This is a genomic window from Maricaulis sp. (assembly GCF_048270265.1).
Classification (GTDB): domain Bacteria; phylum Pseudomonadota; class Alphaproteobacteria; order Caulobacterales; family Maricaulaceae; genus Maricaulis.
Genome location: NZ_JBLWTD010000006.1, coordinates 102,422 through 144,379, shown reverse-complemented (window position 1 = coordinate 144,379; position 41,958 = coordinate 102,422). Strand labels below are relative to the sequence as shown.

The 41,958-nt window shown below is 64.0% G+C and carries 39 protein-coding genes; 14 read left to right on the top strand and 25 right to left on the bottom strand.

Going from position 1 to position 41,958, the window contains the following annotated elements; translation table 11 throughout:
* Positions 1-307 precede the first annotated feature (307 nt).
* A complete protein-coding gene (locus ACN0YF_RS05295; protein WP_417493595.1) occupies positions 308-643 on the bottom strand; it encodes a GIY-YIG nuclease family protein in 336 nt (111 codons plus the stop codon).
* A gap of 209 nt (positions 644-852) precedes the next feature.
* Positions 853-1,335 carry a YcgN family cysteine cluster protein gene (locus ACN0YF_RS05290; protein WP_417493594.1) on the bottom strand — a complete coding sequence of 161 codons (483 nt, stop codon included), beginning with the start codon at positions 1,333-1,335 and terminating at the stop codon, positions 853-855.
* A 68-nt stretch (positions 1,336-1,403) separates the two neighbouring features.
* Here ACN0YF_RS05290 and ACN0YF_RS05285 point away from each other — a divergent pair, with 68 nt between their 5' ends.
* Positions 1,404-3,392, top strand: coding sequence for a transglycosylase domain-containing protein (locus ACN0YF_RS05285; protein ID WP_417493593.1), 1,989 nt, complete (start codon positions 1,404-1,406; stop codon positions 3,390-3,392).
* Here ACN0YF_RS05285 and ACN0YF_RS05280 read toward each other — a convergent pair.
* A complete protein-coding gene (locus ACN0YF_RS05280) occupies positions 3,311-4,189 on the bottom strand; it encodes an ion transporter (protein ID WP_417493592.1) in 879 nt (292 codons plus the stop codon). The two genes, ACN0YF_RS05285 and ACN0YF_RS05280, sit on opposite strands and share 82 nt — an antisense overlap.
* Positions 4,190-4,645: 456 nt before the next feature.
* Here ACN0YF_RS05280 and ACN0YF_RS05275 point away from each other — a divergent pair, with 456 nt between their 5' ends.
* The 4 genes from ACN0YF_RS05275 (at position 4,646) to ACN0YF_RS05260 (ending at position 9,277) form a co-directional block, all read left to right on the top strand.
* Positions 4,646-6,598, top strand: a complete 1,953-nt coding sequence (locus tag ACN0YF_RS05275) for a putative bifunctional diguanylate cyclase/phosphodiesterase (protein ID WP_417493591.1) — start codon at positions 4,646-4,648, stop codon at positions 6,596-6,598.
* A gap of 66 nt (positions 6,599-6,664) precedes the next feature.
* A complete protein-coding gene (locus ACN0YF_RS05270) occupies positions 6,665-7,048 on the top strand; it encodes a PAN domain-containing protein (RefSeq protein WP_417493590.1) in 384 nt (127 codons plus the stop codon).
* A 111-nt stretch (positions 7,049-7,159) separates the two neighbouring features.
* The gene (locus ACN0YF_RS05265) at positions 7,160-8,242 is read left to right on the top strand and encodes a DUF2336 domain-containing protein (protein ID WP_417483001.1); all 1,083 of its coding nucleotides are present in this window, start codon (positions 7,160-7,162) and stop codon (positions 8,240-8,242) included.
* Positions 8,243-8,329: 87 nt separating this feature from the next.
* The gene (locus ACN0YF_RS05260; RefSeq protein WP_417493589.1) at positions 8,330-9,277 is read left to right on the top strand and encodes a hypothetical protein; all 948 of its coding nucleotides are present in this window, start codon (positions 8,330-8,332) and stop codon (positions 9,275-9,277) included.
* A 13-nt stretch (positions 9,278-9,290) separates the two neighbouring features.
* On the opposite strand, the gene ACN0YF_RS05255 is transcribed toward ACN0YF_RS05260, so the two are convergent.
* From ACN0YF_RS05255 to ACN0YF_RS05240, 4 genes are read right to left on the bottom strand one after another with little or no spacing between them, the layout of a single operon-like run.
* Positions 9,291-10,451, bottom strand: a complete 1,161-nt coding sequence (locus ACN0YF_RS05255; RefSeq protein ID WP_417483003.1) for a mechanosensitive ion channel family protein — start codon at positions 10,449-10,451, stop codon at positions 9,291-9,293.
* Positions 10,448-12,055 (bottom strand): peptide chain release factor 3, encoded by a 1,608-nt coding sequence (locus ACN0YF_RS05250; protein WP_417493588.1) that lies wholly within the window; start codon positions 12,053-12,055, stop codon positions 10,448-10,450. The genes ACN0YF_RS05255 and ACN0YF_RS05250 overlap by 4 nt, the downstream gene beginning before the upstream one ends.
* A gap of 40 nt (positions 12,056-12,095) precedes the next feature.
* The gene (locus ACN0YF_RS05245) at positions 12,096-12,509 is read right to left on the bottom strand and encodes a hypothetical protein (RefSeq protein ID WP_417483005.1); all 414 of its coding nucleotides are present in this window, start codon (positions 12,507-12,509) and stop codon (positions 12,096-12,098) included.
* 55 nt (positions 12,510-12,564) lie between these two features.
* Positions 12,565-12,906 (bottom strand): DUF1491 family protein, encoded by a 342-nt coding sequence (locus ACN0YF_RS05240; RefSeq protein WP_417483006.1) that lies wholly within the window; start codon positions 12,904-12,906, stop codon positions 12,565-12,567.
* A gap of 151 nt (positions 12,907-13,057) precedes the next feature.
* Between ACN0YF_RS05240 and ACN0YF_RS05235 the strand changes: the two genes are divergently transcribed.
* Together ACN0YF_RS05235 and ACN0YF_RS05230 are read left to right on the top strand one after the other, a co-directional pair.
* Positions 13,058-14,638: a hypothetical protein gene (locus ACN0YF_RS05235; RefSeq protein ID WP_417483007.1), complete on the top strand. Its 1,581-nt coding sequence runs from the start codon at positions 13,058-13,060 to the stop codon at positions 14,636-14,638.
* 46 nt (positions 14,639-14,684) lie between these two features.
* Positions 14,685-15,587: a hypothetical protein gene (locus ACN0YF_RS05230; protein WP_417493587.1), complete on the top strand. Its 903-nt coding sequence runs from the start codon at positions 14,685-14,687 to the stop codon at positions 15,585-15,587.
* Between the two features lie 4 nt (positions 15,588-15,591).
* Here the strand turns inward: ACN0YF_RS05230 and ACN0YF_RS05225 are convergent, their stop codons facing one another.
* Positions 15,592-17,328, bottom strand: a complete 1,737-nt coding sequence (locus ACN0YF_RS05225; RefSeq protein ID WP_417493586.1) for an ATP-binding protein — start codon at positions 17,326-17,328, stop codon at positions 15,592-15,594.
* Between the two features lie 194 nt (positions 17,329-17,522).
* Here ACN0YF_RS05225 and ACN0YF_RS05220 point away from each other — a divergent pair, with 194 nt between their 5' ends.
* The 3 genes from ACN0YF_RS05220 to ACN0YF_RS05210 all read left to right on the top strand — a co-directional run bounded on the left by ACN0YF_RS05220 (position 17,523) and on the right by ACN0YF_RS05210 (position 19,496).
* On the top strand, positions 17,523-18,536 hold the full coding sequence (locus tag ACN0YF_RS05220) for a hypothetical protein (RefSeq protein WP_417483010.1): 1,014 nt from the start codon (positions 17,523-17,525) through the stop codon (positions 18,534-18,536).
* 208 nt (positions 18,537-18,744) lie between these two features.
* Complete coding sequence (locus ACN0YF_RS05215; protein WP_417483011.1) at positions 18,745-19,011, top strand: hypothetical protein; 267 nt, start codon at positions 18,745-18,747, stop codon at positions 19,009-19,011.
* A gap of 65 nt (positions 19,012-19,076) precedes the next feature.
* The gene (locus tag ACN0YF_RS05210; protein ID WP_417493585.1) at positions 19,077-19,496 is read left to right on the top strand and encodes a SufE family protein; all 420 of its coding nucleotides are present in this window, start codon (positions 19,077-19,079) and stop codon (positions 19,494-19,496) included.
* On the opposite strand, the gene ACN0YF_RS05205 is transcribed toward ACN0YF_RS05210, so the two are convergent.
* The 13 genes from ACN0YF_RS05205 to ACN0YF_RS05145 form a co-directional block, all read right to left on the bottom strand.
* The gene (locus ACN0YF_RS05205) at positions 19,493-20,206 is read right to left on the bottom strand and encodes a DUF6456 domain-containing protein (RefSeq protein WP_417493584.1); all 714 of its coding nucleotides are present in this window, start codon (positions 20,204-20,206) and stop codon (positions 19,493-19,495) included. The genes ACN0YF_RS05210 and ACN0YF_RS05205 overlap by 4 nt on opposite strands.
* 8 nt (positions 20,207-20,214) lie before the next feature.
* A complete protein-coding gene (locus tag ACN0YF_RS05200) occupies positions 20,215-20,556 on the bottom strand; it encodes a helix-turn-helix domain-containing protein (RefSeq protein WP_417483014.1) in 342 nt (113 codons plus the stop codon).
* 169 nt (positions 20,557-20,725) lie between these two features.
* Positions 20,726-22,438: a Na(+)/H(+) antiporter subunit D gene (locus ACN0YF_RS05195; RefSeq protein ID WP_417483015.1), complete on the bottom strand. Its 1,713-nt coding sequence runs from the start codon at positions 22,436-22,438 to the stop codon at positions 20,726-20,728.
* Positions 22,431-22,736 carry a hypothetical protein gene (locus ACN0YF_RS05190; protein ID WP_417483016.1) on the bottom strand — a complete coding sequence of 102 codons (306 nt, stop codon included), beginning with the start codon at positions 22,734-22,736 and terminating at the stop codon, positions 22,431-22,433. Before ACN0YF_RS05190 ends, ACN0YF_RS05195 begins: the two co-directional genes overlap by 8 nt.
* Entirely contained in the window at positions 22,733-24,214 is a 1,482-nt protein-coding gene (locus tag ACN0YF_RS05185) for a proton-conducting transporter membrane subunit (RefSeq protein WP_417493583.1), read from the bottom strand. The genes ACN0YF_RS05190 and ACN0YF_RS05185 overlap by 4 nt, the downstream gene beginning before the upstream one ends.
* On the bottom strand, positions 24,215-25,738 hold the full coding sequence (locus ACN0YF_RS05180; protein WP_417493582.1) for a monovalent cation/H+ antiporter subunit D family protein: 1,524 nt from the start codon (positions 25,736-25,738) through the stop codon (positions 24,215-24,217). It lies immediately after the preceding gene.
* Positions 25,738-26,190: a cation:proton antiporter subunit C gene (locus tag ACN0YF_RS05175; protein WP_417483019.1), complete on the bottom strand. Its 453-nt coding sequence runs from the start codon at positions 26,188-26,190 to the stop codon at positions 25,738-25,740. Before ACN0YF_RS05175 ends, ACN0YF_RS05180 begins: the two co-directional genes overlap by 1 nt.
* Before the next feature lies 1 nt (position 26,191).
* The gene (locus ACN0YF_RS05170) at positions 26,192-26,650 is read right to left on the bottom strand and encodes a Na(+)/H(+) antiporter subunit B (RefSeq protein ID WP_417483020.1); all 459 of its coding nucleotides are present in this window, start codon (positions 26,648-26,650) and stop codon (positions 26,192-26,194) included.
* On the bottom strand, positions 26,647-27,228 hold the full coding sequence (locus ACN0YF_RS05165; RefSeq protein ID WP_417483021.1) for a DUF4040 domain-containing protein: 582 nt from the start codon (positions 27,226-27,228) through the stop codon (positions 26,647-26,649). Before ACN0YF_RS05165 ends, ACN0YF_RS05170 begins: the two co-directional genes overlap by 4 nt.
* The gene (mnhG, locus tag ACN0YF_RS05160) at positions 27,225-27,596 is read right to left on the bottom strand and encodes a monovalent cation/H(+) antiporter subunit G (RefSeq protein ID WP_417493581.1); all 372 of its coding nucleotides are present in this window, start codon (positions 27,594-27,596) and stop codon (positions 27,225-27,227) included. Before mnhG ends, ACN0YF_RS05165 begins: the two co-directional genes overlap by 4 nt.
* Complete coding sequence (locus ACN0YF_RS05155) at positions 27,596-27,910, bottom strand: monovalent cation/H+ antiporter complex subunit F (protein WP_417483023.1); 315 nt, start codon at positions 27,908-27,910, stop codon at positions 27,596-27,598. The genes mnhG and ACN0YF_RS05155 overlap by 1 nt, the downstream gene beginning before the upstream one ends.
* A complete protein-coding gene (locus ACN0YF_RS05150) occupies positions 27,910-28,413 on the bottom strand; it encodes a Na+/H+ antiporter subunit E (RefSeq protein ID WP_417483024.1) in 504 nt (167 codons plus the stop codon). The genes ACN0YF_RS05155 and ACN0YF_RS05150 overlap by 1 nt, the downstream gene beginning before the upstream one ends.
* 162 nt (positions 28,414-28,575) lie before the next feature.
* On the bottom strand, positions 28,576-29,649 hold the full coding sequence (locus ACN0YF_RS05145; RefSeq protein ID WP_417483025.1) for a DUF2336 domain-containing protein: 1,074 nt from the start codon (positions 29,647-29,649) through the stop codon (positions 28,576-28,578).
* Positions 29,650-30,096: 447 nt separating this feature from the next.
* Here ACN0YF_RS05145 and rnk point away from each other — a divergent pair, with 447 nt between their 5' ends.
* Positions 30,097-30,540, top strand: a complete 444-nt coding sequence (gene rnk, locus ACN0YF_RS05140) for a nucleoside diphosphate kinase regulator (RefSeq protein WP_417483026.1) — start codon at positions 30,097-30,099, stop codon at positions 30,538-30,540.
* A 720-nt stretch (positions 30,541-31,260) separates the two neighbouring features.
* Here rnk and ACN0YF_RS05135 read toward each other — a convergent pair.
* From ACN0YF_RS05135 to fliQ, 4 genes are read right to left on the bottom strand one after another with little or no spacing between them, the layout of a single operon-like run.
* Entirely contained in the window at positions 31,261-33,810 is a 2,550-nt protein-coding gene (locus tag ACN0YF_RS05135; RefSeq protein ID WP_417493580.1) for an ATP-binding protein, read from the bottom strand.
* Between the two features lie 39 nt (positions 33,811-33,849).
* Positions 33,850-34,938, bottom strand: a complete 1,089-nt coding sequence (gene flhB / locus ACN0YF_RS05130) for a flagellar biosynthesis protein FlhB (RefSeq protein ID WP_417482144.1) — start codon at positions 34,936-34,938, stop codon at positions 33,850-33,852.
* Between the two features lie 11 nt (positions 34,939-34,949).
* The gene (gene fliR, locus ACN0YF_RS05125; RefSeq protein ID WP_417482145.1) at positions 34,950-35,702 is read right to left on the bottom strand and encodes a flagellar biosynthetic protein FliR; all 753 of its coding nucleotides are present in this window, start codon (positions 35,700-35,702) and stop codon (positions 34,950-34,952) included.
* Complete coding sequence (gene fliQ / locus ACN0YF_RS05120; protein WP_417482146.1) at positions 35,699-35,962, bottom strand: flagellar biosynthesis protein FliQ; 264 nt, start codon at positions 35,960-35,962, stop codon at positions 35,699-35,701. The genes fliR and fliQ overlap by 4 nt, the downstream gene beginning before the upstream one ends.
* A 112-nt stretch (positions 35,963-36,074) precedes the next feature.
* Here fliQ and ACN0YF_RS05115 point away from each other — a divergent pair, with 112 nt between their 5' ends.
* The 3 genes from ACN0YF_RS05115 to ACN0YF_RS05105 all read left to right on the top strand — a co-directional run bounded on the left by ACN0YF_RS05115 (position 36,075) and on the right by ACN0YF_RS05105 (position 41,910).
* Positions 36,075-37,973: a DUF885 domain-containing protein gene (locus ACN0YF_RS05115; protein ID WP_417493579.1), complete on the top strand. Its 1,899-nt coding sequence runs from the start codon at positions 36,075-36,077 to the stop codon at positions 37,971-37,973.
* A gap of 164 nt (positions 37,974-38,137) precedes the next feature.
* Positions 38,138-40,012, top strand: a complete 1,875-nt coding sequence (locus ACN0YF_RS05110) for a DUF885 domain-containing protein (RefSeq protein WP_417493578.1) — start codon at positions 38,138-38,140, stop codon at positions 40,010-40,012.
* Between the two features lie 11 nt (positions 40,013-40,023).
* Positions 40,024-41,910: a DUF885 domain-containing protein gene (locus tag ACN0YF_RS05105; protein WP_417493577.1), complete on the top strand. Its 1,887-nt coding sequence runs from the start codon at positions 40,024-40,026 to the stop codon at positions 41,908-41,910.
* Positions 41,911-41,958: the final 48 nt, after the last annotated feature.

Below are 41,958 nucleotides of genomic sequence, written 5' to 3'. Positions count from 1 at the left end.
CACCCCTCATCCAGCCTTCGGCCACCTTCTCCCCATGGGAGAAGGACGGGCGTTGCGCGCCTTTCTCTATTCAAACCATATATTTTGTCATCCCGGACGGATGCCCGGACGCGTAGCGATCCGGGCGTAGATCCGGGACCTACCCGCTACTCCAGCTGGATCCATGGGTAGGTCCCGGATCTGCGCCCCGCCTGCGCGGGGCATCCGTCCGGGATGACACGCGTTTTGGAATTTTGAGAAAGGTCGATGGGACAAGCATGAGAGCACCCTCCTCTGTGCCAGGGGCATGCCTCAGGCAGGCGGGAAATCACGCCATCCAGCTGCGCAACCCCTCGGGGACCACCGCAGTCGGATCAACGCCACCATGCCGCCAGTAGAGATCCTCCCAGCCCGGATTATCCTGTTCGATCAGGTTCAACTTCCACTGCCGCCGCCACCGCTTGATCCGTTTCTCGCGGGCAATAGCCTCGTTGATATCCTCGTGCGCCTCAAACCAGACCAGCTGATCGACACCATAGCGAGCCGTAAAACCCGGTACCTGCCACGTCTTGTGTTCATACACCCGGCGCAGCAACGCATTGGTCACGCCACAATACAGCGTGCCCTTCGGCCGCGAGGCCAATAGATAGACGAAATATTGCATTCTGCAATTTTAACGAGAAAAACAAAACGTGTCATCCCGGACGGATGCCCGGACGCGGCAGCGGTCCGGGCGTAGATCCGGGACCTACCCGCTGATCCAGCTGGTCTTGCGGGTAGGTCCCGGACCTGCGCCCCGCCTGCGCGGGGCATCCGTCCGGGATGACAAGCGTTTTGGAATTTTGAAGAAGAAGCAGTGACGAAAAGAAGAACCTACTCCTCCTCATCCCCCTCACCCGGCCATTCCACAATCCGGTCTTCCCAGTCCTCCGGATCAACCTCATCCTCGGAAATCACCTGGTTGCGGATCGACATCCCCGCTTCATGCACACTCATCGGGTCGCCCGACACCAGCGGGTGCCAGTCGAACAGATCCTTGCCTTCGCCGATCAGGCGGTAGGCGCAGGTCTGGGGCATCCATTCCAGTTCGGTGACGTTTTTCGGGGTGAGGATGACGCAGTCGGGCACGCGTTTCTTGCGGTTGGGATAGTCGCCGCATTGGCAGGTATCGGCGTTGAACAGGCGGCAGGTGACGTCGGTGTGCAGGCGCAGGCCTGAATCCTCGTCTTCCAGCTGGATCAGGCAGCACTTGCCACAGCCATCGCACAGGGATTCCCATTCGGGCTTGGTCAGTTGCGACAATGTTTTCGTTTTCCAGAAGGGCTGTGTCATGTCTATCGCCTGAATTTGGCCCATTTGTTGGGGCCTGAAGTTTACCGCGGGCCTGCGCGTTTGAGCAGGGCCGGATTTCGGGTGGCTATAGCATGTTCAACGAGCCGTATCGCGCCGATCACATGATGGAACGCGAGCAACGCCAGCGGCGCACGCTGATCATCGGCGCCAGCGTGACCGGCGTCAGCCTGCTGGGCATGCTGATTGCGGCGCTGCTGGTATGGGACTGGGCGTTTCACGATCTGCCACCGGCACCGGCCTCGGCAGCGGAATTATGGTCGGTGCGACTGGAGCCTTCCGTCACCGTGCTCGACACCCATGGCAATGTGCTCGCCGTGCGCGGACCGCTCTATGCGCGCGCCGTCTCGCTGGAGGACTTGCCGCCCTACCTGCCGCAGGCCTTTCTGGCGATCGAGGACCAGCGCTTTTACGAGCATGGCGGAGTGGATTATCGCGGCGTGGCGCGGGCCTTGTGGACCAATCTGCGCGCCGGGCGCTCGGTGCAGGGCGGCTCGACCATCACCATGCAGCTGGTGAAGAATCTGATCCTCACCCCCGACCGTCTCTTGCGGCGCAAGCTGCAGGAGGTCCGCCTCGCCTGGGCGCTGGAGGACAATCTCACCAAGACGGAAATCCTCGAGCTCTATCTCAACCGGATCTATCTCGGTGCCCGCGCCTTTGGCGTTGAAGCCGCCGCGCATCGCTATTTCTCGAAGGCGGCAACCGATCTCACCCTGGCCGAGGCCGCCATGCTGGCCGCCCTGCCCAAGGCGCCCTCGCGACTCGATCCGACCGTCAATCTGGAAGCCGCCCAGGCACGCGCGGCGCAGGTGCTCGCGGCGATGCTGGAGGCCGGCTTCATCAACGAGGACGACTATGCCGAGGCGATGGCCAATCCGGGCGTGCCGGTGCCGGCCAGTCTCGACCCGCAGGCCGGGGTGACCTGGGGCTATGTGTTCGATTATGCGGTGCTGGAGGCGGCCCGGCTGCTGCCGGACGACGTGCCCGATCTGGTGATCCGCACGACGATTGATCCGGCGCTGACCCTGGCGGCGCGGGAAAGCATTGCCGGCGTGCTCGATCGCGATGGCGAAGCGGTCAATGCCAGCGAAGCGGCGATTGTCCTCCTGGCGCCGGACGGGGCGATCCGTGCCTTCGCCGGCGGGCGTGATTATCTCACCAGCCAGTTCAATCGCGCCCTGCAGGCCCAGCGCCAGCCCGGCTCGGCCTTCAAGCCGATCGTGTTCACCGCGGCGCTGGAAGCCGGCTACGACCCCTCATCGGCGGTCTGGGACGAGCCGGTCGATCTCGACGGCTGGGAACCGGAGAATTTCTCCGGCGGCTATCGCGGCCTCGTCACGCTGCAGGAAGCCCTGCGGCGCTCGATCAATACCGTCGCGGCCCAGGTCGCCAGCGATGTCGGGCTGGGGCGGATTGTCGAGACCGGTCACCGGATGGGTATCCGCTCACCACTGCCGGAACTGCCGGCGATTGCGCTCGGTGCCGCCGAGGTCAATCTGCTGGAGCTGACAGCGGCCTATTCGGTCTTCCCGCGCGATGGCCAGCGCTTTGATCCCTGGTTCATCGAGAGCATCACCAATTCGCGCGGCGATGTGCTTTACGCCCATCCCGAGACGCCGCCAGTCCGCGCCCTCGCGCCGGAGATTGCCCGGCCAATGTCCACCATGTTGCAGGATGTGGTAATATCGGGAACCGGACGTCGCGCCATCCTCGCCGGCGGCCGCGGCGTTGGCGGCAAGACCGGCACCAGCCAGTCCTTCCGCGATGCCTGGTTCATCGGCTTCACCGAGGACTACACGGCGGGCGTCTGGGTCGGCAATGATGATGACAGCCCGATGCGCAATGTCACCGGCGGCGGCCTGCCGGCGACGATCTGGCAACACTACATGACCCGCGTCCACCAGGGCGTCCCCGTCCACGCGCTCAGCGCCCCGGCGCCGCGCACGCGTTCGGAACGCGAGGAAAGGCTGGCCGCCTTCTACTCGGAACTGTCGGGGGCCTTCGACGCGCTGCTCGAGGCCACGCCCTCACCGGCCGCGGGCGATCCCAGGGAGCGCTGAACCAGCTCGGTGAGCGTCGCGATCTGCTGACGCAGGCCGGCGATCTCGCCCTGCAGCTCGACGACATCCTCGCCGACCTCGGCATCGCGTTCCTCTTCGGCGTCGAAATGCTTGGATTGCAGGCTGTCGACGATGATGGCGATGAAGAGATTGAGAATGGCGAAACTGGTCAGCACGATAAAGACGAGGAAGAACAGCCAGGCCCAGGGATGGAATTCCATCACCGGCAGGGCGAGGTCCGTGGCCCAGCCCTCCAGCGTCATCACCTGGAACAGGGAAAAGGCCGTATCGCCCAGCGTGCCGAAACGCTCCGGATTGGTCTCGGCGTAGAATTTGGTCGCCATCACGGCGGAGACGTAGAAAGTCAGCCCCAGCACCGCCATCACCGCGCCCATGCCCGGGATCGCCCGCAGCAGGGCTTCGACGACCTTGCGCATTTCCGGCATCACCGAGAACAGGCGGAAGGCGCGCAGGATGCGCAGCGAACGCAGGACCGAGAAGCTTCCCGCCATCGGCAGGACCGAGGCGAGGATCACGATCAGGTCGAACCAGTTCCAGCCGGAACGGAAGAATTGCAGCCGGTAGGCGACGAGCTTCAATGCCAGTTCGACGATGAAAATCCCGACCACGATGCGGTCGATCAGCGGCAGGAAGTCAAGAAACCACGCCGCCCGGAACGGCAGCGTATCGAGGCCGAGCGTGATCGCGTTGAAAATGATCACCGCCATGATGGAATTGCGAAAGACGTCGCTCTCGACGAAAGCGGTCAATCGCGCACTGATACCGTTTGATGTCACTGTTCCTGCCCCCGGCTTCGCCTGTTTCCTAAACTTGCGAAGGGGCAAGTCAACTTTGATTTGAACCCCTCAACGCCGCGCCACGCCCCGACTCGAACGGGTATTTTCCGCCCAGACACCCTTTCGCATAATATATGACCCTGGCCACGCCGGACGATTTCACGGCCATGGGCGGAGGAGTGCCGCGGGAAACACCACTCTCAAACTGCTGATTAGCAATGATTTTTCAGAGAGACTCGAGCCGTCACGCGCTCCTTGCGGTGCGCGACTGATCGCGAATTCGCCGCCCGGAGCGCCCGGGGCCGCTCGCGCCTTAGACTCGCCTTAACGCTGGGCAGCGCCTTGTGATCGTTCATCTGTCGCCTGAAAGTAGTCTTCATGCTCATCGAGTGGATCAGTAGCCGGCCGGACCGGGGGGCCGCGGCCGCGTCCTCAATCCGGGATATCGACAGCGAAATGGCGATCGCCTTCCGGCCGATCGTGCGTGGCTTCCTGATATCGCTCTGTGTCTATTACGGCCTGCTGACCCTGTCCTATCTCGTCTTCCCGCCGACCGATTATCCGATGTGGGAATATGTCGGCATGGTGACCCTCCTCAGCAGTTCCTCCCTGGCCGCATGCCTGATGTACCAGAGCAGCGCACGCAGCAGCAGCAAACACGCGATGGAGGTCTACAACCTCGTCGCCAGTGCCATCACGCTGGCCAATATTGCCATCCACATGTCACTGCATTTCCAGGCGGCAAACCTGGTCTACTACATCCTGGCCATGCCGGTTTTCGCGATCTCCTGCGTCAGCATGCGCGCCATGATCGCCGGTGCCGTGGTGACCGTGGCGACGATGATGGTCTTCATCACGATTCACGTCCCGTCCCTGCTGGTCGACTATCTCTTCCTGGCCCTGGCCGCGAGCTTCGCGGCGACGGGCATGGCGACCCTGATGCGCAGAACCCTGCTTCGCGCCATCGAGGCCCGCATGGAGGCCGATGCGAACCGGGGCAAGGCGGAAACCTTTGCCGCCAAGGCCGACGCCCTGGCACGCCAGACACGCGACCAGGCCGAGCGGGATCCGCTGACGGGCCTGGCCAACCGGTTCAGCTTCTTCAATGTCTTCGGTACCGCCCTGGCAAGCCGCCGGACGGCCGCCCAGGACACGATCCTCGCCCTGATCGATCTGGACGGGTTCAAGCCTGTCAATGATGCCTATGGCTATGCCGTCGGCGACCAGTTGCTGGGCGATGCCGGCCGGCGGATCCTCGCAGTGGTCCCGCGCCGCAGCCCGGTCGCGCGCCTCGGCGGTGACGAGTTCGCCATCCTCTTGCGCCGGGATCGCCTCAAGGTCAGCCTCGAGGAATTCGCCCGGCGCCTGTGCGCCAGCCTCGGCGAGCCGTATATCATCGACAATGTCCAGGCCAATATTTCGGCCTCGGTCGGGCTGGTCGTCTGTGACCGCACCGACCTGTCGATCCGGCAATTGATGGAGCGCGGCGATTTCGCCCTGCGTGCCGCGAAGAAGACCGCCCGCGGCGAAGCCGTCATGTTCAGCGCCCGTCACGAGAAGGACATGCTCAATCTCGGCAAGATTGACCAGACCCTGCGGGCCTGCCCCCTCGACACCGAATTGCGCGTCGTTTTCCAGCCCCAATACGATCTGGAACAGGGCCAGACCTATGGCTTCGAGGCGCTCGGCCGCTGGGACAGCCCGATCCTCGGGCCGGTTCGCCCCGACATTTTTATCAAGGCCGCCGAGACCACGGGATTGATCCGCAAAATCACCCAGACCCTGCTCCGCAAGACGCTGGACGCCGTCAGCCAATGGCCGGAGCATCTGCACGTGTCCTTCAACCTGTCGGGCCACGACCTGATGTCACCGGTCTCGGTCAGCGAAATCCTCGACCTGGTCAAGCAGAGCGGTATCGCGCCGAACCGGATCGAATTCGAGATCACCGAAACCGCCATGATGGCCGATATCGATCAGGCGCGCCGCTCGATCGAGCGCATCGCGGCGCTGGGCTGCAAGCTGGCCCTCGATGATTTCGGCGCCGGCTATTCCAACTTCAGCTATCTGCACCAACTGCCCGTCAACAAGATCAAGATCGACCGCTCCTTCGTCACCCCGCTGCTCAAGGACGCCTCGGCGAGCAAGATCATCCGCACCATTATCAATCTCGGCCATTCGCTCGACCTCGATTGCGTCATCGAGGGTGTCGAATCCAAGGCCGAACTCGATCTTCTGCGGGAGATGAATGCACGTTACATCCAGGGCTACATTTTCGGCCGGCCGATGGAATCCAGTACCGTCGCCACCTATCTCGACGCCGAGGCCCAGACCGCCCCCACCACAGCTCCGGCCCGCCCGGCCACCGCAACCAACGCGAGCGTCGCCAAATTCCCCGTTCGCCGGCGCTGACCCGTCTCCCGGGCAGGCCCGGGAGACGGCAAGCTTTTGTTAGTCCGCCGGCGGCACACTCCGGCCATGGCCATTCGCACCGCTCTCGCTACTCTCCTGATCCTTGGCGCCGCCGCCGTTCCGGCCCGCGCCGGCGACGTGCTGACGGGCTGGACCCGTCTCGGCTCGGTCTATCAAAGGACCAGCCTCACAGACGGCAATCAGACCATGTGTGCGGCCTTGTGTGACGGACAGGCGCAATGCCGCTCCTGGGTCTGGACGCCGCCGGGGCTCGAGGATGTCGACGGCAGCTGCGCGTTGCTGGCCTCGACGCCGGCACCCCGGCCCGCGCCGCAACGCGTTACCGGTCTGGCCAGCGATATCGCAGCCCAGATCGAGGCCGCCAGTGAGCGCGCGCCCAGCGCCCGCGAAATCGCCGCCCTACGCGCTACTCAACCCGGCCCGCACTGACAGGCCAGCCAATTCCGGGACAATTTATACGGTCCCGAAGACAATTCTTTTACCTACACCAGGCATGATGTCTCCCAACGCTCTGGCAGCGACACCGAAGAGAGACGTTTCATGGCCGTCATCAGCAAGTTGAACAGCCTCCTGGATCTGGCCAAGGAGCGATCCAGCGATCGCCGGCGCACCCTCTTGCGCGAAGTCACCGACATGTTCTTCGACGCGCCACCGGAACGCGACACGCCGGTCTCACAGGAATTCGACGACGTGCTCAGTGCCCTGGCCGAACAGACGGCGCAGGGGGCCCGTGCCGAGCTGGCAGAACGCTTCGCCGATGCGCCGCTGGCGCCGCGCGGCGTGCTGCTCAAACTGGCGCAGGACGCGATCGAGGTCGCCGGACCGATCCTGGCGCGTTCCACGGCCCTGAGCGAAGCGGAACTCCTCTCGATCGCCGAACAGGGCGCGCAGCCCCAGCTCAAGGCGATTTCCCGGCGCGAACAGGTGTCCGAACGCCTGTCGGATACGATTGTCCGCCGCGGCGATGACGAGACCGTCGCCGTCCTGATCCGCAATGAGGGCGCCCGGCTGTCGCGCGAAAGCTTTGAATCGGTCAGCGAACGGGCCGAGCGCTCCAAGGTGCTGCAGGCGCCGATGGTGACCCGCAAGGACACGCCGGCCGACCTGCTCGGCGATTTGATGCTGACGGTGGAAAACCAGCTGCGGGACCACATCCTGGAACGCTTCGACGGCATGGATCCCCACCTCGTCGAACAGGCGCTCGCCGCTTCGCACGCCCGGCTGAGCCAGCGCATGGAACAGGATCGCGATGTGCAGGAGGCGGAGAAATTCGTCCGCGGCATGGCTGTTCGCAAAATGCTTGATGGCAGCCTGCTGGCGCGTCTGCTGCGCGAACGCGAAATGACCCGGTTCCATGTCGCCTTTGCCGAAATGACCGGTGTCGACCGGGTCGCGGCGCGCCGGGCCATCGAACAGGACTGCATTGATCCGCTCGCCCTGATCTGCCGCTCGGCCGGTTTCGACAAGGCGTTGTTCGTGACGCTGGCCGTGCTGCGCAGCAATGCCACCGAGGACGCCTTCCGCGACGCGCGCGAGCTCGGCCAGATCTATGACCGCATCACGCCCGAGGATGCGGCCCGCGCCATGCGTTTCTGGCGCATGCGCCGCGACATCGCCGCCTAGAGGCGGGACGACCGCCGCCCCATTCCCTGCAGGGACAAGTTCCGCCACGTGCTAGGCTTTGCCGGTACAGTGAAAGGATTGCCCCGCATGACAGCCCCCCTCGACCGTTTTCTCGCCCTGAGCGAGGCCCTGCGTGACAGCAAGCCGCGCCCGGACCGTCAGGCCGCAGCCTTTGCCGCGGTCGCGCTGGTGCATGCGACCGGTGAGGATGAGGGGCTCGTCGCGGCCACGAAGGCACGGCATGAAGCCCTGACGACAGCGCTGGGCGGTTTTCGCGCGCCCAATGGTTCCATGCGCTGGGTCTATGCCGCCATGCTCGCCGCCCATGGTGTCGAGCCCGATCATTTTCTCGGCGCGCGCCAGGCCCTGCGCCAGGAGTGCGCCGCCTCGAAAACCGGCGCCCTGCATGCCGGCGGCTCCCGCGCCGCCCTGATCCTCAGCCTCGGCGAGGAGGCCGGGCCGCAGACGGTGCAGGCGTTCTACGCCATGAAGCGTGCCCTGCGCCCGCCCTGGTGGCGGTCGGACGATGCCGTGACCGATACCTTCGCTGCCGCCCAGGTTCTGGCTCACACGCAACCGGACGCCGTCCGCGCCGCACGCGAACATGCCGAGACCGTCTTCGGTGCCGACCGGCGTGCCCGCGGCCACAAGCGTGATGGCGCGCGCCAGTGCGTCCTGCTCGAACAGGCGCCGGAACGGGTGCTGGTTCGTTTCAATGCCATCGAGGATGCGCGCCGGGCCGACCGCTTCCTGCGCGGCCAGAGTGATCGCGCCATGGCGATGGACTGGGCCGCCGCCGGCCGGACGCCGGAAGATGTCCAGCACATCGCACAAATCGCCGCCGCGATGCCGAAGCATCTGCCGTCGATCGGCCATGCCCGCACCCGGCTGGCCAGCCTGATCGCCTTCGATGACCAGGCCCGGGACCCGGCCCGCAGCGCCAGCGCCCTGGCCGCTGTCATCGCCGCCCAGGCGGCCATGATCGCCGCGGTCTCCGCCGCCAGTGTCGCGGCCACATCGGCGTCAACCAGCTAAGCCGCGCGGGCTGCTAGGCCTTTGCCTCGGGCGGCGAGAAAAGCTCGGCGCCCTGCTCGAGATAGATCGAGCTCGACGGGAAGGCGAATTCTGTGCCGGCTTCCTCGACAATCGTCTTGATCGTGAAGGCGAGCTCTTCCTTCAGCCTCAGCCATTCGCCCCAATTGGTGGTCCTGGTGAAGCAATAGAGCATGAAGTCGATCGAGGACGGGCCGAAACTGTCGACGCGCATGAAGGTCGAGACCTCTGGCGCCTGGGCATAGTCCGGATGGCTGGTAACATAATCGAGCACGCGGTCGCGAATGGTCTTCAATTGCTCGACCGTGGTGTCATAGCGCACGCCGATGATCCAGTAGGTGCGCCGATGGGTCATGCGGGAGAAATTCGTCACCGCATTGTCGGAGAGTTTCGAATTGGGGACGTAGACCGGCCCCTTGTCGAAACGGCGCACCAGGGTGGAGCGGAAATTGATCTCCTCCACCGTGCCCTCGACAATGCCATCGACCTTGATCCAGTCGCCGGGGAAGAAACGCTTTTCCGCCAGCACCAGCAGGCCACCGATCAGGTTCTTGAACAGATCCTGCGCCCCGAGACCGACGGCGACGCCGAACAGGCCGAGGCCGGCAATGATGCCGCCGACCGGAATATTCCAGATCTGCAGCACGGCGGCGGCGCCGATAATGACAAACAGAATCCGCATCGCCTTGGTCAGCCAGTCAAGCATGACCGGGGTGAGCGCATTCTGCAGCGCCCGCATCAGATGGATGAAGGGCTCGACGGTATTGTGCAGGGCCCAGAAAATCCCGATCGCCACCAGCGAGGGAATGATCCGGTCGATGTCGGAAATCGCCGTGCTGCCCGTCCCGGCCTCGAGAATATTGAGGGCGAAGAACAGCGCGACGGTCACCGGCAGGAGTTTGAGCGGCCCGGCAAGCGCCTCGACAATGGCATCATCGACGCCATTGTCGGTCTTGTGTGCCATGCGCTTGAGCACGGCGATGAGCGTGCCGGCGAGGACCGACCGCAAGGTGATGCCGAGCACGATGATGATGACGGCGCTGATCCCGTGCGAGACGCTGACGCCGAGAAAGGAGGTCTGCCAGACAGAGACGATCTGGTCCCAGAGTTCGGCAGACTGGGCGAGAAATCCGCCGTCATCCTGCAGCATGATCATGAGGCCCGCTCCCGCACGCGGTGGAACTGGATGTTCGGGAATTTCTCTTCCGAATAGGAGACTTCCCAATTGCTCTTGGCCAGGAAGACCGGATTGCCATCGATATCGACCGCCATGGCGGATTTGTGCCGCTCGCCAAAGGCATCGATCTCCTCCTCGGTGCCGCCGAGCCAGCGCGCCGTCTCATAGGGGGCCGGCTCGAAACTGACCTCGAGCCCGTATTCCGCAGCAACACGTTCGCGCATCACATCGATCTGCAGCGAGCCGACCGCACCGACGATGAAATCGCCGCCGAGCACCGGGCGGAAGAGCTGGGTGACGCCCTCCTCGGCCAGGCTTTCCAGCGCCTTCTTGAGATGTTTCGCCTTGAGCGGATCGGCCAGGCGGGCCCGGCGCAGGATTTCCGGCGCGAAATTGGGAATGCCGGAAAAGCGCAGCTTGCCGCTCTCCGACAGGCTGTCACCAACGCGCAGGGTGCCGTGATTGGGCACGCCCATCACATCGCCGGCAAAGGCCTCGTCGGCGATCTCGCGGTCCTGGGCGAAAAAGAGGATGGGTGAGGAAACGGTGAGCTGTTTGCCGGTCTCGGTCTTGAGTTTCATGCCGCGGCGGAACTTGCCCGAGCACAGGCGCACGAAGGCAACGCGGTCGCGGTGATTGGCGTCCATATTCGCCTGCACCTTGAAGACGAAGCCCGACACTTCCTTGTCGCCGGGCTGCATATAGGTCTGCTCGCCATTGATCTGCACCTTCATCGGTGCCGGGCCGGGGATCTTGTCCGCCAGCCCGTCGAGCAATTCGCGCACGCCGAAGCCGCGCAGGGCCGAGCCGAAGAAGACCGGCGTCATATGGCCCTCCAGAAAGCTCTGCGGATTGAAGGCGGGGCAAAGCTCGCGCGCCACTTCGGCGCCATCGCGGGCCTCTTCAATCTCGGCATCGGAGAGAAGCTCGCGGATTTCCGGACCGTCGAGCGGCAGCCGTTCCGAAGCCGCTTCACGGTCATGCTCGACGCCGGGGCGCTGATAGAGCACGAGCTCATCCGTCACCAGATCGACCACGCCCTTGAAACGCTGGCCGGACCCGACCGGCCATTGCATCGGCACGGCATCAAGGGCGAGCTTGTCCTGGATGTCCTGCAGCAGATCGACCGGGTCCAGCGCCTCGCGGTCCATCTTGTTGATCAGGGTCACGATCGGGATATCGCGCAGACGGCAGACCTCGACCAGTTTCAGCGTGCGCGGCTCAACCCCCTTGGCGGCATCGAGCACCATGATGGCGCTGTCGGCAGCGGTCAGCGTGCGATAGGTGTCCTCGGAGAAGTCTTCGTGGCCAGGCGTATCAAGCAGGTTGAACAGGAGGCCGCGATGTTCAAACGTCATCACGGATGCCGAGACGGAAATCCCGCGCTCCTGCTCGATCTTCATCCAGTCGGAGCGTGTGCGGCGGTTTTCACCACGCGCGCGCACCTGTCCGGCCATGCGGATCGCGCCGGCGGCCAAGAGCATGGTCTCGGTCAGCGTGGTCTTACCGGCATCTGGGTGAGAGATAATGGCGAAGCTGCGGCGACGCGCCCATTCCGGCGCATCAATCGTCGGAGAAGTCATGAACTGGCCCGCTGAGAGTGCAAGCCCCGAACTAGCCTGATCAGTAGGCGCTGTGCAAGTTTTCCGTCACCCGGTTCCAGACTTCCTCATTGATCACCGCCGGGTTCAGTTCGCCGTCCTTCTGGCGCTTCCAGAGATAGGTCAGGATGACCATCGGCACATTGGCAAAGCGCAATCCGACATCGTCCGGCCCGCGGGCATTGCCGGGGCGGACACCGAGCAGGGCATTGGCCCCCGGTGCGCGAAAGGCGATCAGTGCCGCCAGGTGCCGGGTGCGCTCGGGCTTGTTCGTCGCCATCATCGGGTCGACATAAAGGGCCTCGCGCAGCAACAGCGTCAGATGCCCCGTCGTGAGGGTCTCGAACTGGGAAGGCGGCAGCGGAATCGTGCCGTCCTGCAGCACCGAGTCGACATCGCCGAGATCAAAAACGGTTTCGTTGAACAAGAACAACATCGCAATCCCCCGCGAACCCCTCACTTCCAACTGCCCACACCCTAGCTGCGGGTCGTTAAAAATCCGCCACCGGCTCGGTCAGAAAATGCCGCCCCGCCCGATCCTCAATCTCGATGACCCAGATGTCGGGATCGTCATCGGCGCGGCGGAGACAATAGGCATCCACCTCCGCTTCCGGGAGCGGCCCCTGGCGGTGGCGCGTCCAGATCCGTTCACCATTTTCGTCCCGCGCCGGCACAAACAGGGTCGCCTGGCCGCCCAGATCTGAAACCTTGACGAGTACCGCACCCGCATCTTCGTCTCCGTGGCGAATGACATAGGCGGCCGCCAAGCCCGATTCAGCCCGCCGCAACAAGGCATCCACCCAGAATTTCGTCTTCAGTTGAATCATTTTCATTGCTGGCAGCCGAATTGCTTAATAACGTATTAACGGGGTAAGGGAGCGTTCTATGTTGGTACGAGTTGCGTTGGTTGCGATGGCACTTTGTGCGTCGGCGGCAAGTCAGGCCTTTGCGCAGGGGAATCAGAACGACCCTGCAACGGTCAGTGTGGACCAGAACGGCACCGAAGGCACCCGGATCGAGGAGCGCACGCTCGCCGATCTCGAAACCGGGATGGATGCCTTCGTTCTTTCCTCCAGCCAGTCGCGCACCAGCATCCGCTTCTACCTGCCAGCCAACACCTACAGCTCGGAAGCCTGGCTTCGCCTCGCGGCACGCCCGGCCAGCGACCACTCCAATGGCCGCATCCACGTCGCCATCAATGGCGGCGAGCCGATCGTGATCCGGCCGCAGCCGCGCTCGCTGGAAGCACGCTTCGCCCTCTTCTCCGCCGACATCATGCCCGGCGAGAACACCCTCGAGATTTCCTATAGCGTCGACAATGCCACCACCGGCTGGATCGTCGATGCCCGGCGTTCGCAATTGCGCCTGACGCTGGAACAGGACAGCCCGATCGCCTCGCTGGACGAGCTGGAACAGGCGCTCGCCGCCGATTTCGCCGCGCCGCGCCGCATCGCCCTGATCACCGATATCAGCCGCGAACGCGCCACGCTGGAGAGCCTCGTCGCCCAGGGCGTGGCCCTGCGGGCCGGCAATGTGCCACTGTTCGGTGGTGATGAGGCCAATGCCGATCTGGTGATCCGGATTGCCGAGAATGACCGCCTCTCCGGCGATGACCGCGCCATTCTGCGTACAGGCGAGCGCAGCCAGGGACCGGAAATCGCCTTCGGCCCCGGCGAGACGCCACGCCTGATCGTTACCGGCCGCAATATTGATGAGGCCGTCGCCGCCGGCCGCCTGTTCGCCGCCCGCTCCTTCGCCGGCTATGGCCGCAGCTTCGTGGCCGCCGATGCGATCACGGCCGGGCGCCTCGGCCGGCCCCAGGTCCGCGATGCCCGCCTGCTGAGCCGCAATGCCGATCTGCGTACCTTTGCCGCGTCCGGCCTGCCCTTCAGCGCCGACCAGGGCTCGCGCACGGCGGTGCAGTTCACCACCCGCACCCGCGCCGACCGTTTCGGTGCCCTTTCGGTCCTGGCCCGCAGCGCGCTCGTCAGCGGCGAAGCCTGGCTCTATGCCTGGTATGGCGAGGAGACGGACCACGCCCCGGCCAATCACAACCTTCTGGTCATCGGACCGGACAGCACCGGCATCGCCGCCATGGGCCGCAATGCGCCAGCAGAGTTCGGCGCCGCCATGCGCGCCGCCGAGCGTAGCCGCGGTCAACGCGGCCTGATGCGCCTGGCAGCTGCGGCCTATGCCGATGAGAGCGCGCCGGCAGCCACGCCCGAGGACAGCACCAGTATTGGCGTCGCCTCCCTGTTCCGTGACTCGCAACAGACCGGCCGCTGGATCGGCACACTGACCTCGCCGGAGATGTCCTCGTTTGAATCCGCCGGCCGCAGCCTGGCCCGTTCCGACCTCTGGCACGCCCTCGAGGGCCGGGCCGCAGTGTGGAGCGTGCGCGGTGTCACACCGCTCGATTACAGCGTCACGGCGCCGGGTGTGCGCGAGCGCGTGCAGGAGTTTGCGCTCGACCATATGCGCGATGCGGCCTTCATGCTGTTCGGCGTTGCCTTCATCATGCTGATCCGGGGAATCTGGCGCCGCCGCCGCGTTCACGCGTCGTAAAACTTGCCATGCTAGCTTCAATTCCTCGGATGTTCGGGGAATTGAGATGCGCCGCGCCTATCACGCCATGGCCCTGGGCCTGTTTGGCCTCACCGGCGCTGCCGGAGCCCAGAACGCCGATCTGATCTTTGGCGAACGCACTGCTGCGCTGGCGATGGACGCCCATTGCGCCCTGTTCACCGACCGCCAGAGAGCTGCCCTCGATGCCGCGCGCCTGCAGGCACGTGGTGTCCTGCTGCGCAGCGGTATCAGCCCGGCTCAAATCCGCAATTATGGCGCCGAGTTCGCGGACGAAGCGCGCGAACTCGCTTGCGATTCCGAGACGGTTCGGGCGATGCAGGCGCGGGTTCTGGCCGCATTCGACGGCTATCTGCGTGTCCCCAACATGACCTTTCCGGGCACGGCCTTCTCCTGGTTCGCCGACCGCCAGATTCTCACCGACGCACCGGTCTGGGCCCTGGTCCAGGATACCGGGCGCGTGCGTGCCGGCATCAGCCGCGTCGGTGGCGATATCCGCTTCACCGTCGCCCTGCCCGGTGGTGGCGACTATATTTCGGCGATCCTGGTGATGCGCAATACCGAGCGCGCGCCGGATCTCTACGACCCGACCATGAACGGCATGTTTGCCGGACCGTCCAATGCCGCCTGGGCCCGCTGGACACCGCCGGAATATGCGCGCCGGATGGTGTGGGCCAGTGACCAGATCAGCGGCGCCGCAGCCGATGCCCTGGCCGGCGTCACGCAGGGCCACGCGTTTCGCTTCCCGCTCTCGGTGGTGCAACAGCTCGACGCGCTCGACCCGCGCGAGACCGCCCGGATCGATTTCATGGACCGCAATGGCGATCGCATGGCGTCGGAATATTTCGAGATCGGTGACTTCGCCGCGGCGGTCGCCTTCTTGCGCGCGGCAATCGACGAAAACACCCCGATCGAGCTTCCCGAAAGCTGAGGCCTCAGGCCGCGCCGGCCGTGGCCGCAAGCGACTTGGAGGCTTCCTGGGCGCGCTCGATCTGCTGATGCACGTCGAGCCGGTGCAGCGTATCCACCTGCCCCATGACCTGTTCCAGCACCGGCAGCGTGACGGTGATGGTCGTGCCGACGCCCTTGGCGCTGGCAATCGTCATCGCACCGCCATGCAGCCCCGCCAGGGCCCGCACCAGCGACAGTCCCAGCCCGGTACCACGGGTATCGACTTCGCGCGCGCTTGATGCCTGGCGATAGGGCTGGCCCAGCCTTTCGGCTTCCTTCGGATCGATACCGATACCGCTATCACCAACCGCCAGGACCAGATCGGATCCGGAGGCCCGCACCATCACCACCACGGCCCCGCCCTGTGGCGTGAACTTCACGGCGTTGGAGAGAAGATTGAGCATGATCTGGCGCAGCGCCTTGCGGTCGGCATTGACCAGGATCGGCTGGTCACCGGCCTCGACCGTCAGGCTCAGCCCGGCTTCCTCGGCCTGCAGCCGCATCATCTTGACGCTCAGCCCGACCACTTCGGAAATATCGAACCTCTCGCGCGAAAGATCATAGCTGTCGGCCTCGATCTTCGACATGTCGAGCACATCGCCGATCAATTCCATCAGATGCTGGCCACTTTCATGGATCAGATCGGCATATTCGGCATAGCGCGCCGGCATCGGTCCGAACAGGCGCGCCTTCATGACATCGGAGAAACCGATAATCGCGTTGAGCGGGGTCCGCAGTTCGTGGCTGACGGAGGCGAGGAATTGCGACTTTGCACGGGCCTCTTCCAGCGCCAGAGCACGCGCCTCTTCCGCCTCGCGCAGGGCGTTTTCCGCCTCGGCACTGTAGTCCCGCGCGATCACGGACACGGAGCCGCCCGCCATCGGACGGGCATCGAGACGGACGCGCTCGGCATGGCCCTTCTCGCCGCGAATGCTGAGGAATTCGGAAAGCGGACGCGTTGCGGCGCGGCGGCCGGCACCGGCCAGTTCGGCGCGATCCTCGTCTTCAAAGCCGAGATCAGCGAAGGGCAGGTTGTTCAGCTCGCGTGGCAGGCCAGGCGACAATTCGCGCACGCCCTCGGAGACGGCGAGAATATTGCCGTCCGCATCACAGGCCAGAAGCGCTGCCGGTGCCGCGTCAAAGGCACGGCCGCGAACACGGCCATGTTCGGCCTCGCGACTGGCGGCATCATTGGCACGGATCGACCGGATCGAGGCACAGGTGAAGCCATAGGCCACGACCAGCACCACACCGAGCACGAAGGGAAGGTGATATTCGACCGCGATCGATTGCGGCTGGACAAATGCGGTCAGCTGCAGCGCAGTCACGATAATGGCAGCCAGGCCCGACATGGCGCCAGCCTTGACGATGGCCTCACGATCACCGCCTGCGGCAGCCATCGCCGGCGCCAACAGGAAGGCGAGCACGCCCGTGCCGGTCACACCGCCCGCAGTCACGGCCACAATCGCCGCGAGCCCCGTCCACAGCATGGCGAGTACAAAGCGTTCGAAGGAACGATCAAGACGCGGTGCCAGCACCAGACCGGCAATTGCCGGAAAGGCGACGCCCAGCAATCCGGCCGCATTCAGCCAGACCGGACCGTCGAGGATCGGCCAGAGTTGCGGCGCGGCCGCAGCGACCGTCGCAATCCAGATCAGATTGGCGACAGGACCTCCCCGGCGGGCAATCCAAGCAGCGATATCTCGTTTTGGTTTTTGCATCTTTTCCCGTTGCGACTCAGCGCAAACCCTATGGTGCAATCTTTGCCTCCGGCGTTAACAAATACTGAATCTTAAACTTTTGACGTTTACCGTTTCGAGCTGGAAAGCCTGTCTCCTGTCTATGCATTTCTTGGCTTGGAGACCGGGGCTGTCCGGGGCACACTGTCGGTTCCCAGGGTTATGGAGGCTACCCCATGTTGATATCCATCCTCGCAGCGCTTGCTTTGACCACCGCGCTCCAGAGCGAGGGGCAGGACGACAGCACGATGGCACAGCCCCCGGTGTTGCAGCTTGACGCCGTCGCGGCGCCGGCCGCCGATCCGGTCCGCGCCGCTGCCGGCGACTACGCTGCCTATCATGGCGTCGTCGCAGACCTGCGCTCCGCCCCGATCGGGTCGGGCGAGGATCTCGACTCCGCCATGGACCGCCTGACCGCCTTTTATGTTCACGACCGCCTGGTGCGCGCCTGGATCGCCTACACGGCGATGATCGCCGCCCAGCACCCCGAATATCTCGATGATGTCCGCGAGCTCGCCGACTATTATGGCGAACAGGCTGCCATGTCCGGCCTGCTCTATGATCCCACCTACGCCATCAGCTTCACCCATGCCGACACCGCGGAAGCATCCGTGGTCGACGCGCTCGAGCGTGACAGCGCAGGCATCCGCGAGGTTTCCGACCGTTACCGGGCTGCCGCCTACGACCTGCAATCAACGCGCTGGGCCCAGGCCCGCTCCGGCAATCGGCGCGACCGCCTCTCCGCCCTGGAGAATGCGGGATCGGGACCGAGCGTGCCGCTGAGCAACGAGTTTCTGCTCTCGCTCGACACCGGCCTTGAGGGGGTCGTCCCGGCCTCGGCCCTGTATGAGCATCCGGAAATTGCGCGCATGAGCGCCTATGCGACGCCGCAACTTTCACTCACCGTCGGCGATGCCGCAGTCGATCCTGACCGCGATCGCATCGGGCGCATCCTGTCGGTTGCGGCCCTGCAGGCGATCTCCAACGATCCGACCCAGTCGACCGAACTGGTCAATGCCCTGCTCTCCGATCCGGTGGTGGAACGCTGTCTGACCTGGGCGCGTCTGGACCTGCAACAGTGCGTCGCCGCCGGGCACTTCAAGTATGAAGACAGTTTCTGTATCGCCGAGCATGCCCTGCTCGATGTCAGCCGCTGTCTGGGCGTGTCTGCTGCGACAGGCACGGACTGATTAGGATCACGTGCGACCGGTATAAAGGTTAACGAAAAGTGTACCGATCAGAGACAACATCAAATTTTATACAAAAATAATGCTTCAGTTTCGCACGCTGTTTTCGCTAAACCCCGGAATCGCGTGCAATAGCTGAAAACTTTCCCTAGCCTCGATCCTGCAACCAATGTCGGTACGACCGGCAACGGTGTTGGTATGAGGTTTGGTGATGATGTTCTTTCTGCGCGCTGCTTTCTGGCTGGCCATTGTGTCGGTTTTCGTTCCACGTGATTTCGCGGGCGAAGGCTTTGACTTGCAGTTCAACACGGCGTCCACCCAAATTGACGCCGGCGAAGCCCTCGGCAGCTGGTGTATCGACCGCGAAGCGCTTTGCGAGGCCGGAGCCGAAGCGGTGCAGCTCGGCGACTTCCTCGCCGGCTTCGCCGCAAACCGGATCGAAGCGGCTATTGACGAGCGCAACACGGCGAATTCCTGAGCCCGGCGCGACCTTCACCGCAACTGCGCCTTGATCCTGCCCGCAGCGCGCCTTAACTCGCTGTGATGACACACACCACAATCCAAGCTGAAGTCGAGGATCTGGTCGAGGAATTCGATCTGCTGGACGACTGGGAACAGCGCTATCGCTACCTGATCGACATGGGCAAGGTCCTCCCCGCACTGCCAGAGGCAGAGCGCACCGAGGAAAGCCGCGTGAAAGGCTGTGTCAGCCAGGTCTGGCTGATCGTCGAACCCGGCGAGAATGATTGTCTTGAATTCCGGGCCGACAGCGATGCCCATATCGTGCGCGGCCTCGCCGCCCTGCTGCTGCGCCTGTATTCGGGCCGCAGCCGCGAGGAGATCCTGTCGGTCGATGCACGCGAAGTGCTGGGCCGGATCGGCCTGTCGGAACACCTGTCACCGCAGCGCTCCAACGGGCTGAACTCGATGATCGGGCGTATCCGCGGTGCCGCAGCCGCCTAGCGCGTGATGCCGTAGTGCCGGGCCAATTGCTGCAGCGCCAGCTTCAGGACCGTCCGGCCTGACCGCTGCGCCCAGCCAAAGCGGCGTTCGACGGCGCTGATCCCCTCACCGCGAATACACACTGCCACCAGAACCGGTTCCAGCCCCGTGCCGACAGCCGAGAGTGCGTCCATGACCCGATCCTTGGCCGCCATCGCGGCGAGCGGTACCGCATCGGGCCCGCCCCGCCAGCCCTTCTGCCGCGCGGGCGCGGTCAGGTCCCAATTGCGGGTTGTCTGCTGATGCAGGCTGGAACGGGCATAGTCGGCGCAAAACCGCTCAGCCGCCGCCAGTTCGGACGGATCGAGATACGCCGCCCAGCGACCGAGCGTGCCTTCCTGTGTATTGACCTGAACCGGCTGAAGCCGCCCGTCCTGCCCGAGAATGGATGTCGCCGCCATGGTGCGATGCTGGCCGGCAAATTCCCCGCCCTGCATCCGTCGAAGCGCCGCGCGTCCGGGCGCACCCAGTTCAATCTTCTCGCCATCCTGGCTCAACAGGCCGCTGGCCAGCGCTTCGCGCAATTGCCGCGCATCAAGGCGGGCCAGGGGCCGGCGGCGGCGATCGCCGCCGGGATAGACAGCCAAGCCGCCTGAAGCCTCGCTACACGGCTTCAGGGCCGCCCCCTTGCGCGCCAGACAGCGTAGCCAGCGCGGTTCGGTCTCGCACACCGCCGGCATCAACCCGGCTCGCCCGGTTGCGGTGCCGCGCGCAGGCAGGCCTCCAGCGCGTCCATTGATTGGTCAAAGCCGTAATCGTCGCGCTGGTCCTCGATCCGGTGGCAGGCATGGGCCGCCGTCGAGCGGTCGCGGCCGAAGGCCTGGGCGACGCGGGTCAGGGACAGTTCAAATGCGACATGGGCGAGATACATGGCGGCCTGGCGGGCGAATGCGGCCTCGCGCGAGCGGCGGGTCGGGGCCTCGAGTTCCTCCGGCGGGACGCCAAAGGCATAGGCAACTGCACTCTGGGCCAGACGGGCCCGGGCGATATCCTCATTCGCCCTTGAAACATCTTGCGTCATCTTGCGCTCCCGATCTTCACGAACCGGAGCGTCCTTTCCGTCACCCCGGCCCGCCCATGCTAGGAGGGCCACACCCAGGCGGGGATAATATTCCTAATCGGGTCGCAAGAAAAGGCCGCGCAACCCCTGCGGGTCACGCGGCCAGCACTTTACTTACCCGATTGAAATATCAGGCCGAAAAATAGGCGATGATCAGGACGATGGCGAGGAGCGCGCTGGTCCAGATCGCGAGCATCCCACTGGGGATATCTCGGCTCAGGGCGCCCATAGGACTGAATACCTGATAGAGCCGGCCGCCGATGCCGCTCATCAAACGGCCCCAGGCATTGCCTGCCGCCGCCGAAAGCCGGTCGAGCATCAGCCAGGTCCAGCGCGCCAGCCCGTCGCCGAAGCGGCGATAGACCCAGTCTGTGTCCAGGTTCACCGACCGTTTCTCGTCCGGATAGGCACCGATCTTGAGCAGGAAGGCGAAGGCGAAGATCGCCCCGATCAAGAGCTGCATCTGACCGACCACGTGATCGAAGGTATAGGGCTGGTAGATCGCGTTCTGGTACGGCAGCAAATCGTAGAGCTTACCGTAATTGATCCCGAGATAGATGCACAGCAGTGCGCCCAGCCCCATCGCCATCAGCATGTTGACCGGAGCCTCGCGAACCCGGTGGCCGCGATCATGGCTGAAGAAGGCGAAGAACGGGATCTTGATCCCCGAGTGCTCCAGCACCCCGGCCGAAGCGAAGACGAGGGCCAGCCAGACCAGCCAGTGACCATCCTGGGCCACGGCGGCCAGGATCATCGACTTGGCGACAAAGCCGGAGAAGAGCGGGAAGGCGGAAATGGAGGCCGAGCCGACGAGGCAGAACACCGCCGTTGCCGGCATGGACTTGAACAACCCGCCCAGCTCGGAGGCCTTGACCGTACCAACCCGCATCAGGACCGCGCCCATACTCATGAACAGCAGGCCCTTGTAGAGGATGTGCACGAAGGCGTGCGCTGCTGCGCCATTGATCGCCAGATCGGTACCGATGCCGATACCCACGACCATGAAGCCGAGCTGGTTGTTCAGCGAGTAGGCCAGAACCTTGCGCAGATCGTTTTCGACCACGGCAAAGAAAACCGGGAAGATCGTCATGATGGCGCCGATATAGATCAGGCTGTCCTCGCCCGCGAAGCCGCGCGCCAGGGCATAGACCGCCATCTTGGTCGTGAAAGCTGACAGGATCACCGTGCCCACCACCGTCGCCTTGGGATAGGCGTCCTGCAGCCAGTTGTGCAGGAAGGGGAAGGCGCACTTGATGCCGAAGGCAATGAAGATCAGGAAGCCGCCCGGCGTGTTGAGGCCGATATGCTCAAACGCCCAGCTGCCGGTCTCACCGGCATGGATCACCGCACCGGTCAGCAAGAGTACGCCCGACAGGACATGGATGGCCAGATAGCGCAGGCCGGCCTTGGTGGCGGCCTTGTTGCGCGCGCTCCAGATCAGGAAGACCGAGGAGATCGCGGTCACTTCCCAGAACAGGAAGAGCGTCATCAGATCGCCGGCAAACACGGCGCCGAGCGCGCCGCCGGCATAGATCAGCCCGGCGGCATCGGTGATGCGGTCCTTCTCGTGCAGGCCGTAAAGCCCGTTGAGGAAGGCGGCGATGATGAAGATCAGGCCCCAGATGCGGCTGAGTTCGTCATAGCGCAGGGTTTCGAGCGTGAAGCCGCCGAATTCGACAATGCCGTAATGCCCGATATCGAGCGAATACCAGCACAGCCCGGCCAGCACCGGCGCGACCAGCGCCAGGACCTTGCGAACCAGATTGTTCGGCACGACGGCCGCGATCAGCCCGGCGATGATAATCGGAAGGGCGGGTGAGATATTGCCGAACAGTTCACTCATCGCCGGCCTCCCCGTCCCAGTAGTTCTCCTCGCGGCCGAGGAAGCGGCGGATGATGAACCAGCCCCCCATCACGGCCAGCACGAAACTGCCAAAGCCGGCCAGGGCGTAGAAGCCCGGCATCTGGGCAAATTCCAGATATTCATGGCGATGGTGGAAGAAATCGATTGCCGCCAGACCAATGGTCAGCACGCCAAGCACCCAGACCAGACTCGCCTTGAGCCAGTCGGCTTCAAGCCACAGAAACGGCCGCGCGATCGGATGAATGAGATCGTCTTTTTTGCTGGGTTTCTGACTCATAAGGCTGTCTCGACAATCGCGACCGGTTCAAACACAGGCAGGAGGTAATCCCGCAGCGGGCCGATCAGGAAGAACAGGATGATCACGCCAGCGGCCGTGATCACCGGCGGCAGGATCACCAGCACCGGCGCCGGCTTCTTCAGCCGGGCCTCTTCGGGCGGCTCGAAATACCCGCGTGCCGACAGCGGCAGCAGATAGGCAATATTCAGCAGGGACGAGGCAATCAGCGCCACGGCCAGGATGACATGACCGGACTCGAATGCGCCCTGCAGCAGGAAGACTTTCGGCCACATGCCCGCAAGTGGCGGCAGGCCGATGATCGACAGGGCACCGATCGTGTAGGCACCGAACAGCCAGGGCATGTGACGGCCGAGACCGCGCATCTGCGAGATATTGGTCTTCTTGGTCGCCGTATAGATCGCACCGGCGCTCATGAAGAGCGTGATCTTGGCCCAGGCGTGCATCACGATCTGCAGCGCCCCGCCCAGCATGGCCAGGGGCGAGCCGAGCATCACGGCCAGGGTGACATAGGAGAGCTGGCTGATGGTGGAATAGGCCAGCCGGGCTTTGAGATTGTCCTTGGTTAGCGCGATCATCGAGGCCAGCACGATGGAGCCGGCCGCGATCCAGGCCAGCGGCAGCGAGGTTGGCGTCGCGACGATCAGGGCCGGTCCGAAGATATAGACCCCGACCTTCAGCATCGCGAACACGCCCGCCTTGACGACGGCCACGGCGTGCAGGAAGGCGGAGACCGGCGTCGGTGCGACCATGGCATTGGGCAGCCATGGATGCACCGGCATCAGGGCAGCCTTGCCGATACCGAAGGCGAACATCACCAGCAGGATGCCGGCCATCAACGGTGTCGCCTCGTTGAGCGCGAGCAAGCCGCCGGCAACGAAATCCGTCGATCCGGCAATGAATTGCGTCGCGATCACAGCCGGCAGGAGCAGGCCGATCGAGGTGCCCAGCAGGATGGTGAGGTAAATCCGGCCACCACGCCGCGCCGCGGCATCGCCCTTGTGCGTGACCAGCGGATAGGTCGACAGGGTGAGCACTTCGTAGAAGACGAACATCGTGAGCAGATTGCCCGACAGGGCGACGCCCATGGCGGCGGCAATGGCGATGCAGAAACAGACATAGAAGCGCGTCTGGTTCTTCTCGTTATTGCCGCGCATATAGCCGATCGAATACAGCGAATTGATCAGCCACAGACCACTCGCCACGGCGGCGAACAGCGCGCCGAGCGGCTCGAGCGTGAAGGTCAGTTCCAGACCCGGCGCGACCGAGGCCAGGATCAGGGTCGGATGGCTGGGGGCAATCTCCACCAGATAGGCGACATTGAGGGCCAGCAGGACGCCGGAGACGAGGGTTGCGCCCTCACGGAGATTCGGGCGCGAGCCCAGCAGGGCGACCATGACGCCGCCGAGCGACGGGATCGCCAGCGCCAGCGCCAGGGCAAGTTCGGGAGACCACATCATCTAGCGCCCTCCCATCATGGCTTCGGCAGCCTCACGTGCCAGATACACGAGCGGGGCGGCGTTGAAGAAGAAATACACATTGGCAATCGCCAGGATCGACATCGGCACCACGGCGGCCCAGGGCGCCATGGTCGCCGGCATCGCCTTGCCCTGGTGGCTCGGCGGTTCCTGCATCCAGATCGCCATCAGCATGCGTCCGATATAGACCAGCGCCAGCAGCGAGGAGACGATCAGCGCCGCCACAGCCCACCACCAGTCGCGATCAAGCGCGGCGAGGATCAGATACCATTTCGAGGTGAAGCCGACCGTCAGCGGCACACCGACCAGCGACAGGCCGGCAATGGTGAAGGCGCTGGCGGACACCGGCATGGTGCGGCCGAGCCCGTTGAGGCTGTCCATGCTGCGGACGCCGAATTTGAGGGCGAAGGCGCCAAGCGCCATGAAGAGCGCGCCCTTCATCATCGCATGGTTCATCAGGTGCAGCAGTCCGGCCGACAGGCCTGCCTGCGTGCCGATACCCAGGCCAAGCATCATGTAGCCGACCTGGGCAACCGAGGAATAGGCCAGCACCCGGCGCGGGTCGTTCTGGAAGATGGCCTGCACCGACGCCACGATCATGCCGACCGTGCCGAGCACGGCGAAGATCCAGGTGAAGGAAATCGCCACGAAGCTGACTTCCGGATGGAAGACCGAGAACACGAAGCGGATCAGGACGTAGAAGGCCACTTTCGTCGCGGTCGAGGCGAGGAAGGCGGTGACGAAATTCGGTGCAAAGGCATAGGCGTTGGGCAGCCAGACATGCAGCGGGAACATGGCCGCCTTCAGACCCAGCCCGACGACGATGAAGGCGAAGGCTGCCTCGGTCACCCGGGTATGACCATTCTCCGCCAGAATGCGCGCGATATCGGCCATGTTGAGCGTGCCGGTCGCCATGTAGAGGAAGCCGACACCGATCACGAAGAAGGTCGCGCCGATCGTGCCGAGAATGAGGTAGTTGTACGAGGCCGTCAGCGCCCGGCGATCCTTGCCGCCGCCCATGGCGACGAGCGCATAGGTCGAGAGCGAGGAGACTTCCAGGAAGACGAAGACATTGAAGGCATCGCCGGTGATGGTGACGCCGAGCAGGCCGGTAAAGCAGACCAGGAAAGCCGAATAGAACATCGGCTGCTTGTCCGGCTCGATTTCGTCGGCCACGGTCGGCAAGGCGTAGATCGTGCACAGCAGGCCGACCAGGCCCACCAGCAACAGGATCGGGACGTTCAGCGCATCAACGCGATACTCGATCCCCAGGGGCGGCGCCCAGCCGCCGAGATGATAGCTGATCGCGCCCGCGGTCGAAATCTCGCCCATCAGAACCAGGGCCATGACGGCCACGACAATCGCACCCAGCAGGGCCACGCCCCAGGCCAGGCGGCCATTGGGCATCAGGGCCGCGATCGGTGCGAGGATCAGCGGGATCACGACCAGAAGCACAGGCGCATGCGCGGCGATGGCCGCCGGTAGAAGGTGAGCCAGAAATTCCATCAGCCGGCGGCTCCTGTCTCACGCGAGTAATCGGCAGTATTCAAGGCATCATCCTCAATCACCCCATAGGCTTCGCGAATGCGCACCACCAGGGCGAGTCCGACCGACAGCGTCGCGACGCCGACCACGATCGCGGTCAGGATCAGCACGTGCGGCAGGGGGTTGGCATAAATGACGGTTTCGGCAACGTGCCCGGCCGCGGCAGCGCCGTGCTCGACGGCAGCAGCGCCATGATCGGCAGCGTCAGCGGCATGGTGCTCGGCCACGATCGGCGGCTGGCCGCCGAACACCTTGGCCATGTTGATGTAGAACAGGCAGACCGAGGTCTGGAACAATGACAGGCCGACCAGGCGCTTGACCAGATTGCCGGTCGCAAACACCACATACAGCCCCGTCATCATCAGGATGAGGATCGGGATATAGTTGAAACGTTCGAGCAGCATATCGAGCATTCTACCAGTCCTCGTCCGCAATATCGGGGATCCGCCCGGCGAAGGCGTAGAATACCGACAACATCACCGACGAGACCGTCAGCAACACCCCAAGCTCAACCAGCATGATGCCGTAATGCTGCCCGGTATGATGGCCCTGATCGGGATGCAGGGCGTCGTAGTCGAGGAAGTTCAGCGGTTCGCCGGCACCGTCCATCAACATCGCCGCGATCCCGACCCCGGCATAAAGCAGCAGGCCGAGGGCCGCGCCATAGCGGATCGCCGTCGGCGGCACCGCGCGCTGGGCCTCATCGATCCCGAAGATCAGGGCATAGAGGATCACGGCAACGGCGAGAATGACGCCCGCCTGGAACCCGCCGCCCGGACCGAAATCGCCGTGGAACTGGACGTAAAATCCGAACACCATGATCACAGGGATCAGCAGTTTGGAAACGACACTCAGGATCAGATGTGGATTCACGACGCCGCCTTTCCCTTCTTGCTCTTCGCCTTGGGGTCACGGCGCCGGGTGCCGAAACCGAGCAGCAGGACCACGCCGAGACCGGCGGTGAAGATCACCATGGTTTCGCCGAGCGTGTCATAGCCGCGATAGCTGGCCAGCACGGCCGTCACGATATTGGGCACCGCGATATCCTCGGGCGTGCGCTCGAGATATTCCCGCCCGACATAGGAATTCGCCGGGGATTCAGCATCGCCATAGACCGGCATGTCGGGCACGGCATACAGCAGTGCCGCACCGGCGGTGACCACGACAGCCAGCGCCGCCCAGTGACGGGAGGCCTTCGTCGGCTCGCTCTCGCGTGCCGTCAGCAGCATTGCGCCGAGCAGGAGAACGGTTGAAATCCCCGCGCCGACCGCCGCCTCGGTGAAGGCCACATCGACCGCATCGAGCGAGACAAACCAGGCCGCCGACAGCAGGCTGTAGACGCCCATCAGCATCACGATCGCAAACAGGTTGCGCAATCGCACGATGGCGATCCCGACCGCGAACAACATCGCCATCAGGGCATAGTCGAGATATTGGGTGAGATCACTCATGCCTGACCCTCCTCCTGGCCGAGCTCACGCGGATGCTTCGGCTTGAAATGAGCCAGATCCGGCTTGTGTCCGGCGCGGTGAGCCGCATTGGCCACGGCATGGGTCGCCGTCGGGCTGGTGAGGAAGAGGAGCAGCGCCACCAGGGCAAGCTTGGCAACGGTCTGCCAGTCACCGGCCTGGAAGATCAGCCCCATGATGATGAGTTCGGCGCCGAGCGTGTCGGTGACGCCGGCCGCATGCATCCGGGTGTAGAAGTCAGGCAGGCGGATAACGCCGATCGCGCCGGCCAGCACAAAGACGAGCCCGACCGACATCGAGGCGACGCTGAGGGCAAACAACAGGTGGTGTCCGATTTCAGCCAGGGTCATCAATCGTCCTCCCCGTCGATGGCCCGGCGCAGCGACATCTGCGCCAGCGCGATGTCGAGCGAGCGATAGCGGAAGAATTTCAGGATCGCGATGGTCGAGACGAAATTGATCAGGGCATAGAGCATGGCGATGTCGATCGCATCCTGCCGCCCGGAGATCGCACTGAAGACCAGCAGGAAGAGGATCGTCTTGGTGCCAAAGGAATTGGACGCCAGAACGCGGTCATACAGCGTCGGCCCGGCAAACAGGCGCGCCAGCATGATCGCCATCGCGCCGGCCATGCCGAGCGCAATGATGAAATTGAACAGACCCATTAGAGCACCTTCCGCTTGCCATCGGACGCAACGTCGGACCGGGCACCCATCTCGGCGAAGCCGGACGGATCGGTGAAGCTTGTATCGAGGGCGTGGACGAGAAACCCGTCCTCCTCGACATCGATTGTCACCGTACCCGGCGTCAGCGTGATTGAATTGGCGAAGACGGCATGGCCAAGGCCGGAGCGCTGCTCGGCCGGCACACGCACCAGCCGCGGCTCGACATCCATGTCCGGCTTCATCACCAGTCGCAATACGGCGAAATTGGCCGCCACGATCTCGCCGCCGAGCCAGAACCAGTAGGGGACCAGCGACCAGGCCGGCGCCAGCGGCACCGTCTCCCGATCGAGAATTCTCATCCGGGCCGCCAGGGCGACCGTTCCGGCCACGCTCAACACACCGAAACCGATCACCAACGGATAATCACCGGAGAGCGTGTACTGGCCCGACAAGGTCAGCCAGAGCAGGACAAGGATAGCCGTCAAACCGACGCCGTAAGTCATGGAAACTCCCCGCACGTATTCGCCTGAACCTCGGCTTTTAACCCGACATACCGGCCTTGACCAGACAAGCCGGACGGCAAGCGCAGATCATCCGCACCGGGAGAGGCGCCGGGAAGTTTCTCGTCAGGGGTGAGTTGCGGCAGCGGGCCTGAAAAATGCCGCTCAGCGCTTGTCGGCATCCTCGAAGGTGAGGTTCCAGTAGCGCAGTACAGTCTGGGCCTTTTCCACAGACAGACTGTCATAAACCTTGCGGGCCGGCTCAACCGAATCATCCTGGGCCGGGCGCCCGATTCCGGCCCAGAGGCCCTGGAAACTTGCCCATTTCAGGCCGGTGGCCTTGCACAGGATCGCCAGAGGCTCGCCGGCCATATCGTCGATCATCCGCAGCAGAAGACGTTTGTGGATCGCAGCCAGGGTTGCGATTTCCGAGATGAGTTCGGGTTGCGCCCCTTCGACGCAGAAGGCATCGATCGCGCCCTCCAGCGAGCCATAGGGGCTCAGCCGGGCCGCGTCACGATTGCGCTGGCGGCGATCAATATAACGCAGCACCCGGGTCACCAGCGGATCGTCCCAGCCCTCCTTCGACACCATCGGGAAAATGTCCTCGGTGGAATCGATCAGGATGGTGCGGTCAACCGCAAAGCGCTCGAGGATCTGGTAGCGCTCAAAATGCTCGCAATCCCAGAACAGGCGGAAGGCCTGGGCGGGGCGTAATTCGTCCCGGCGGATCAGAAGCGCCGCATAGCGCACCTCGTCCTGGGCAGCGCCGACCAGGCGGTCGATGGTCGGTGCGGCCAGTGCCGTGGTCTTGTTCTTCAGAACGCATTCCACCACCGGCGGCTCGCCCGCGGCAACGAGCGCTGCAGAGATGATTTCACTGATATTCTCTCGTCGGGCGATCGCCATCCGGTGCTGCAGCGTTCCGGCCTGCACAATCTCGAGCAGGTCGAAATCGGTCAGGGCGCGGGAGTCCTCGAGAATGGGCTGGGCGATTTCGAAATCATCACAGGCCAGCAGGCGCAGCAGGCGGCTGGGGGCCTCGACCAGGCCGGCAAGGCGGCGGGCACAGCGCTGACGCACCGGGACATCACTCGCCTTGAGGATATCAAACAGCAGGTCGGCAACGATCCAGCGCTCGCGCGGCGTCAGGCGGCTTGATGGCAGGCCGACAATATCGGCCAGCCGCCGCGCCAGCACATCCCGCGCGCGGCGGGGGGCTTCCGGTATCAAATCCAAGGGTTCGGCGTTCGCCATCCCGGCCGGTCCATTCCATTCAGCTTACGCCCACACCATGGCTCGCTCTTGTTAATGAATGGTGCGTTCTGCGGCGGGCCAGAGCGATGCCCCGATCCGCGAGCCGCCAATCGGCAGCGGCCGGCCCGGCCATGCGAGGCTGCCTGCCGCCCAGCTTGACTTTGGACAGGCAAAGGCTGAGATTCACAGCATGAACACGACCACACGACGGCTTCCGACTTCTTACAGGGCATGCCCCATCGCGGGCATCTGACCCTCGGCCCAGTCGCGTCGCGCCCCGGTCGAGGGGTATAGGCTCGCTTTGCGTATTGCGCGTTCCGCAATCCCGACAGCGCAGCCCCTTACGCGACACAGCTCCAGAATTTCCAATTCGACCGCAGCGACACCCGAAGTGCGCCGGCGGTTCAGGTTTTATGACGAGGTCAGCCCATGGCTCCCGCTACCAAAAGAAAACTCAAGCCTGCGATCACGATGACCCGTTCCGATCATGAACGGTTGTGGCGACTGGCCGAGTCCCTGCCCGATACGTCCGCCAATGTCGCCGAGCCCTTGCTGGCCGAGCTCGACCGCGCACGCGTTGTGGCTGACAACAAGATCGCACCGAAAGTCGTGCGCATGGGCTCCAGCCTGTGCTTCACCAGCGAGCTCGGGGATGAAAAGCATGTCACCCTGGTCTTCCCCGGTGAGGCCGATATCGAAGCCGGCAAGGTCTCGATCCTGACGCCGATCGGTGCCGCCCTGATCGGTCTGTCCGCCGGCCAGACCATCGACTGGACCGCCCGCGATGGCCGTGTCCGTCGCCTGACCGTGAAAAGCGTCACGCAGGCCGGCGATACTGCCAAGGCCGCAGCTTCCCACGAATTGCCGGCATGACCGGACGCCAGCTGCCGGCCACGGCCGCATCCGCATGCCCGCCACGGCCCCAAGACAGGTAACCTCACCTGTTGCCCATCACCCTTCATTCGGGCGATCATCGCCTTGCCCCGGTCCCGCTCCGGGGCAAGGCCGGTGATGATGACGGGCGCGGCGGTGGCGTGCACGCCGGAGCGACAGGACCAGAAGTTCCGCCCCCCTATTCGCCGCGCCATCCCCGCCCCAACAATCTGCGTCACCCTGACGAAGGTCAGGGCCCAGTTCGCAGAGCGGCAACGCACGAAAAACTGGCGTCAATTCTATGCCCGTCGCGTTTGAAACTGGGTCCTGACCTTCGTCAGGATGACGTCTTTTGGAGGCGATTTATCCCCGCCCCCAGAACCCTGGCGCATAATCGCCCCGTTCCGGTCGCACGGGAGGCGTGAGCTCAGTCACTTGCGGCGATCGGGAGCGTGGAGCCCATCCGCACAGAGGCGTGACAGCCCGAGTTCCGGTGGGGCCATGATCGGGGAAGTGAGGCATTAGGGCTCGACCAATCTTCCACGGTCATTTCGAGGCAGGACCCGCGAGGGGCCTGAGTAAATCTCCACGTGCGGGACGTCTCGAATGTCTCAACTCATTATTGCGCTAACCGGCATTCGCCGGCGTCCCGCACACCTCCCATCCGGGGAGGCACCTCAAACCTCCAGCGGCAAGCCGCGTGGAGATTTTCGTGCAGGCTCAGGTCTTCTCGGCGCGCTTCACCATCTCCTGCTTCACCTTCTCGGCCAGCTGGATCAGGGTGAAAGGCTTGGGCAGGAAGGAGACTTCCTGCTCTTCCGACAAGGTCTTGGAGAACTCTTCGGCGGCATAGCCGGAGATGAAGACGATGCGGGTATCGGTCAGCATGTGCCGCGCCTTCTGCAACAGGCCGGGACCATCAAGCCCCGGCATCACGACGTCGGAGAGCAGGAGATCGAAGCCCTCGGTATCGTCCTCGAGGATTTCAAAGGCCTCCTCGCCATCGCAGGCCTCGACCACATCATAGCCGCGCTTGACCAGGGTCTTGGCCGCGATATTGCGCACCGCGTCCTCGTCCTCGACCAGCAAGATTCGGCCATGGCCCGACAGATCGGCCGGAGCCGGCTCGACCGTGCGCGCCTCTTCGGCCTGCTTGAACTCGGCCGTCTCCGCATCGGTGGGGACGTGACCTGGCAGATAGATGGTGAAGGTCGTGCCCTTGCCGACAGCACTGTCGGCAAACAGGAAACCGCCGGACTGCTTGACGATGCCATACACGGTCGCCAGGCCCAGGCCCGTGCCCTTGCCCGCTTCCTTGGTGGTGAAGAAGGGCTCGAATATCTTCTCCAGCGTTTCGGCATCCATGCCATGGCCTTCATCGCTGACAGCGATAGAGACCCAGGGACCCGGCCGCGGATTGGGGCCGCCGGCCTTGCGCACATCCTCATCGGAGAGCACGGCGGTGCGGATCACCAGCGAACCGCCGCCCTGGTCACGCATGGCGTCACGGGCATTGGCAGCGAGATTGATGATCGCGGTTTCCAGCTGGCCCTTGTCGACCTTGATCAGCGGCACGTCGCGGCCATGGATGATATCGAGCCGCACCGTCTCCTCGACGATCTGGCGCAGCAGCACCGAGACATCCGACAGGAGGTCACCGATATCCATGGCTTCCATGCGGAAGGTCTGCTTGCGCGAGAAGGCCAGCAGCTTGCGCACCAGGCCGGCGGCGCGAACCACGGTCTGGTTGATCGATTGCAGCTCGCCATAATCGGGATCGCCGACCGGGTGGCGATTGAGCAATTCATCGCAATTGAGCCGCACGGCAGTGAGCAGATTGTTGAAGTCGTGGGCGACGCCACCGGCCAGCTGGCCGACCGCCTGCATCTTGTTGGCCTGGGAGAATTGCCGCTCAAGCTCTTTCCACGCCGTCACATCGATGATGTAGGCGACGCGCTTGCCGCCGCGCGCCGGGGCGAAGGCGAGGTGGACATAGGTCGCCGCCTCGCTGTCGAGCCGTGCCTCGGCCGGCTCCTTGCCGCCGGCCATGGCAACCGCGAAGGCATCGGTCGCCGAGCGGCCGTCTTCCCAGTTGAAGATCTCGCGGAACTTGACCCCGGGGATCGCCTTGCCGCCCGAGAGCTGGACCAGGGACGGGTTGACGTCCTCGATCATCGCGCTTTCCGGATCGGCACCGTCGAGACGCACCACGCCGAAGGGGGCGCTGGCAAACATGTCGTCGAGCGTGCGCCCGGCCGGACGTGCCTCGCCCATCGACTGGGCCACGCCCGGCGGCGAACCGGTGGGCGACAGGCCGTAGAGCACGCCGCGCCCGATCGAAGGTTCTCCGGGCGCCCATTCGATTGCGACCACGACCGGGCTTTCAATGCCGTCGCGGGCCCGCAGACGGCAATCAATGCGCGCGACGCCCTCGCCGCCCCGCGTCTGCAGCACGGATTTGGCACCATCGCCGGTGAGCACGTCACCAAGGGTGGGGAAAGCCTGCCCCTCGATCAGGCCCAGCCATTCGCGCAGGGTGGCATTGCCCATCGCGATCTCGCCATTGGCGCGCAAGGAAAACAGGCCGACGGGCGCATGTTGCGACCAGTCCGCCATCGCCGAGGCCTGGCCCATCGAGCGATCACCAACCGGCGTCAGGCGCCACAGGATCATCTGGTCGGGCTGCGGAATGGCTTCAAGGTGGAACTGCCCGATCCCGCCATCAGCGAGATCGAGCGGTGGCAGCAGCTCGCAAGCCCCCTCACCGCGCGCGGCGGCACGGGCCAGACGATAGACAGCACCGTCACCGCCACCGGCGCCGGCCCAGATACGGTCAATGCCGGGAATGCCGAAACTCTGGCCGAAACCGGCCGTGGCCCGCGCCAGATCGCGATAGGCCGCATTGGCCCAGCGTGCCGCGCCGCGCTGGTCGGTCATCAGGACCGGATCGGGGAAGGCCTCCATCGCCTGGCCGGCCAGCATGGCCGGGCTCGGGGTCTGGTTCTGGTTGATCCGCTTGCGCATGCTGCGCCCGGCGGTTTCGCCGGCAGCAATGGCGTAGAGCACCAGAAAGCCGATGGCAGCGAGGCCGGACAACAGGATGAAGCCCTGCCAGCCATCCTGGCCCGCGGCAAACAGGGCCGCCAGCGCAGCCAGGCCGACGATGAAGACACAGACCCAGAAGGCGACCCGGCCAAAGGGCTTCGACCAGAAGGACTTGCGCCCGGCTGCGGACTGGGCGTCGGTATCGGAGGCGGGCAGTTCAGCCATGGGAGGCTCCAGCACGAATCAAAAAGCTTGGGGTACAGACTACTCGCTCGGAGCGTATTGTGCGCGACCGCGTGAAAGCGACAGCACATAGCCGATGATCTTGGCCACGGCCTTGAAATGGTCGACGGGGATTTCCTGGTCCAGCTCGGCGGTCGCGAACAGGGCCCGCGCCAGTGGCGGATCCTCGACGATCGGGATGTCATGCTCCCTGGCCACTTCGCGAATCCGCAGGGCGACCTCGTCGACACCGAGCGCCAGACAGATCGGCGCCGAGGTCTTGCCCTGCTCGTACAGGAGCGCGACGGCGTAATGGGTCGGGTTGGTGATGATCACCGTCGCCTCAGGCACCCGCGCCATCATGCGCCGCTGTGAGCGCTCGTGACGCAATTGGCGCAGCTTCGCCTTGACGTGGGGGTCGCCCTCGGAATTCTTGTGCTCATCCTTGATTTCCTGCTTCGACATGCGGTTGCGCTTCATGAAGCTCTGCTTCTGGAAGGCATAGTCGGCCGCGGCGATCAGCGCGTAGACGACCAGGCAGGCGAGCATCAGCTCGATTGAAATCTGGCGCACCAGACCGAGTATCTCCGAGACATCAAGCGCCGGCATGCCGGCCAGCAGGTCGCGCTTGGGATAGATCACCACGAAGGCGGCCAGGCCCACCAGCCCCATCTTGCCGATACCCTTGAGGAAGTTGGCGACACCCTGCGGGCCGAAAACCCGCTTGAAACCCTCGACCGGATTGATCTTGGAAAGCTTGGGCTGGATCTTGTCAGTGGTGAAGATCATGCCCTGCTGCAGGTAGTGTCCGGCGAAGCCGGCACCGGCCAGCACCAGGATGGGCACGCCGACGATCAGGGCAACATGCCAGGCCGTGGCGCGGACGGTCGCCAGCAAGGCATTGGGATCGGTCGCAAAGGCGTCGGCATGGTCGAAGTAGACCACCAGCGTTCCGGCCAGATTGCGCGCCATCGGCGGGAACATGAAGCTGAGCAGGGCCAGCCCCGCGGCAAGGACAAACCAGCCGGGCACTTCCTGCGATTTGGCGACATCGCCCTTCTCGCGCGCATCGTCGAGCCGCTTCTGGGTCGGTTCCTCGGTTTTCTGACTTTCGTCTTCGCCTTCGGCCATCCTCGTCCTCGCTAGGTCATATCAAGGGCGAACTGGCGCATCCGGTCGAGCCAGACCGCGCTCATCGCGCCGAGCGATATGGTGAGAATGAACAGGCCGACCATGATGTTGGACGGCATGGCGATGAAGAAGATCTGCGCCTGGGGCATCAGACGCGAAAGCACGCCGAGCGCCAGGTAGAAGACCAGGCCGAACACGATCATCGGCGCCGCGATCTGGATTCCGAGCCGGAAGGCGTCGGTGAAGGCGTTGAGCGCCCACTCCGCCGCATCGGCCAGTGCCGGCAATTCCCCCGGCGGAAAGACCAGATAGGAATTCGCCGTCGTCAGGAGCAGGAGGTGATGCAGATTGGTCGCGAACATCAGGACCAGGAAGGTCAGATTGAGCAGCGTGGCGAAGATCGCGCCCTGCTGGCCCTGCGAGGGGTCGAACGTCTGGGCAAAGGCGAGACCGCTCTGCATACCGATCACCTGGCCGGCGATCGCCGCCATCGACATCAGGATCCGCGCGATGCCGCCGATCATCAGACCGACCAGCATCTCGCTCATCACCAGTCCGGCCATGGGCAGGGGCTGGTCCGGCATCGGTGGCAGGGAGGGCGCGACGATCGGTCCGAGCATCAGCGAGACCAGCAGCGCAAAGGAAAGTCGGATCCGCATCGGAATGCTCGGCTCGGCAAAGCCGGGCATCAGCAACAGGATGGAGCCGACCCTGGCGAAGACGAGCCCGGCGGCGAAGACCAGCCCTGGCAGGTCGGGAATCATGGATTGACGATCCGCTCGATAACCGAGGCCATGAAGCCGGAGAGCAGTGCGCCCATCAACGGCAGAAAGATCAGCATGGACACAAAGATCGCGATGATCTTCGGCACGAAGACCAGTGTCATTTCCTGGATCTGGGTCAAGGCCTGGAACAGGGCGATCACGATGCCCACGGTCAGACCGGTCAGCATGATCGGACCGGCCATCGCGAGGGTCAGCCAGATTGCATCGCGTGCAAAGTCGAGGACTTCGGGTCCGTTCACGTGTCTTGCCTCGGCCGGCCTGGAGAATCGGGGTTACGGTTAATTATCTTTACGCTTCGCCGCGTCGCGTTAAGAAAGAGTCAATTTTCGACTTACACGGGGATGAACCACCATGGCATTGCGATCACTTCTGACCGGCAGCAGCGCGCTGATTCTACTGGCCGCCTGCTCGCCGCAGACCAGCGAAAACACCGCGGCGCCGAGCGAGGCCACCGCCACCGAAACCGGCGCCGAAGCGGCGACCGCGGCAGTCCAGTCCGAGACCGAACGGCTCAATGCATGGTTCGACGAGCAGTTCGCCGCCGAACTCGCCTTCTCACCCGAGGGCAAGACCTATCTGGGCATGCTCGATGATCTGGAGGCCTATGGCCAATGGGATGATCCCTCGGAGGCTGCCTTCCGTGCCGGCCTGCAGCGCGCGGCCGACCGCCTGCGCTACATGCAGGAGAATTTCGACTATGACGCCCTGACCGAGGAGGCCCAGGTCAGCTGGCGCTTCGCCGAATTCATCGCCGCCAATGATGCCCAGCAGGCCGAGTTTCGCGATCACAACTACACCTTCACCCAGTTCTTCGGTCCGCATACCGACATGCCGACCCTGCTGATCGGCTATCACCAGGTCGAGAATCTCGACCAGGCCGAGGCCTATCTCAGCCGCCTGTCCAGCCTGGGCGACACGCTCGAAGTCCACACCGCCCAGGCCGAGGCGCAGGCGCAGGCCGGCGTTATTGCGCCAGCCTTTGCCTATCCGATCGTGATCGGCGCGGCGCAGCGCTTCATCACCGGGGCGCCCTTTGACGACAGTGGCGAGGATTCGCCGATCCTGGCCGACTTCACTGCCAAGGTCGAAGCTCTCGATATCGATGATGCCGACAAGGCAGCGCTGATCGACCGCGCCATCACAGCCCTGACCGAGGGTGTCGCACCGGCCTATCAGCATCTGATCGAAGTCATGGAGCGTCATGCCGAAATGGCGGACGGCCGCAATGATGGCGCCTGGGCCCTGCCCGATGGCGAAGAGTATTATCGCAGCCAGCTGACCAATTACACCACCCGCACCGACCTAACCGCGGCTGACATCCATCAGACCGGTCTGGACGAGGTGGCCCGCATCCATGGCGAAATGCGCGCCATCATGGAGCAGGTCGGCTTTGAGGGGACGCTGCAGGAATTCTTCACCTTCCTGCGCACCGACCCGCAATTCTACTATCCGGATACCGAGGAGGGCCGCGCGGCCTATCTCGCCGAGGCCACCGCCATCATTGACCGCGTGATGCAAGCGGCACCGGATTATTTCGGACAATTGCCCGCAGCCGATCTGGAAGTGCGCGCCGTCGAGGATTACCGCATCACCACGGCCACCGGTGCCTTCTATGAACCCGGTTCGCTCGATGGCTCCCGGCCCGGCGCCTACTACGTCAACCTGGCGCATATGGCGGAGAGTCCGAGCTATCAGATGGAAACCCTCGCCTATCATGAAGGCGCCCCGGGGCACCATTTCCAGAGTTCGCTGGCCCAGGAACTCGAAAGTGCGCCGATGTTCCAGCGCCTGACCTGGTATTCCGCCTATGGCGAGGGCTGGGCGCTCTATGCCGAAAGCCTCGGCAAGGACATGGGCTTCTTTACCGACCCCTACAAGGATTTCGGCCGCCTCTCCTACGAGGTCTTCCGCGCCGCCCGCCTGGTCGTCGATACCGGCATTCACGATCTGCACTGGAGCGAGCAGCAAGCCATCGACTACATGACCGAGAACACACCGATGGCGGATACCGATATCCAGAACGAAATCCGCCGCTATATCGTCTGGCCGGGACAGGCGGTGTCCTACAAGATCGGCATGCTCACCATTCTCGACCTGCGCCAACGCGCGATGGACCAGCTGGGCGATGATTTCGATTACGGCGAATTCCACGATGTCGTGCTGACGCACGGCTCGGTGCCGCTGACCCTGCTGGCGGAACTGGTCGATGGCTACATCGCCGACAAGCTCGCCGCACGCAGCGCTGACTGATGCCGCGGGCCGGAGGCGGGTCACACCGCCTCCGGCGCCGCTGTCCTGACGGCATGTCTTGACCGGACCGGAATATCCGCTGACGGTATTGTCCGGATAATGAGCAAGCCGGGCGCGGGCGAAAGCCTCGCAGGACAGCCGGCGGAAGACATCGGGGAATCGAGATGCGTCGTATATTCCAGGCACCGATGGCGGTGTCGCTTTTGGCATTGATGGCCGCCTGTTCGCCGTCACAACCGGCGGCGAGCGAAACGGCCGCACCGGTCGAGCAGAGCGCCGAGGCCGCACAGACCGAGTCACAGCGGCTCAACGCCTGGTTCGCCGGTCTGTTCGCGGAAGATCTGGCCCTGTCGCCGGAAACCCAGACCCAGCTCGGCGAGGTCGATGATCTCGACGCCTATGGCCGCTGGGATCCGGTTGGCGAGGCCGCTTCGGCTGCAGCCAATGAGCGGCGTATCGAGCGTCTGGCCCGGCTCCATGATGAATTTGATTTCGATGCGCTCGACGCCGAAGCGAAGGTCTCCTACCGCGTGTTCGAATATCTGCAGGAGACCGGGATCCGCAATTACGGCTTCCGCGACCAACGCTACATCTTCACCCAGATGTTCGGCCCGCATACCGGCATGGCCACGATGCTGATCAGCCAGCATCGCATTACCAATCCTGACCAGGCGGAGGCCTATATTCGCCGCCTGCAGGGTATGGCTCCGATCCTGCGCGAATTGATGGACCAGGCGGAAAGCCGGGCCCAGGCCGGTGTGATCCCGCCGCGCTTCGCCTTCGGCTATCTGATCGACAATACGGCCCAGCTGATCGCCGGTGCGCCCTTCGACGATAGCGGTGAGATCTCGCCGCTGCTGGCCGATTTCACCGCCAAGGTCGAGGCGCTCGACATCGAGGACGCCGCCAAGGCCGATCTGATCGCCCGTGCGACGACGGCGCTGCTCGAACAGATCGGGCCTGTCTATACAGACCTGCTGGCGATGTTCGAACGGCATCGCGAGATGAGTGATGATCGCGACGGTGCCTGGAAGCTGCCGCGCGGCGAGGCCTATTACCAGGCCCAGCTCGCCAATTTCACGACGATGGTCGATCTCTCGCCGGAGGAAGTGCACCAGACCGGCCTCGACGAGATCGCGCGCATCCATGGCGAGATGCAGGGCATCATGGACCAGGTCGGGTTTGAAGGGACGATGGCGGAATTCTTCGAATTCATGCGCACGGACGAACAGTTCTACCTGCCCAATACCGACGAAGGCCGGGCCGAATACATGTCCCGCATCGACGCGATCTTCGACCGGGTCCGCACAGTCCTGCCGGATTATTTCGACACCATGCCGCGCGGCGAGCTCGTCGCCCGCGAGGTCGAGCCCTATCGCGCCGCCGGCTCACCCACAGCCTTCTACAACACCGGCAGCATGGACGGCACACGTCCGGGCATTTTCTACGCCAATACGCTGAACATGCGGAACCTGCCGCTCTACCAGATGGAAACGCTGGCCTATCACGAGGGCATTCCCGGCCATCACTTCCAGCTCACCCTGGCCCTGGAGGCCAGCGAGGCGCCGATGTTCCAGCGCCTGCTCTACCTGCCCGCCTTCGGCGAGGGCTGGGCGCTCTATGCCGAGAGCCTCGGCAAGGATATGGGCATGTTCACCGACCCGTATCAGGATTTCGGCCGCCTCGCCTATGAGCTCTGGCGCGCGGGCCGGCTGGTCGTCGACACCGGCATCCACGCCATGCGCTGGACCCGCCAGGATGCGATCGACTATCTGCGCACCAACACCTCCTTTACCGAGGAGGAGATTACCCGCGAGGTCGAGCGCTATATCGTCTGGCCGGGCCAGGCGACGGCCTACAAGACCGGGCAATTGCGCATCCGCGCCCTGCGCGATTTCGCGCAGCAGGAGCTGGGTGACGCGTTCGATTACGGCGAATTCCATGATGTCGTGCTGACGCATGGTTCGCTGCCACTACCGGTTCTGACCGAACTGGTGAATGATTATGTCGCGGCCAAGCGGGCCGAGACGGCGCAATAGGAAGACAAGAAATGAAACAGTTCAGACCGCTCCTCGCCAGTACCGCCCTCGCCGTCCTGCTGGCGGCCTGTTCCGGCTCCACCGGCTCGGACACCGACACCAATGCCGCTGCTCCAGCCCCTGCCGCGACACCGGCTTCGGATACGACGCCCGCGGTGGACACCCAGGCCGTTGCAGCCGAATCCGAACGCCTCAATGCCTGGTTCGAGGAGGTCTTCCAGCGCGATGTCGACCGCTCGCCGATGATGCAGACATTCCTCGGGCGCAAGACCAATTATGACCAGTGGGGCGATGCCTCACCGGCCTTCGATCGGGAATCCTACGAACTGAGCCAGGCCGATCTCGCCTACATGCATGAGAATTTCGACTTCGATCTGCTCAACGACAGCGCTCAGATTTCCTGGCGTCTGTTCGAATACGACGTGCAACGCGAGGCCGATGGCCAGCGCTGGGCCGATCATCGCTATACCTTCACGCCGCGCTCGGGTCCGCACATGAATGCGCCGACCTTCCTGATCAATAATCACCGCGTCGACACGGTCGCCGATGCCGAGGCCTATATCGGCCGCCTGCGCAATTTCGGCGCCTATATGGACCAGAATATCGAGAACGCCCGGCGTTCCTTCGAGCTCGGCGTCTCGACGCCGGACTGGACCTATGAGCCGATGATCGCGACAGCGCGCAACATCATCTCCGGCGCTCCGTTCGAGGATGGCCAGGACAGCCCGCTGATGTCGGACTTCCGCGCCAAGGTGACCAGCCTCGAGATTGATGATGCCGAACGCGAACGTCTGCTCGCCGAGGCCTCAACGGCCCTGCGCGAAGTGGTCGAGCCGGCCTATCACCGCGTCATCGCCCTGTTCGAGGAACAGGCCGAGAGCGCGACCAGCGATGATGGTGTCTGGAAACATCCCGACGGCGGTGAGTTCTACAATTACCTGCTCAACGGCTACACGACGATGGATATCTCGGCCGAGGAGATCCACCAGCTCGGCCTCTCCGAAGTCGCGCGCATCCATGGCGAGATGCAGGACATCATGACCCAGGTCGGCTTCGAGGGTTCCCTGCAGGAATTCTTCGAATTCATGCGCACTGATCCGCAATTCTACTATTCCAACGACGAGGCGGGCCGCACAGCCTATCTCGCCGATGCCACGGCACTGATCGACACCATGCGCGAGACGCTGCCGCAGATGTTCTTCACCTTCCCGCGCGCCGAGCTTGAAGTGCGGCGGGTCGAGCCTTTCCGCGAGGCTTCGGCCGGCAAGGCCTTCTACAACCGTCCGGCGCCGGACGGGTCACGGCCGGCCTATTATTACGCCAATCTGCGCGACATGGCCGACATGCCGACCTATCAGATGGAAGCGCTCGCCTATCATGAGGGCATTCCGGGCCACCACATGCAGCTGGCCATCATGCAGGAACTCGAGGGTGTACCCTCCTTCCGGCGCTTTGGCGGCTATACCGCCTATACCGAGGGCTGGGGTCTCTACAGCGAATATCTGCCGCTCGAATTCGGCTTCTATTCCGACCCCTATTCCGACTTCGGACGCCTGGCGATGGAGCTGTGGCGGGCCTGCCGCCTCGTGGTCGACACAGGCATTCACCATCACCAGTGGTCGCGCCAGCAGGCTGTCGACTATCTCGCCGAAAACACGCCCAATCCGCAGGGCGATGTCGAGAACGCGATCGACCGCTATATCGTCTATCCGGGCCAGGCCAATGCCTACAAGATCGGCATGCTGGAGATTCTGCGTCTGCGCGGCATCGCCGAAGCCGAGCTGGGTGAGGCCTATGACATCCGCGCCTTCCACGATGTCGTCCTGACCCAGGGCGCCATGCCGCTGGCGATCCTGGAAGAACGCGTGCGGGACTATATCGAGGCCACACCGCACTAGGCCTGAACGCCAGACAGACAAAGGGCCGCCCGATAGCATCGCGCGGGC

Excerpts from the sequence above, each read along its gene's own strand:
- ACN0YF_RS05260 (WP_417493589.1), top strand. The coding sequence starts at position 8,330 with ATGACAGCCCCCCTCGACCGTTTTCTCGCCCTGAGCGAGGCCCTGCGT.
- ACN0YF_RS05200 (WP_417483014.1), bottom strand. The coding sequence starts at position 20,556 with ATGACGCAAGATGTTTCAAGGGCGAATGAGGATATCGCCCGGGCCCGT.
- ACN0YF_RS05195 (WP_417483015.1), bottom strand. The coding sequence starts at position 22,438 with ATGAGTGAACTGTTCGGCAATATCTCACCCGCCCTTCCGATTATCATC.
- ACN0YF_RS05215 (WP_417483011.1), top strand. The coding sequence starts at position 18,745 with ATGATGTTCTTTCTGCGCGCTGCTTTCTGGCTGGCCATTGTGTCGGTT.
- ACN0YF_RS05285 (WP_417493593.1), top strand. The coding sequence starts at position 1,404 with ATGTTCAACGAGCCGTATCGCGCCGATCACATGATGGAACGCGAGCAA.
- ACN0YF_RS05220 (WP_417483010.1), top strand. The coding sequence starts at position 17,523 with ATGTTGATATCCATCCTCGCAGCGCTTGCTTTGACCACCGCGCTCCAG.
- ACN0YF_RS05290 (WP_417493594.1), bottom strand. The coding sequence starts at position 1,335 with ATGGGCCAAATTCAGGCGATAGACATGACACAGCCCTTCTGGAAAACG.
- ACN0YF_RS05230 (WP_417493587.1), top strand. The coding sequence starts at position 14,685 with ATGCGCCGCGCCTATCACGCCATGGCCCTGGGCCTGTTTGGCCTCACC.
- ACN0YF_RS05210 (WP_417493585.1), top strand. The coding sequence starts at position 19,077 with ATGACACACACCACAATCCAAGCTGAAGTCGAGGATCTGGTCGAGGAA.
- ACN0YF_RS05180 (WP_417493582.1), bottom strand. The coding sequence starts at position 25,738 with ATGGAATTTCTGGCTCACCTTCTACCGGCGGCCATCGCCGCGCATGCG.
- ACN0YF_RS05135 (WP_417493580.1), bottom strand. The coding sequence starts at position 33,810 with ATGGCTGAACTGCCCGCCTCCGATACCGACGCCCAGTCCGCAGCCGGG.
- mnhG (WP_417493581.1), bottom strand. The coding sequence starts at position 27,596 with ATGACCCTGGCTGAAATCGGACACCACCTGTTGTTTGCCCTCAGCGTC.
- ACN0YF_RS05270 (WP_417493590.1), top strand. The coding sequence starts at position 6,665 with ATGGCCATTCGCACCGCTCTCGCTACTCTCCTGATCCTTGGCGCCGCC.
- ACN0YF_RS05265 (WP_417483001.1), top strand. The coding sequence starts at position 7,160 with ATGGCCGTCATCAGCAAGTTGAACAGCCTCCTGGATCTGGCCAAGGAG.
- ACN0YF_RS05255 (WP_417483003.1), bottom strand. The coding sequence starts at position 10,451 with ATGATCATGCTGCAGGATGACGGCGGATTTCTCGCCCAGTCTGCCGAA.
- ACN0YF_RS05165 (WP_417483021.1), bottom strand. The coding sequence starts at position 27,228 with ATGAGTGATCTCACCCAATATCTCGACTATGCCCTGATGGCGATGTTG.
- ACN0YF_RS05295 (WP_417493595.1), bottom strand. The coding sequence starts at position 643 with ATGCAATATTTCGTCTATCTATTGGCCTCGCGGCCGAAGGGCACGCTG.
- ACN0YF_RS05110 (WP_417493578.1), top strand. The coding sequence starts at position 38,138 with ATGCGTCGTATATTCCAGGCACCGATGGCGGTGTCGCTTTTGGCATTG.
- ACN0YF_RS05155 (WP_417483023.1), bottom strand. The coding sequence starts at position 27,910 with ATGGGTCTGTTCAATTTCATCATTGCGCTCGGCATGGCCGGCGCGATG.
- ACN0YF_RS05245 (WP_417483005.1), bottom strand. The coding sequence starts at position 12,509 with ATGTTGTTCTTGTTCAACGAAACCGTTTTTGATCTCGGCGATGTCGAC.
- ACN0YF_RS05115 (WP_417493579.1), top strand. The coding sequence starts at position 36,075 with ATGGCATTGCGATCACTTCTGACCGGCAGCAGCGCGCTGATTCTACTG.
- fliR (WP_417482145.1), bottom strand. The coding sequence starts at position 35,702 with ATGATTCCCGACCTGCCAGGGCTGGTCTTCGCCGCCGGGCTCGTCTTC.
- flhB (WP_417482144.1), bottom strand. The coding sequence starts at position 34,938 with ATGGCCGAAGGCGAAGACGAAAGTCAGAAAACCGAGGAACCGACCCAG.
- ACN0YF_RS05275 (WP_417493591.1), top strand. The coding sequence starts at position 4,646 with ATGGCGATCGCCTTCCGGCCGATCGTGCGTGGCTTCCTGATATCGCTC.
- ACN0YF_RS05240 (WP_417483006.1), bottom strand. The coding sequence starts at position 12,906 with ATGAAAATGATTCAACTGAAGACGAAATTCTGGGTGGATGCCTTGTTG.
- ACN0YF_RS05225 (WP_417493586.1), bottom strand. The coding sequence starts at position 17,328 with ATGCAAAAACCAAAACGAGATATCGCTGCTTGGATTGCCCGCCGGGGA.
- ACN0YF_RS05150 (WP_417483024.1), bottom strand. The coding sequence starts at position 28,413 with ATGACTTACGGCGTCGGTTTGACGGCTATCCTTGTCCTGCTCTGGCTG.
- ACN0YF_RS05250 (WP_417493588.1), bottom strand. The coding sequence starts at position 12,055 with ATGACTTCTCCGACGATTGATGCGCCGGAATGGGCGCGTCGCCGCAGC.
- ACN0YF_RS05185 (WP_417493583.1), bottom strand. The coding sequence starts at position 24,214 with ATGATGTGGTCTCCCGAACTTGCCCTGGCGCTGGCGCTGGCGATCCCG.
- ACN0YF_RS05190 (WP_417483016.1), bottom strand. The coding sequence starts at position 22,736 with ATGAGTCAGAAACCCAGCAAAAAAGACGATCTCATTCATCCGATCGCG.
- ACN0YF_RS05175 (WP_417483019.1), bottom strand. The coding sequence starts at position 26,190 with ATGCTCGATATGCTGCTCGAACGTTTCAACTATATCCCGATCCTCATC.
- rnk (WP_417483026.1), top strand. The coding sequence starts at position 30,097 with ATGGCTCCCGCTACCAAAAGAAAACTCAAGCCTGCGATCACGATGACC.
- ACN0YF_RS05105 (WP_417493577.1), top strand. The coding sequence starts at position 40,024 with ATGAAACAGTTCAGACCGCTCCTCGCCAGTACCGCCCTCGCCGTCCTG.